The sequence below is a fragment of the Synechococcus sp. UW105 genome, from assembly GCF_900473935.1.
Lineage (GTDB): Bacteria > Cyanobacteriota > Cyanobacteriia > PCC-6307 > Cyanobiaceae > Synechococcus_C.
Genome location: NZ_UCNN01000011.1, coordinates 1 through 56,916, shown reverse-complemented (window position 1 = coordinate 56,916; position 56,916 = coordinate 1). Strand labels below are relative to the sequence as shown.

The 56,916-nt window shown below is 58.2% G+C and carries 55 protein-coding genes and 1 pseudogene (1 of these 56 only partly in view); 35 read left to right on the top strand and 21 right to left on the bottom strand.

The features are described from left to right. Positions 1-759, bottom strand: the 5' portion of a protein-coding gene (gene crtE / locus DXY16_RS04295; RefSeq protein ID WP_115119847.1) for a geranylgeranyl diphosphate synthase CrtE. 195 nt of this gene lie to the left of the window's left edge; the window shows 759 of its 954 coding nt (coding positions 1-759); it begins with the start codon at positions 757-759; the stop codon falls past the left edge of the window. 69 nt (positions 760-828) lie between these two features. After that, positions 829-1,737, bottom strand: coding sequence for a bifunctional methylenetetrahydrofolate dehydrogenase/methenyltetrahydrofolate cyclohydrolase FolD (gene folD / locus DXY16_RS04290; protein WP_115119845.1), 909 nt, complete (start codon positions 1,735-1,737; stop codon positions 829-831). Between the two features lie 58 nt (positions 1,738-1,795). Between folD and DXY16_RS04285 the strand changes: the two genes are divergently transcribed. Beyond that, complete coding sequence (locus tag DXY16_RS04285; protein WP_115119843.1) at positions 1,796-3,916, top strand: HDIG domain-containing metalloprotein; 2,121 nt, start codon at positions 1,796-1,798, stop codon at positions 3,914-3,916. On the opposite strand, the gene DXY16_RS04280 is transcribed toward DXY16_RS04285, so the two are convergent. The 6 genes from DXY16_RS04280 to DXY16_RS04255 all read right to left on the bottom strand — a co-directional run bounded on the left by DXY16_RS04280 (position 3,913) and on the right by DXY16_RS04255 (position 6,518). Then, on the bottom strand, positions 3,913-4,596 hold the full coding sequence (locus DXY16_RS04280) for an RluA family pseudouridine synthase (RefSeq protein ID WP_244281541.1): 684 nt from the start codon (positions 4,594-4,596) through the stop codon (positions 3,913-3,915). The two genes, DXY16_RS04285 and DXY16_RS04280, sit on opposite strands and share 4 nt — an antisense overlap. Next, entirely contained in the window at positions 4,560-4,958 is a 399-nt protein-coding gene (locus DXY16_RS04275; RefSeq protein ID WP_115119841.1) for a hypothetical protein, read from the bottom strand. Before DXY16_RS04275 ends, DXY16_RS04280 begins: the two co-directional genes overlap by 37 nt. Before the next feature lie 43 nt (positions 4,959-5,001). Beyond that, positions 5,002-5,328, bottom strand: a complete 327-nt coding sequence (locus DXY16_RS04270) for a hypothetical protein (RefSeq protein ID WP_115119891.1) — start codon at positions 5,326-5,328, stop codon at positions 5,002-5,004. 20 nt (positions 5,329-5,348) lie between these two features. Further along, on the bottom strand, positions 5,349-5,852 hold the full coding sequence (locus tag DXY16_RS04265; RefSeq protein ID WP_115119839.1) for a hypothetical protein: 504 nt from the start codon (positions 5,850-5,852) through the stop codon (positions 5,349-5,351). Between the two features lie 93 nt (positions 5,853-5,945). Further along, positions 5,946-6,254 carry an MTH1187 family thiamine-binding protein gene (locus DXY16_RS04260; protein ID WP_115119837.1) on the bottom strand — a complete coding sequence of 103 codons (309 nt, stop codon included), beginning with the start codon at positions 6,252-6,254 and terminating at the stop codon, positions 5,946-5,948. Between the two features lie 27 nt (positions 6,255-6,281). After that, entirely contained in the window at positions 6,282-6,518 is a 237-nt protein-coding gene (locus DXY16_RS04255; protein WP_115019882.1) for a hypothetical protein, read from the bottom strand. A gap of 88 nt (positions 6,519-6,606) precedes the next feature. Here DXY16_RS04255 and DXY16_RS04250 point away from each other — a divergent pair, with 88 nt between their 5' ends. Both DXY16_RS04250 and DXY16_RS04245 read left to right on the top strand, forming a co-directional pair. Next, positions 6,607-7,053 carry a hypothetical protein gene (locus DXY16_RS04250; protein ID WP_115119835.1) on the top strand — a complete coding sequence of 149 codons (447 nt, stop codon included), beginning with the start codon at positions 6,607-6,609 and terminating at the stop codon, positions 7,051-7,053. A 117-nt stretch (positions 7,054-7,170) separates the two neighbouring features. Then, positions 7,171-7,383: a hypothetical protein gene (locus tag DXY16_RS04245; RefSeq protein WP_115119833.1), complete on the top strand. Its 213-nt coding sequence runs from the start codon at positions 7,171-7,173 to the stop codon at positions 7,381-7,383. 18 nt (positions 7,384-7,401) lie between these two features. On the opposite strand, the gene DXY16_RS14630 is transcribed toward DXY16_RS04245, so the two are convergent. Further along, the gene (locus tag DXY16_RS14630) at positions 7,402-7,560 is read right to left on the bottom strand and encodes a hypothetical protein (RefSeq protein ID WP_170953840.1); all 159 of its coding nucleotides are present in this window, start codon (positions 7,558-7,560) and stop codon (positions 7,402-7,404) included. 78 nt (positions 7,561-7,638) lie between these two features. Then, positions 7,639-7,884: a Nif11-like leader peptide family natural product precursor gene (locus DXY16_RS04240; protein WP_115119831.1), complete on the bottom strand. Its 246-nt coding sequence runs from the start codon at positions 7,882-7,884 to the stop codon at positions 7,639-7,641. Between the two features lie 89 nt (positions 7,885-7,973). Between DXY16_RS04240 and DXY16_RS04235 the strand changes: the two genes are divergently transcribed. After that, positions 7,974-8,318 carry a hypothetical protein gene (locus DXY16_RS04235; protein ID WP_115119829.1) on the top strand — a complete coding sequence of 115 codons (345 nt, stop codon included), beginning with the start codon at positions 7,974-7,976 and terminating at the stop codon, positions 8,316-8,318. Here the strand turns inward: DXY16_RS04235 and DXY16_RS04230 are convergent, their stop codons facing one another. Together DXY16_RS04230 and DXY16_RS04225 are read right to left on the bottom strand one after the other, a co-directional pair. Then, positions 8,319-9,155: a carbohydrate ABC transporter permease gene (locus DXY16_RS04230; protein WP_115019876.1), complete on the bottom strand. Its 837-nt coding sequence runs from the start codon at positions 9,153-9,155 to the stop codon at positions 8,319-8,321. A gap of 6 nt (positions 9,156-9,161) precedes the next feature. Continuing rightward, positions 9,162-10,784: a 2-isopropylmalate synthase gene (locus DXY16_RS04225; RefSeq protein ID WP_115119827.1), complete on the bottom strand. Its 1,623-nt coding sequence runs from the start codon at positions 10,782-10,784 to the stop codon at positions 9,162-9,164. A 130-nt stretch (positions 10,785-10,914) separates the two neighbouring features. Here DXY16_RS04225 and DXY16_RS04220 point away from each other — a divergent pair, with 130 nt between their 5' ends. After that, entirely contained in the window at positions 10,915-12,489 is a 1,575-nt protein-coding gene (locus DXY16_RS04220) for a glycoside hydrolase family 57 protein (RefSeq protein ID WP_115119825.1), read from the top strand. A 19-nt stretch (positions 12,490-12,508) separates the two neighbouring features. On the opposite strand, the gene crtL is transcribed toward DXY16_RS04220, so the two are convergent. Further along, complete coding sequence (crtL, locus tag DXY16_RS04215; RefSeq protein WP_115119823.1) at positions 12,509-13,783, bottom strand: lycopene beta cyclase; 1,275 nt, start codon at positions 13,781-13,783, stop codon at positions 12,509-12,511. 2 nt (positions 13,784-13,785) lie between these two features. Then, positions 13,786-16,491, bottom strand: a complete 2,706-nt coding sequence (gene gyrA, locus DXY16_RS04210) for a DNA gyrase subunit A (RefSeq protein WP_115119821.1) — start codon at positions 16,489-16,491, stop codon at positions 13,786-13,788. 141 nt (positions 16,492-16,632) lie between these two features. Between gyrA and DXY16_RS04205 the strand changes: the two genes are divergently transcribed. The 5 genes and pseudogenes from DXY16_RS04205 to rsmD all read left to right on the top strand — a co-directional run. Next, entirely contained in the window at positions 16,633-17,385 is a 753-nt protein-coding gene (locus DXY16_RS04205; protein WP_115119819.1) for a CAAD domain-containing protein, read from the top strand. Between the two features lie 90 nt (positions 17,386-17,475). Further along, the gene (locus DXY16_RS04200; protein ID WP_115119817.1) at positions 17,476-18,639 is read left to right on the top strand and encodes a GuaB3 family IMP dehydrogenase-related protein; all 1,164 of its coding nucleotides are present in this window, start codon (positions 17,476-17,478) and stop codon (positions 18,637-18,639) included. A 224-nt stretch (positions 18,640-18,863) separates the two neighbouring features. Beyond that, complete coding sequence (gene trxA, locus DXY16_RS04195; protein ID WP_007098263.1) at positions 18,864-19,187, top strand: thioredoxin; 324 nt, start codon at positions 18,864-18,866, stop codon at positions 19,185-19,187. A 41-nt stretch (positions 19,188-19,228) separates the two neighbouring features. Further along, a complete protein-coding gene (hisH, locus tag DXY16_RS04190) occupies positions 19,229-19,837 on the top strand; it encodes an imidazole glycerol phosphate synthase subunit HisH (RefSeq protein ID WP_170953843.1) in 609 nt (202 codons plus the stop codon). Further along, a pseudogene (gene rsmD, locus DXY16_RS15105) lies at positions 19,795-20,385 on the top strand (16S rRNA (guanine(966)-N(2))-methyltransferase RsmD); the annotation flags it as partial. The gene hisH and the pseudogene rsmD, both read left to right, overlap by 43 nt. A 10-nt stretch (positions 20,386-20,395) precedes the next feature. Here the strand turns inward: rsmD and petG are convergent. Next, the gene (gene petG / locus DXY16_RS04180) at positions 20,396-20,509 is read right to left on the bottom strand and encodes a cytochrome b6-f complex subunit V (RefSeq protein ID WP_006041770.1); all 114 of its coding nucleotides are present in this window, start codon (positions 20,507-20,509) and stop codon (positions 20,396-20,398) included. Between the two features lie 53 nt (positions 20,510-20,562). Between petG and DXY16_RS04175 the strand changes: the two genes are divergently transcribed. The 6 genes from DXY16_RS04175 to ruvC are packed head-to-tail and all read left to right on the top strand — an operon-like array spanning position 20,563 to position 25,969. Beyond that, a complete protein-coding gene (locus tag DXY16_RS04175) occupies positions 20,563-20,961 on the top strand; it encodes a cytochrome c (protein WP_115119890.1) in 399 nt (132 codons plus the stop codon). Between the two features lie 2 nt (positions 20,962-20,963). Then, positions 20,964-21,743 carry an RNA methyltransferase gene (locus tag DXY16_RS04170; protein WP_371410862.1) on the top strand — a complete coding sequence of 260 codons (780 nt, stop codon included), beginning with the start codon at positions 20,964-20,966 and terminating at the stop codon, positions 21,741-21,743. A gap of 27 nt (positions 21,744-21,770) precedes the next feature. Then, a complete protein-coding gene (locus DXY16_RS04165; RefSeq protein ID WP_115119809.1) occupies positions 21,771-22,931 on the top strand; it encodes a serine hydrolase in 1,161 nt (386 codons plus the stop codon). A gap of 25 nt (positions 22,932-22,956) precedes the next feature. Further along, the gene (locus DXY16_RS04160) at positions 22,957-24,390 is read left to right on the top strand and encodes a DUF3370 domain-containing protein (protein WP_115119807.1); all 1,434 of its coding nucleotides are present in this window, start codon (positions 22,957-22,959) and stop codon (positions 24,388-24,390) included. Next, the gene (bchI, locus tag DXY16_RS04155; RefSeq protein WP_115119805.1) at positions 24,387-25,475 is read left to right on the top strand and encodes a magnesium chelatase ATPase subunit I; all 1,089 of its coding nucleotides are present in this window, start codon (positions 24,387-24,389) and stop codon (positions 25,473-25,475) included. Before DXY16_RS04160 ends, bchI begins: the two co-directional genes overlap by 4 nt. An 11-nt stretch (positions 25,476-25,486) precedes the next feature. After that, positions 25,487-25,969, top strand: a complete 483-nt coding sequence (ruvC, locus tag DXY16_RS04150) for a crossover junction endodeoxyribonuclease RuvC (RefSeq protein ID WP_115119803.1) — start codon at positions 25,487-25,489, stop codon at positions 25,967-25,969. 536 nt (positions 25,970-26,505) lie between these two features. Here ruvC and DXY16_RS04145 read toward each other — a convergent pair. Together DXY16_RS04145 and DXY16_RS04140 are read right to left on the bottom strand one after the other, a co-directional pair. Next, positions 26,506-26,814, bottom strand: coding sequence for a DUF6447 family protein (locus DXY16_RS04145; protein WP_115119800.1), 309 nt, complete (start codon positions 26,812-26,814; stop codon positions 26,506-26,508). Positions 26,815-27,500: 686 nt separating this feature from the next. Then, a complete protein-coding gene (locus DXY16_RS04140; protein ID WP_170953838.1) occupies positions 27,501-28,208 on the bottom strand; it encodes a calcium-binding protein in 708 nt (235 codons plus the stop codon). Between the two features lie 637 nt (positions 28,209-28,845). On the opposite strand from DXY16_RS04140, the gene DXY16_RS04135 reads away from it, so the two are divergent. From DXY16_RS04135 to DXY16_RS04100, 7 genes are all read left to right on the top strand, one after another. Next, complete coding sequence (locus DXY16_RS04135; protein WP_115119796.1) at positions 28,846-29,601, top strand: class I SAM-dependent methyltransferase; 756 nt, start codon at positions 28,846-28,848, stop codon at positions 29,599-29,601. Then, a complete protein-coding gene (locus tag DXY16_RS04130) occupies positions 29,598-30,245 on the top strand; it encodes a 5-formyltetrahydrofolate cyclo-ligase (RefSeq protein WP_115119794.1) in 648 nt (215 codons plus the stop codon). The genes DXY16_RS04135 and DXY16_RS04130 overlap by 4 nt, the downstream gene beginning before the upstream one ends. 190 nt (positions 30,246-30,435) lie before the next feature. Continuing rightward, complete coding sequence (locus tag DXY16_RS04125) at positions 30,436-30,918, top strand: hypothetical protein (RefSeq protein ID WP_115119792.1); 483 nt, start codon at positions 30,436-30,438, stop codon at positions 30,916-30,918. 6 nt (positions 30,919-30,924) lie between these two features. After that, entirely contained in the window at positions 30,925-31,386 is a 462-nt protein-coding gene (locus tag DXY16_RS04120) for a SufE family protein (RefSeq protein WP_115119790.1), read from the top strand. A 34-nt stretch (positions 31,387-31,420) separates the two neighbouring features. After that, positions 31,421-32,743, top strand: coding sequence for a homoserine dehydrogenase (locus tag DXY16_RS04115; protein WP_115119788.1), 1,323 nt, complete (start codon positions 31,421-31,423; stop codon positions 32,741-32,743). A gap of 396 nt (positions 32,744-33,139) precedes the next feature. Beyond that, a complete protein-coding gene (locus DXY16_RS04105) occupies positions 33,140-34,753 on the top strand; it encodes an ABC transporter substrate-binding protein (RefSeq protein WP_115119784.1) in 1,614 nt (537 codons plus the stop codon). After that, a complete protein-coding gene (locus DXY16_RS04100; RefSeq protein WP_115119782.1) occupies positions 34,753-35,772 on the top strand; it encodes an ABC transporter permease in 1,020 nt (339 codons plus the stop codon). The genes DXY16_RS04105 and DXY16_RS04100 overlap by 1 nt, the downstream gene beginning before the upstream one ends. A gap of 8 nt (positions 35,773-35,780) precedes the next feature. On the opposite strand, the gene DXY16_RS04095 is transcribed toward DXY16_RS04100, so the two are convergent. Further along, positions 35,781-37,460, bottom strand: coding sequence for an alpha/beta hydrolase (locus tag DXY16_RS04095; RefSeq protein WP_244281540.1), 1,680 nt, complete (start codon positions 37,458-37,460; stop codon positions 35,781-35,783). On the opposite strand from DXY16_RS04095, the gene DXY16_RS04090 reads away from it, so the two are divergent. Both DXY16_RS04090 and DXY16_RS04085 read left to right on the top strand, forming a co-directional pair. After that, positions 37,454-38,707, top strand: a complete 1,254-nt coding sequence (locus tag DXY16_RS04090; protein ID WP_244281539.1) for an MFS transporter — start codon at positions 37,454-37,456, stop codon at positions 38,705-38,707. The two genes, DXY16_RS04095 and DXY16_RS04090, sit on opposite strands and share 7 nt — an antisense overlap. Beyond that, on the top strand, positions 38,673-39,353 hold the full coding sequence (locus tag DXY16_RS04085) for a Coq4 family protein (RefSeq protein ID WP_115119777.1): 681 nt from the start codon (positions 38,673-38,675) through the stop codon (positions 39,351-39,353). The genes DXY16_RS04090 and DXY16_RS04085 overlap by 35 nt, the downstream gene beginning before the upstream one ends. Before the next feature lie 90 nt (positions 39,354-39,443). Here DXY16_RS04085 and DXY16_RS04080 read toward each other — a convergent pair whose 3' ends face one another. Continuing rightward, entirely contained in the window at positions 39,444-41,006 is a 1,563-nt protein-coding gene (locus DXY16_RS04080; protein ID WP_115119775.1) for a DUF4114 domain-containing protein, read from the bottom strand. A gap of 603 nt (positions 41,007-41,609) precedes the next feature. On the opposite strand from DXY16_RS04080, the gene DXY16_RS04070 reads away from it, so the two are divergent. Then, a complete protein-coding gene (locus DXY16_RS04070) occupies positions 41,610-42,224 on the top strand; it encodes a hypothetical protein (RefSeq protein ID WP_115119771.1) in 615 nt (204 codons plus the stop codon). A gap of 650 nt (positions 42,225-42,874) precedes the next feature. Here the strand turns inward: DXY16_RS04070 and DXY16_RS14625 are convergent. Continuing rightward, positions 42,875-43,033, bottom strand: coding sequence for a hypothetical protein (locus DXY16_RS14625; RefSeq protein WP_170953837.1), 159 nt, complete (start codon positions 43,031-43,033; stop codon positions 42,875-42,877). 501 nt (positions 43,034-43,534) lie between these two features. Between DXY16_RS14625 and DXY16_RS14310 the strand changes: the two genes are divergently transcribed. The 6 genes from DXY16_RS14310 to DXY16_RS14300 all read left to right on the top strand — a co-directional run bounded on the left by DXY16_RS14310 (position 43,535) and on the right by DXY16_RS14300 (position 48,132). Then, positions 43,535-43,972 carry a hypothetical protein gene (locus DXY16_RS14310; RefSeq protein WP_137007018.1) on the top strand — a complete coding sequence of 146 codons (438 nt, stop codon included), beginning with the start codon at positions 43,535-43,537 and terminating at the stop codon, positions 43,970-43,972. A 172-nt stretch (positions 43,973-44,144) separates the two neighbouring features. Beyond that, a complete protein-coding gene (locus DXY16_RS04055) occupies positions 44,145-45,224 on the top strand; it encodes an inverse autotransporter beta domain-containing protein (RefSeq protein ID WP_170953836.1) in 1,080 nt (359 codons plus the stop codon). 117 nt (positions 45,225-45,341) lie between these two features. Next, positions 45,342-46,169 carry a hypothetical protein gene (locus DXY16_RS14305; RefSeq protein WP_137007017.1) on the top strand — a complete coding sequence of 276 codons (828 nt, stop codon included), beginning with the start codon at positions 45,342-45,344 and terminating at the stop codon, positions 46,167-46,169. A gap of 666 nt (positions 46,170-46,835) precedes the next feature. Further along, positions 46,836-47,171, top strand: a complete 336-nt coding sequence (locus DXY16_RS15360) for a hypothetical protein (RefSeq protein ID WP_115119763.1) — start codon at positions 46,836-46,838, stop codon at positions 47,169-47,171. Between the two features lie 404 nt (positions 47,172-47,575). Next, positions 47,576-47,830 carry a hypothetical protein gene (locus tag DXY16_RS15000; RefSeq protein ID WP_206749544.1) on the top strand — a complete coding sequence of 85 codons (255 nt, stop codon included), beginning with the start codon at positions 47,576-47,578 and terminating at the stop codon, positions 47,828-47,830. 47 nt (positions 47,831-47,877) lie between these two features. Next, positions 47,878-48,132: a hypothetical protein gene (locus DXY16_RS14300; RefSeq protein WP_137007016.1), complete on the top strand. Its 255-nt coding sequence runs from the start codon at positions 47,878-47,880 to the stop codon at positions 48,130-48,132. A 965-nt stretch (positions 48,133-49,097) separates the two neighbouring features. Here the strand turns inward: DXY16_RS14300 and ychF are convergent. Further along, complete coding sequence (gene ychF, locus DXY16_RS04045; RefSeq protein WP_115119761.1) at positions 49,098-50,189, bottom strand: redox-regulated ATPase YchF; 1,092 nt, start codon at positions 50,187-50,189, stop codon at positions 49,098-49,100. 103 nt (positions 50,190-50,292) lie between these two features. On the opposite strand from ychF, the gene DXY16_RS04040 reads away from it, so the two are divergent. From DXY16_RS04040 to cysS, 3 genes are all read left to right on the top strand, one after another. Then, the gene (locus DXY16_RS04040; RefSeq protein ID WP_115119759.1) at positions 50,293-51,465 is read left to right on the top strand and encodes an efflux RND transporter periplasmic adaptor subunit; all 1,173 of its coding nucleotides are present in this window, start codon (positions 50,293-50,295) and stop codon (positions 51,463-51,465) included. A 75-nt stretch (positions 51,466-51,540) separates the two neighbouring features. After that, positions 51,541-54,555 (top strand): DNA polymerase I, encoded by a 3,015-nt coding sequence (polA, locus tag DXY16_RS04035; protein WP_115119757.1) that lies wholly within the window; start codon positions 51,541-51,543, stop codon positions 54,553-54,555. Positions 54,556-54,595: 40 nt separating this feature from the next. Then, positions 54,596-56,086 carry a cysteine--tRNA ligase gene (gene cysS, locus DXY16_RS04030; protein ID WP_115119755.1) on the top strand — a complete coding sequence of 497 codons (1,491 nt, stop codon included), beginning with the start codon at positions 54,596-54,598 and terminating at the stop codon, positions 56,084-56,086. Positions 56,087-56,916: the final 830 nt, after the last annotated feature.

Genomic DNA, 56,916 nt, shown 5'->3' with positions numbered 1-56,916 from the left:
GGTTTTCCCGAGCACATCGCTGCTGGCCGTTACGTCAAGGATGTCGTCAACGATCTGGAAAGCCAAGCCGATGCCCCGGGCATAGGTCCGCAGGCAATCCAACTGTGCATCATCTGCACCACCAATCAGTGCACCGGTAATCACACAGGCCTTGAGCAAGGCGCCGGTCTTATGCAGATGGATGTATTCCAGAGTTTCAAGGTCAACCTGTTTGCCCTCGCATTCCAGATCGACCACTTGCCCGCCCACCAAGCCTGGGGCACCAGCCACCAAGGAGAGCTCACCCACCACCTTGAGGAGACGGTCGGAAGGCACCCCTGGACTGCGCAGGGAGACCATCTCGAAAGCGCGGGTGAGCAAGGCATCACCGGCAAGAATCGCCACAGCATCGCCATAGACCTTGTGATTGGTCGGCCGGCCTCGCCGGAGGTCATCGTTGTCCATCGCCGGAAGATCGTCATGGATCAACGACATGGTGTGGATCATCTCCAGTGCCACCGCAGTTGGCATCGCCAACTGCGGATCACCGCCTGCCAGCTCGCAAGCCGCCAAGCAGAGAATCGGCCTCAGGCGCTTTCCTCCGGCTAACAGCGAGTAGCGCATGGCTTCCCGAAGGGACTCAGGCTTTTCCGGGCCGAGAGAGTCGTCAAGGGCAGCCTCCACCATCTGCTTCTGAGCCGCGAGGTAGGCCTTGAAATCAAAAGCCTTCTGATCAGACCCTGACCGGGCGCTCTCGGGACTGGTCGCCGCGGCGGTCATGGGGAGAACAAAGCTGGCCGGATTCTCTCAGGCCAAGCGCCAACTCACCAGGTCTGGACACAGATCGGATCAGACCACCAGATCTTCCAGGCCGTGGTCAAGGCCATGACGACGGCACCAAGCCACCACCGTGTTCACCAGCAGCATGGTCACGGTCATCGGGCCGACACCTCCAGGTACAGGCGAGAGGGCCAATGCGATCTCCTCCAGTTCCTCAGCACGCACATCGCCACAGAGCTTGGCCTTGGTGCCTTCAGGGGCATCAGCCGCCCTTGGCAGGCGATGGATGCCCACATCCACCACCACCGCGCCTGGACGCACATGCTCAGCCCCGATCATGCGTGGTTTGCCGGCCGCCACAACCAGCACATCGGCCTGCCTAGTCATCGCCTCCAGATCCTTGGTGCGGGAGTGGGCCACGCTCACGGTGGCATTGGCGGCCTGCAGCATTAGAGCCATGGGCTGACCTACCAGGATGCTGCGACCCACCACCACGGCCCGTTTGCCTTCTAACGAGAACTGATGTCGAGCCAAAAGGGCCATCACCCCGGCAGGTGTGCAGCTGCGCGGCCCCGTCTGTCCTTTGAGCAGACGGCCGAGATTCAGCGTATGGAGACCGTCGGCATCCTTGTCAGGATCAATCTGCTCTAACAGCGGTCCATCTTCTAGCCCTCCCGGCAATGGAAGCTGCAACAAGATGCCGTCGACCCGATCATCGGCGTTGAGGGCTGCAATCGCCGCAGCCACCTCAGCCTGAGAACTGCTTGCTGGCAGGTGGGATCCATAGCTGGCAACACCGATCCGGGCACAGGCCTTTTCTTTGTTGGCCACGTACACCCCACTGGCGGGGTCGTCGCCCACCCGCAGGACAGCGAGGCCTGGCGGACGGCCCGCCTGTGAGATCCCAGACTCGATCTCCTGGCGCAGTCGCGTTTCCAGCTCAGAGGCGAGCTGCTTGCCATCCAGCCTCAGGGCCATTGCCGACGCCGTAGTTCCCTCCAGCATGCCCGCTCGGTGGAGCTAGCGTTTGTGTTCAATGCCGTCCGCTGTGATTCGATTCCAACGCCTCCGCCGGCTTTGGCACAGCTGGCTGCGCAACGAATCCCCCAGGCGGCCCATCCTGCGCTGGCGGCGGATTCAGCAGGCAGGTCTGCTGATCATGTGCCTGCTGGTGGCACTTGTTTCAAGCTGGCCATCGCTAGGGGAACCGAATCTGCGTCCAGGCGTTCCAGCTCCCTTTGACGCCGTCGCGCCCAAAGATGCCCTTGTGGTGGACCGTGAGGCGCTGGAACAGCGACTCAGCAGTTTGGGGCCGAGCACCTACGTGCAGGTCATCGACCGACAGGAAAGTCAACGCCTGCGCGAACGGCTAGAGCGGCAGCTGGAGGAACTGCAGCGGGTGGCCCTCAGCGATGCCGCCGAGCGGGTAGGTCCCGTGAACCTCAGCCCCGAGGAACAGCTCTGGCTCACCACTCAGACCCCACAAACCACCCAGCTCTGGCGAGAGGCCGTGCGGGATGCCGCCTCTCGCATGCTCAGCCAGGGGTTGGTGAACAGCCTGGCGGTGGATCAGCTCCGCCAGGCTGCAGCTCTTCAGCTGGAAGATCTTGGTACACAGGGTGATCCCGCCCGCAGCATCGGCAGCAAACTGCTGGCCGCCAGTTTTCAAGGGTCCAGCAACCTGCGCACCGATCCTGTGCTGAGCCAGCGCAAGCTCGAGGCACTAATTACCAAACAGGGAAAACCCGAAATCAAGGTCACGAAGGGCAGCCTGATCACCCGCAAGGGAGAACCGATCAGCCCCCAGGCCTATGACGTTCTTGATTATTTCGGCAAGGTGCAACGCACGCCGCGTTGGGGCCAATGGGCCATGCGCTTCACCGAGGCTCTAGCCGGATGCGCCGTGCTGCTGTTGCTGATGCGGCGAGAACGGCCCCAGCTGGAAGCCTCCCATAGCTTTCTGAGCCTGGGCCTCCTCCTACTCGTGCAGTACAGCAAGCTCCATTTTGGTGCTGCCGTGAGCCCTCTAGCAGTGCTGGTGCCGCCGACGCTGCTGCTCGCCCAGGGGCTGGGCACCAGTTGCGGGCTGGCCTGGCTGGCCATCGCCAGCCTGCTTTGGCCCATGCCGGTGAATGGACTGGGAGAGGGGCGACTGATGATTGCAGCGGCCATTGCCGTGGTGGCAGCACTACAGGCAGGACGTCTACGCAGCCGTGCCCAGCTGCTTCAGCTCACCGTCTTGCTGCCCCTGGCAGCACTCTTCGTGGAGATGCTGCTGCTGCGCAGCCAGATCAATACCGGAGCCAGCGCCTGGACCAGACTGGCCCCTGATGCGGGAGAGCTGGCCTCTGAAGCCCTGCTCATGGGCATCCTGCTGATGGTTGCGATCCTGCTGATCCCGATTCTCGAGGGATCCTTTGGATTGCTCACCCGAGCAAGACTGATGGAACTGGCGGACCAAGAACGGCCTCTGCTTCGCCGCTTGTCATCGGAAGCGCCAGGCACCTTTGAACACACCCTGATGATCTGCGGGCTTGCCGAGGAAGGCGCCCGGGCCATCGGCGCCGATATCGACTTAATCCGTACCGGTTCGCTCTATCACGACGTTGGCAAATTGCATGCGCCTGAGTGGTTTATCGAGAACCAGGTCGGAGACATTGAGAATCCCCACGACCGACTCAATGATCCCCTCGCCAGTGCCGGAGTTCTTCAGGCCCACGTCGATGAGGGTCTGAAACTGGCGCGTCGTCACCGCCTGCCAAGACCGGTGGCCGACTTCATCCCGGAGCATCAAGGCACGCTGAAGATGGGCTACTTCTTGCATAAGGCACGCGAACAGGATGCCTCGATCCCGGAAGCCCGCTTCCGTTACAAGGGTCCGCGTCCTCGCTCACGCGAAACGGCAATTTTGATGCTTGCCGATGGCTGCGAAGCCGCACTTCGATCCCTCCCACCCGACACCAGTGATGCGCAAGCAAAACTCACGGTGCGAAGGATTGTGGAAGCCAGACAGCGCGATGGCCAACTGCGGCTGAGCAGCCTCAGTCGTTCCGAGGTGGAACTTGTCATACGCGCTTTCGTCCGCGTGTGGCGGCGGATGCGCCATCGCCGCATCCCCTATCCGATTCCCGCCTACAAGAAAGGATTCCCGGCCTAATCCAGCGAAGAAGCAAAGGGCACGGCACTGCGGCAGCGCAAGCGTTTGCCCGTGAAAGGGTGGAGAAAGCTGAGGGCGGTGGCGTGAAGATGCATGCGCCCTGTCATCGACCGGCCTTGATCTGCGGCATAAATCGGATCCCCCTGGATCGGACAGCCAAGGGCCGCAAGATGGGCGCGGAGCTGATGAGATCGCCCCGTGATGGGCTGTAACCACAAGCGTCGAAGCGACCCTGCCGATGCAGCAACTCGCCATCGAGTCCGACTGGCCCGTCCTTGAGGATGCTCGCCATAGCGAGGGGGGTGACGCTGCAAACGGGCGAGGGGAAGATCGATCAGGCCGGCAAAAGCTGGAGGGTCCGTGCAGATATCCGCGACATAGAGCTTGCGCACCCGGCGATGCGCGAACAAACCACTGAAGGCCGCCAAAGCCTCGGGATTGCGAGCCAACAACAACAAGCCGGATGTGTCGCGATCAAGGCGATGCACCAGGGCCAAACCTGGTTCGCATCGCTGGACGCGTCTGATCAAAGAATCCAGCTGCGCCGGGCCCAGACCGGGCTGGCAAAGAAGGCCAGCAGGTTTGTCCACCACCACAACCCATCGATCTCGATACAAGACCGGCAGATCGGCATCGCCTGCATTCAGAGCGGACCACCGCGGCGAAGAGCAGGTTGGCACCAATAGAGAAGCGCCAACAAGTTCACCAGAGCCAGAAGCATGGACACAAGGCCGAGGTTGAGCGACTGCTCCAGAGGAAGCAGGGCGAAGCGCACGATGCCGTAAGGCAAGGAAGCAGCCAAAGCCATCGACAAGGCCACGATCGCCACAATCCCCCCCCAACGCCGTTCTGCCAGCAGGCCGCCACAGGCCACGATGCCAACAACCGCAGCAGGCCAAGCAAGGCCAAAGGCGAGGCTGATATGGGTTACCCGCAGCGTGGGGGCCTGAAAAGCGATCCAACCGATCAGCGGCAAGGCGATCACATTGCCCACCAACCCCAGCCAGGTCATCAGCCAATAGCCCCGCACGCTGGAATTCATCGCCGGCCGATTGCGTTAACAGTCACACCGTACGGGCGCACCCTCAGCTCCCTTGTCCAGGGTCCTGCTGGTCATCGTGCTTTCGTTCCAACACGGTTTCAAGAGTGGCCAGCAACAACGACAAGGCCTCTTCCTCGCTCAGGGGCGAGTCCTCCACCATTTGCAACCAATGGTGGCAATGCTGCTCGATCTCTTCAAACACGCCGCCTGCCAACTGCAGGACCTTCATCACCTTGGCGGCATCCTGCTCATCAAAATCGACGCCATCGACCACGACATAACGGCGTCCATCCACCCCCATGTACGTGAGTCGGCCCTCGTCATCGAACACTGGGCCGGTGAGTGGCGTGATCGGCTGCTGCTCATCCATGGCACTCACCTCCCGAACAATCACGATTCCGAGCTCGTTCCAGTCAGTCGCATCGCGCAGAACCTCTGAAACAAGGCTTCCACCTGATCGGGGGGCAGCGTCTGCACCAGCCGAGCTTCGACCTCGTCACGGTGCTGACTGCTGTGATAGAGACTCAGCTCCTTAAACAGACGCGGGGAACGGGAGCGCACCCGGGCAATCGCATCGTCCATCTGACCCTCCACCAGCAGCGGGCCACCGCGGCAATGCTGCATCACATGAGCCGCCTCATGGGCCAAGACCTCCCAGATCTCCGCGGGATCGTTGGGCAGGTTATTGGCACAGATCAGCAGGGCATTGCGTTGGGAATGGAAAGCACCGAGCAAGGTGTTCGGACAATCTCTCGCCACCAGCGTGGACGTACCCGCTTTACGGAGCGTCGCAGCAAAACGACCAATCCTGTCCCAGGTTTCAGCCCGGGCCGACAGACCGGAACCTGCACCGATCGCCAAGCCAAACAGAAGAGCACAGCCCAGAGCACGCATCCGCAAAACAAGCCAATCGCATCCCTGGTCTCATTGGACTCAGGGCTTCCCAAGTGTTGTTGTTTTGCACAGAAGTTCTCCGGTTTTCAGCCCTCAGGCGCCGTCGCCCGTCGACGCCTGGACACTGGCGACCTTGTCGCGAAAGCTCTGCTGCCGATCCGTGCGGGTATTGACCTTCAAGGTGGTGTAAACGCGAGGAGCACCCAAAGCGTGCACGGCGTCATGACAGTCCCTCACACAAGCAAAAACCGCGTCCCACTCACCTTCAATCGCAGTTCCATTCGGACCTAGCTCGTGGTCGAGCCCCGCTTGCTCAATCACCCGCTGGCAGGCGGCGACATAAGGCGCCAAGGAGACCCCGACACCGAGAGGCACAACACAGAGGTCCACACTGACCCACATCACAGCCGAAGATCACCTCACCCCGGTCTAGCGAGAGCGCAGGCAACTGAGCGGATAGCCAACGGTGCGCCACTCCCCACAACTGGTCTGAACTTCGACGCCAATCCCGCTCTGCCCCATCGCAAAGGCGCGACCCTGACCAGTGCACCATCGCTGAGCAGCAGCCTCAGCCGCCTCCATGGAGTCGTATGGGGCATCAAGAACCGGATGCGGACTGCCATCAAGAGCAACGAGTCGGTACTGCGGCCGGCAACGCTCTCCCACTGGTCCAGACTGCAAACTGTCACCAGTCTCGCCTCGGTGCCGGTGTTGGCGCCACTGCGAGGCCGGAAAGTTCAAACATCACGCTCCGATGCCGAACGCAAGGCTCCAGCAGGCTTACGAATCCCTGATGCAGCGAGCGCCTTCACCCCTGTTTAAGAAGGCAAGGGCGCTGTACTTGCGCAAATACCCACTGGACGGACGCGACTGCAACGGCAGCCTTCGCCTGTTCGTGAGCCAAGAATCGATCGAGGAACGAATCGTGCCGGCCCCAGATGAAGGCGAGCGACTGGCTGTGCTGTCGATCCACCCCGTCAAACTCGCGCTTGTGCACTGGGGACAGCCCGACCCAGCCCCTGAGCAGGAAGCGGCCACCTACTTCGAGCAGCAATGGGACCTTGTCCTGCCGGCACTTCAACCCCAAGACCAGGCTTGGTTTCGCGACGGCGGTCATCAGAGCCTGTTCACTGCGCCGAAAGGACTGCATTGGCTCCGTAGCTCCCCGATGCCAAAGGAGCAATCAAGCGAAGGGGGATAGGCCAGCGTCAACAGAGCTGTCACAAATCGTTGATGAAAACCGCAAGAAAACAAAGGATCGGGGCCTTCAAAGGGGCCGCCATCGCTATCGAAATATTGAGTCTCAACGAGATCGTTGATGAAGATGACGGACTTCTCGATCGAGCGCTTCGTGCTCCGCTGCCCCCGCGCTGGGACCTACCTGAGGGTGAACGCCCACGATGAACACATTGAGAACGTCAGTTCCCCAGACAATGCCTGGGCGTTTCACACCCATGAAGGAGCTGTCACCCACGCGCTCTGGATCGGCCAGATTCTTGGGGTGACCCCAGACGTGGTGATGCTGCGCTGACAGCTCAATGCTGGGAGCTCAGCGCAAGCCCAACAGTTCATCCCAGGCCAGGAAATGATCCTGATCGATCAGATCCTGGCTGTCGTCACAACGCAGCAGCAGAAGGTCTGCATGGTCACAGACAGCTCGAGAGCCTTCAGAGCCGATGCGCTCAATGGACCGATTGCTGGAATCCACGTCAAAGCGAAGGAATCATCCTCCCCAAGATTCCGCAAAAGGGCCTGAGCATGCGGTGTCCTGCAACACCAGCCCTCGCTAACCCTGAATGAAATGGCGTAGACGCCGGGACTCCTGGGCAGCCTCCTGCTGAAGCTGAGCGGAGGACCGATCTGAATTCTCCCGTTGCTGGGCAGCGAAAACATCGGCTTCGGTAACGGTGAGTCCGTGCTCGGCCGCCAGCGCAATCAAGGCCTCGAGATCGAGGGGGCCTGCCATCCGCTCGGCAAGCGAAGGGTCCTCACTGCGCAACGCCAGCAACTGATCCAGATCGTTCAAAGCCATCAACACATTCCAACCGCAAGCCCATCCTGACGTCAGGACTGCTAGCACTGTCGCAAGAGGCGCAATCGGCGCAGATGCAAGGGAGACAAATGGTCTGGATGCTGATCCCGATTGCGGGGATGAGCATGCTCGCGGTGCTGTTCATGGCGCTCTGGCAGGCCCTCGGACAGCACACCACCACCATCAACCGGATCCAACAACGGATCGCCGATCTGGAGCAACGTCTGGAGGAGAACCCCGCAGTGAGCAGCCAGCTGCTTGAGCAACAGCTCCAGCAGCTCCAAGCCAATCAGCGGAACTTGGACGATCGCATCGGCCGGATGGCTCAACAGCAGGCTGAACGGATCGAACGGAACCAATCGCTGCGCCAGCAAGCCAGACCTGCAGAGGACTTTGATCCCTTCCAGTCCTTCAGACTTGAACCAAGCCGCTGATCAACCTTTGACCGCGTCGCTGCTCGCGCTAGGCAGAATGAAACGCTGGAGCAAGACAAACAAGATCAGCACCGGCAAGATCGAGACCACAGAACCAGCGGCGACGATGCGCCAATCCAGGGAGAAACTGCTGGCCAGCTGTTGGAGACCAAGTGGAAGGGTGTACAACCCAGGGTCATCAAGGATCACCAGCGGCCACAGAAAATCGCTCCAGGTGCCGATGAACACGAACATGCCCAGGGTGATCAGATCGGCACGGGCGGCTGGGATCATCACGTTCCACCATTCGCCAAGCTTGCTGCAGCCATCGATTCGGGCCGCCTCCTCAAGCTCGACTGGCACCGCCAGAAAGCTCTGACGCAACAAGTAGAGACCGAAGGCAGTGGCAGCCTGGGGGATCACCAGTGCCATCAGGGTGTTCCTCAAGCCCAGTTGCACCATCAACAGGTAGAGCGGAATCATCACCACCTGGAAGGGGATCAGGATCGTGGCCACAACGAGGGCCAGCACGAATCCCCGACCAGCGAAACGCATCCGCGCCAGTGGATAAGCCGCGAGGGAACAGAACAGCAAGTTGGCGACGACGGCCAGCACACTCACGATCGTGCTGTTGAGCAGATAGAGGCCGAGGGGGTTATCCCTGAACAGGCGGCCATAGGCCGCGAGGCTGGGTTGGGCCGGCAACAGTGCTGGTGGTGAACTGAAGATGTCTTCGGCTGGTCCCTTCAGGGAGGTGCTCACCAACCAGAGCAAGGGAACGAGCACCACCAGGGCCAACAGGATCAGCAGCAGTAGCTGCAACAGGGCTCCGGCGCGAGTCTTTGCTGAGGTGGCCATGACGCCTCACAGACTGGGACGTGACGCCACTTCAGCAGCATCCCGCTGGGGATGGATCGGTTGATGAAGGCTGCCGGCAACGAGGCGATTGAGGGCATTCACAAACGCCTGGGCAGCCGCGACCACCACATCGGTATCGGCGGAGTGTCCAGAAAACAGCTGCCCCTCGCGACGCAAGCGGATGGTCACCTCTCCCATGGCATCAATGCCTTCGGTGACCGACTTCACCGAGAACTCAACCAGTTCATTCGGTTCGCCCGCCAGAGCATTAAGGGCACGACACACCGCATCCACCGGACCGGTGCCGATTGCAGCGGAGGTTTGCTCCTGGCCGTCCTCATTCGCAAGGGTGACCGTGGCGGTGGGCTGAAGGCTGCTGCCGCAGCTCACCTGCACCAGCTTGAGCTGGTAGCGGGCCTCAGGCTGCTGCACTTGCTCACTGACGATCGCCTCAAGATCACGATCGGTGATCTCTCGCTTGCGATCGGCCAGATCTTTGAAGCGTGAGAAGGCTTCATCCAGATCCTCGCGACTGAGGTCATAACCGAGCTCCTCCAGGCGAGCACGCACAGCACTGCGGCCGCTGAGTTTGCCAAGGGAAATACGGTTGTCGGTGAGTCCGACCGTGCGGGCGTCAACGATCTCGTAGGTGAGCCTGTTCTTGAGCACACCATCTTGGTGAATGCCCGACTCATGAGCAAAGGCATTCGCTCCCACAATCGCCTTGTTGGGTTGCACAACCATGCCGGTGAGATTCGACACCAGCCGGGAGGTTTTCGTGATCTCTTCGGTGCGCACCGCTGTCAGTGGTGTCGGCGAATCCTCAGGACGTCCGAAAAAGGGGTTGTAGAAGCGACGACGCACATGCAGTGCCATCACGAGCTCCTCCAGGGCGGCGTTGCCAGCTCGCTCGCCGATTCCATTGATCGTGCATTCCAACTGTCGAGCGCCATAGCGCACCGCTTCAAGGAAGTTGGCCACCGCCAGACCAAGGTCGTTATGGCCATGCACGGACAGCACAGCCTCATCAATGTTGGGAACCTGTTGATCGATACCGGCAATCAAGGCACCGAATTCGGAAGGGGTGGTGTAGCCCACGGTGTCGGGAATATTGATCGTGCTCGCCCCGGCAGCAATTGCCGCTTCGATCACCTCATAGAGGAACTCCGGATCACTGCGGCCAGCGTCTTCACAAGAGAACTCCACATCCTCAACTAAGGAGCGGGCGTAGGCCACCATCTCAGGCACGATCGCCAAGACCTCCTTGCGGCTTTTGCGCAGCTTGTGCTCGAGGTGGATATCACTGGTGGCGATAAAGGTATGAATCCGCCGCTTCGGTGCGGGCGCCACCGCCTCTGCACAGGCCTTGATATCGCCACGGGAGGCACGGGCTAAGCCGCAGATGATCGGCCCCTGTTCACCACCCACCTGCTGTGCGATGCGCTGCACAGCAGCGAAATCTCCTGGGCTAGCAAAGGGAAACCCAGCCTCGATCACATCCACGCCAAGGCGTGCCAACTGCTGAGCGATCGCAAGCTTCTCCTCAAGGTTGAGGCTGGCACCAGGCGATTGCTCACCATCCCTAAGGGTGGTGTCGAAGATCAGAACGCGGCCGGGATCCTTGGCCATGGCAACAGCCTCGAGAGCAGTGCTAGTCGGAATGACTATGAGTTAGCCCACTCTAGGCGAGTGGACGTGTCAAATCCCGCAGAGACTGCAGCAATTACCGGTACATTCATTCGATTACTGGGACTGGAACGTGGCTCACGGAGCACTGGCTCTAGTTCTCCACGCCCATCTCCCCTATGTGCGGGGTTCCGAGCCCAACTCCCTGGAAGAGGACTGGTTCTTTCAGGCTCTGATCGAGTGTTACTTACCGCTGCTGGAAACGCTTGAGGCTGCGGCAGCTGATCCGCTCCAGCATCCGCAACTGACCATGGGGGTGTCTCCCACCCTGCTGTCGCTGCTGGCGGACGCCACGCTGCGACAGCGCTTCCCCGCCTGGATTGATGCCCGTCTTGACCTGCTCAAGGAGGCTCCAGCCGATCGTCGAGAGGCAGCTGAGCATCTGGAAGCCACCATCACCCGTCACCGAGGACGCTGGCAGGACTGCGGTGGAGATCTAATCGCGCGCTTCGCCGCTCTGCAGCAGCAGGGGGTGCTGGACCTACTGACCTGCGGCGCTACCCACGGCTATCTACCGCTGTTGCGGGAGCATCCGGAAGCTGTACGCGCCCAGCTGCGCACAGCAGTTCGCGAACACCACCGCCTGATCGGGGAACGCCCTATGGGCATCTGGCTTCCGGAATGCGCGTACTACGAAGGGCTCGATCGTTGGATGCGCGATGCCGGGCTGCGTTACGCCGTGCTCGACGGCCATGGGCTCCTGCATGCCAAACCCCGACCTCGCTATGGCGTTTATGCACCGATCTGCAGCCGCCAGGGTGTGGCCTTCTTCGGGCGTGACAGCGACGCCACCCTGCCGGTGTGGTCGGCCAGAGACGGCTACCCCGGTGACCCTGCTTATCGGGAGTTCCATCGCGATCTCGGCTGGGACCTACCGCCGGAAAGGATTGCCGCCCATGGCCTGCCGGGGCAGCGGCCCTTGGGCCTGAAGCTGCATCGGGTCAGCGACCAAAATGCTCCGCTTGATGCCAAACAGCCCTATCAACCTCAAGAAGCCCTAGCCAAAACCCAGCAACATGCCCGCCACTTCCTGCAAGGTCGGCGCCATCAACTGGAAAGGCTAGAAACCGGCATGGGGATTCCACCGTTGCTGGTGGCACCATTTGACGCCGAACTGTTCGGCCACTGGTGGTTTGAAGGGCCCAATTTCCTGCGTGAACTATTTCGGCAGGGTCCATCAGAAGGTGTGGGCTTCACCAGCTTGCGAGCGACCCTCAGCGACACTCCCAACCTGCAGATCTGCGATCCATGCCCCTCCAGCTGGGGGCGTGGGGGCTTTCACGACTACTGGCTGAACGACACCAACGCCTGGATCGTGCCCGAGTGGAGCAAAGCCGGCCAGGCAATGGTGGAGCGCAGCAGCCGAGGCGTTGGCAGCGAAGCCGACCTGCGCCTGCTCCACCAAGCAGGCCGGGAACTCCTGCTAGCCCAGTCATCTGACTGGAGTTTCATCCTGCGCTCCGGCACCACCACCGACCTGGCGAGGGAGCGCGTGGAACGCCATCTGTATCGCTTCTGGCAACTGATGGCCGCAATCGAAAGACGCAAAGAGCTTCCCGAACACTGGCTGGAGGACGTGGAAGCAGAAGACGCCCTCTTCCCATTAATCCAACCGGCGGATTGGCGGCAGCTTCCTGCGAATGCCTGAGCTCGATGCGGGGAACCGCTTAGTTCTGCCGAGGAGCCATTGAATCCGCTGCTCCCCAGCTCGGACGCTGGCTTGGATCTGCCCCAAAAACCAAACCCCTTCGCAGCTGCCAAGGGGAGAGCGCGAACAGGCGCAACATCACCACCATCAGACGCGGTAGCGGCAGGGTATTGGTCAAGAAGCCAAACCAATCGTCTCGTGACAGTGAGAAGAAGGTGGCGAAATGACGGCGCAGCAACGCTTCGTTGAAGCCCATCAACCGTCCCAAGCCGAACTGATAGAGGCGATGGCGCAAAACCAATTGCAGGGGCCAAAGTGCTTGCCATCCTCGACGCGCCAAAGACGCCGAACTCAGTCCGGGATCTTCTGTCAGCGCATCGGCCACAGCCTGGGCCAGAGCGGGGGCACGGCGCAGCAACGAGCCCACCATGTAGCCGGAAGCGGGGTGCACCATGCTTGCCGCCCCTCCGAATGCGAGCACTGGCTGAAGCAGATCTGGCAACGGGAGGTTCATCGGGAACAGGCAGAACTCCTCGTGCAGCACCTCCTTGATCTGAACACCGCACTGATCCAGGCGCTGCTGAAGCCTCAGTTTCAACACGTCGAAGGGAACGGCCGGTGCAAGGGCCAAGGAGGTTTCCTCCACAAAAAACACACCGTCCCCCAGATCCATCGCGTAGAGAAAGGTCGGCGGTTCTGTGCGTTGTTCAGCGCTGAGGTGATCGCAGCGGTAATCCATCAGCACAAACCGCCCCGAAGGGATCGGATCCTTCGAGAAGCGTCCAACCAGGCCGTAGGCGGCTTGCCCCGCCACCGGGCCATGATCCGGCCGTTTGATGTGTGGCGTGCGCGACCCGGTGGCATCGATCACCAATCGAGCCTGCAAGATCTGGCCGGATCCGCACGTCACTGTGGTGCACTGATGCCCGGCCTCCACCCGCTCAGCCGTGTCTTGATGCCAGCGCATCGCTCCGCAACGCGTGAGCCAATGCTGTTGCAAGCAGGCTCGATCAAAGAGGCCGTAATCGATGCCATGAGCCATGGGCTGATCCTGATCCGGCGAACCGCCCATGCCAAAAAAGCTGACGGTGTCACTCCAGCGATGCTCAAGCAGGTGTTCCAACCCCAGCTGCTTGAGTTCATTCGCCCAGATGCCGTAGGTGTTTGGCCATGGTTCCTGCACTGACTCAGGGCTGATCCCCTCGACGTGCACTCCACGAAGCACCAATTCAGAGGCGATGCAAAGGGCGGCGGGTCCACCGCCCAGCACCAGAACATCCGGGCCTTCAGCCAAGGTCAGCTGTCCTGATCAGAGGAAGGTTCAGGGGCCTCAGCCTTGGCCGCATCTGCACGGCTTGCATCTGCCTGGCTTGCTTCAGCATCGACTGCATCTGCCTCAGCCCCATCAGGACGGTCGGAAGTCTCATCGCTGGACTCATCAGCATCGGATTCCGCCTCCGGTGGGACCAGCACCACCTTGAGCAGATGATCACCTTTATCCAGCTTCTGGAGTCGCACTCCAGTGGCAGCTCGGGACTGCTGGGGAATGGCATCCGCACTGGTTCGCACGATCACACCTTTTTCACTCACCAGCAGCAGCTCTTCTCCGGCACCTAGCACCCGCAGGGCGACCAGCGCATCACCTTCCTTGCGGAATTTCATACCGCGAAGGCCCATACCGGCGCGTTTCTGGAGTCGGAACTGCGTCACAGGCACCCGCTTACCAAGACCACCGGCCGAGGCCACCAGCACCCAGGGGCCATCCGAAGCAGTGGATCCCTCGTCCTCATCTGCGCCATCCTCATGACTCTCAGCCACCTGATCGGCAAGCTCAACAGGCAGCACATCCATGCTTACCAGCGCATCTCCGTCGCGCAGATTCATGGAGCGCACCCCCCGTGCGGTGCGGCCCAGCGGCCGCAATTCCTCATCGCTGAGGCGAAAGTGGATGGTCATCCCGGCCTGAGAGCCGATCAAAACGCTGTCTCCGGGCACCGCAAGTCGCACCCAGGTGAGGGCATCCCCTTCCTCCAGGCCAATGGCAATCAATCCATTGGAACGGATGTTGCTGAAGGCCGACAGGCGGGTGCGCTTGATAAAGCCCCCCTGGGTGAGCATCAGCAGATCGGTGTCGTCGTTGAACTCCGACACGGCCAATAGCGAGGTGATCGCTTCTTCTCTCGGGATCGGCAGCAACTGCACCACGGGAGTGCCCTTGGCGGTGCGGCTGCACTGAGGCACGCGATAGGCCGGCAGGGCATACGACACACCCCGGTCACTGAAGAGCAGCAGAGTGTCGTGGTCGTTGCAGCTGATGAATAGCTTCACCGCCTCTTCACGCTGACTGCGGGTTCCGGCTCTGCCACGCGTGCCTCGGCTGGTGGCCTCGAACTCGCTCACCGGCATCCGTTTGAGGTAGCCCGTTTCCGTCACAAGCACCACTGAGCGCTCGTTAGCGATCAGATCGATGTCGTCCAAGCCACCGGCCACATCGAGAATTTCAGTGCGGCGCTCCACTTGGTGGCGCTCACGCAGCTGCCTGAGCTCGTCCTGAATGATCCCGAAAACCCTCTCGCGGCGACCAAGAATGTCTTTGTAATCAGCGATCTTGGTCACAAGATCTTCATGCTCAAGCCGGATCTTGTCGGCTTCCAGAGCTGTGAGGCGACGCAGTTGCATTTGCAGAATCGCGTCCGCCTGCACATCGGTGAGGCCATGACGTTCCTGCAGCTGCTGACGGGCCGTGGCCGTGTCGGACGCTGCCCGGATCAGGGCAATGATCGGATCGAGCTGGTCGAGTGCCAGCAACAAACCGAGGAGGATGTGGTCACGTTCCTCTGCTTTCCGCAGCAAGTAGCGAGTCCGTCGCTCGATCGTCTCGACGCGGAAGTCGAGAAACACCTGCAGCATTTTGCGCAGGGTGAGCAGGATCGGTTCACCGTTAACCAGCGCCAACATATGGGCGCTGAAATTGCTCTGCAGCGGTGTGAGCTTGAACAGGTTGTTGAGCACAACCTGCGGATAAGCGTCGCGGCGCAGCTCCACCACGATGCGCATGCCGTCGCGATCACTTTCGTCGCGAATATCGGAAATGCCCTCCAGCTTCTTGTCGTTGACCATTTCGGCGATGCGCTCGATCAGAGCCGCCTTGTTGGTCTGATAGGGAAGCTCCGTGATGATCACGGCATCGCGGTCTGGCCGGCCGGGGGCTTCGATGGTCTCGATTTCAGCCACGCCTCGCATCGTCACCGAGCCACGGCCACTGAAATAGGTCTCACGGATGCCGGTGCGGCCGAGAATCTGACCTCCAGTGGGGAAGTCGGGGCCAGGGATGATGCGCATCAAGGCGCTGTCATCGATTTCAGAGTCCTCGATCAGAGCGAGAAGGCCATCAATCAGCTCAGTGAGGTTGTGGGGAGGGATATTGGTCGCCATGCCGACGGCAATCCCAGCCGAGCCATTCAGAAGCAGCTGGGGGATCCGTGCAGGCAGCACCGTGGGCTCCTGCTGAGACCCATCGAAGTTGTCAGCGAAATCAACGGTCTCAGCCTCGATATCTTCGAGAAGGCTGTCGGTGGTGAGAGCCCGCAGACGCGATTCGGTGTACCGCATCGCCGCCGGCGGGTCGTTATCAACCGAACCAAAGTTGCCGTGGCCGTCAATCAACGGCATCGACATGGAGAAGTCCTGGGCCATCCTCACCAGGGCGTCATAGACGGCGGTATCGCCATGGGGGTGATATTTACCGAGCACCTCGCCCACCACACGGGCACATTTCCGATAAGGCCGATCGCTGGTGAGCCCCAGTTCGTACATCGCATAGAGAATGCGGCGATGCACGGGCTTGAGACCATCGCGGGCGTCAGGCAGAGCACGCCCAACGATCACGCTCATCGCGTATTCCAGATAGGAACGCGACATCTCGTTGCGCAGATCCGTCTGGATGATCCGGTCGTCGGACTCGCCAGGACCACCGTTGCCGGGCCCCACTGGATCCGCCATACAAGACCTAAAAGACCCAACAACTTTATCGCGGCAGAGCGCTACTCACCAGTTATTGCGATCAATACCAATCAATGCTGCGGGAAGACAATTTTCGTCGACCGCCCTTAAATTGCCTGCCTACAACGCGTGAGACCCGCGATGAGCTCTGAAATCAATATCTCAACCTCCTCTTCGAGCACCCCTTCTTCTCCCTCCGGAGACACCACTTCTGCTGCCGACACAAGCTCCGAGGCCTCAGCAAGCGATGGCGCAGGGAGCGATGCCGCAGCAGCCAACGACGCGACCAATCCACAAACCAAACCCTCCCCTTCAACACCGTCCTCGCCCTCGTTCTCGGCAGGGACAGGGATGCCAACAACTCCTGATCCCTTCAGTTCCAACGCCTCCACAAGCGCACAGCCACCAACCTCCCCGGGCCAGAAGGATTCGGCTGAGACGTCAACCACCGCGGGGACAACTCCCCCTCCCTCAGTTCCGACCACGCCTCCAGCACCAACACCGAGCGACGACGCCGTAATCGCCGAACGGATTTCTATCCCTGCCGGCAGTGGCAGTGATGACGACGCCAGCACCGGTGGCGAATGGAAACTGCTCACCGCCAAGCTGACGTCCTGGTGGGAAGGCAACGATCTTGGCGAGCAGCTCAATCACCTGCGCCAGCCGCTGCGGATTGTGGCCATCCTGGTCGCCGTTGTCCTGCTGATCAAGGTCTATTCCGGACTCCTCAGCGCGATTGACACCATCCCCCTGGCGCCCCGCCTGTTCGAGCTGGTGGGAATTTGCTGGATGATCCAATTCTCCGTGACACGACTGGTCAGAACCGACGAACGCCGCGACGTGCTCCAGAGCCTGCGCGAACGCTGGAACTCCTTCACCGGCAGCAAAAACTGAAGCATCGCCCTGGCAAGATCTCGATCAAGCCAAGCGGCCAATCAAGCCAAGGCCGCTTGGTAGCTTGACCAGATCTTTCATTCGCTTGCGGTGAACATTCAGCTTGGTCGTTCCAAAGTTGTCCGTCGGGCCTATGGCATCGACGAGATAGCCCTGGTGCCAGGCGGCCGCACCGTTGACCCGGAGGTGACTGACACCCATTGGAGCCTGGGCGGAATTCAACGTGAGATTCCGATCATTGCCAGTGCAATGGACGGCGTCGTCGATGTGGACATGGCCGTGAAGCTCTCTCAACTCGGCGCCCTGGGTGTGCTGAATCTTGAGGGCGTCCAGACCCGCTACGAGGACCCCAACGCGGTACTCGACAAGATCGCCGCGGTGGCCAAGGACGCATTCGTCCCACTGATGCAGGAGATCTACAGCCAGCCAGTGCAGGAAGACCTAATCCGCAAGCGGATTCAACAGATCAAGGCTCAGGGTGGCATCGCCGCGGTGAGCGGAACTCCCGTGGCCGCCCTGCGCTTCGGCAAGGCCATCGCCGAAGCAGGTGCTGATCTGTTTTTCGTGCAAGCAACCGTCGTCTCCACGAATCACATCGGCCCGGAAGGCCAGGAGACCCTCGATCTCGAGGCCCTATGCCGTGACATGGGTGTCCCCGTCGTGATTGGCAACTGCGTCACCTATGACGTTGCCCTGCAGCTGATGCGCGCCGGAGCCGCAGGCGTGATGGTGGGCATTGGCCCAGGGGCAGCCTGTACCTCTCGCGGTGTGCTTGGCGTCGGCATCCCTCAGGCCACAGCCGTTGCGGACTGTGCCGAAGCTCGAAACGACTACGAACGTGAAAGTGGCCGCTACGTGCCGATCGTTGCCGATGGTGGAATCGTGACCGGTGGTGATATTTGCAAGTGCCTCGCCTGCGGTGCTGACGCCGTGATGATCGGCTCCCCGATCGCCCGCGCCGAAGAAGCGCCTGGTCGCGGCTTCCACTGGGGGATGGCCACACCCAGCCCCGTGCTTCCCCGCGGCACCCGCATCAATGTTGGCAGCACCGGCAGTCTCGAACGGATCTTGCGTGGCCCCGCCAAGCTCGACGACGGCACCCACAACCTTCTCGGCTGTCTGAAAACATCCATGGGCACCCTCGGTGCCCGAACCATCAAAGAGATGCAGCAAGTCGAAGTGGTCGTCGCCCCGTCGCTCCTCACGGAAGGCAAGGTTTATCAAAAAGCCCAACAGCTGGGCATGGGCAAGTAAGAACCCCGACCACTGCAAAGCAACGAAGATGGTTGAGACGCCTGAGACAAGCGTTAATCTTCAGGCGTGCGGGCTCCGGCCCACACACTCCTCACACCCTCCGGCCCGACGCGTTCGGGCTTTTTGTCTTCAGGGGTTGATCACAGTTCCTCCCTAAAGGGGCGTGAAACCCGGGCTTTCCTTAAAACCATTGCTAAATTTCCGCACATACCAAGGTCAAGAGAATGTCCAGCGCAGCTGCTGTTACAGACGCCTCCTTCGAGCAGGACGTGCTCCAAAGCGACGTGCCTGTGCTCGTGGACTTCTGGGCACCCTGGTGTGGCCCCTGCCGCATGGTTGCCCCGATCGTTGATGAGATCTCCAAGGAGTTCGAGGGCAAGATCAAGGTCTTCAAGCTGAATACCGACGAAAACCCAAACGTTGCAAGCCAGTACGGCATCCGCAGCATTCCAACCTTGATGGTGTTCAAAGGCGGCCAGAAAGTTGACACGGTGGTTGGAGCCGTTCCCAAGGCCACCCTCTCTGGCACGATCTCCAAGTACCTCTGATTGCACTCGTCAACTTGACGATCGGTCTGATTGATTACGGGATGGGCAATCTGCACTCGGTGCGGGTTGCCTTTCGCCGTTTTGGCGTGTCACTGAAAGCTGTGCATCAGGCGACAGACCTCAACGGTTGCAGCGCCCTGATCTTGCCTGGGGTTGGATCCTTTGACCCAGCGATGGAACGACTTGAGGCCACGGGGCTGGTGCCAGACCTGCGCCAATGGCACGACGATGAGCGGCCGCTGCTCGGCATCTGTCTGGGTCTGCAGCTGCTGTTCGACGCGAGTGATGAGGGAAGCCGAGGTGGGCTTGGCATGCTGCCTGGACGGGTGGAGCGCCTGCCTGCTGACCAAGGCGAACGGATCCCGCATATGGGCTGGGCACGGCTCCAGTCATGCCAGCCCTCGCCGTTACTAGGCGTCCAAGACGATCAGGAGTGGATGTATTTCGTGCATTCCTACGCCGCCCATCCCGCCAACACCGCCGCATTGGCCGCGACGGCCCCATTTGGCTCGGGCAAGGCCACCGCCATCGTCTGGGAGAGACGACTTGGAGCCTGCCAGTTCCACCCAGAAAAATCCGGTGAAGCCGGCCAGCGGCTGCTGAAGCGGTGGTTGCGCTGGCTGGATCAGGGCGCACCTCTTCCCCAGTGAGCAGCGGCGGCCAGGGTCAGCTTCGGCTCACCGGCGGACGGAAACTGCGCAGTCCAAAGGGAGGAGAGACTCGCCCAACCACAGCCCGAGTGCGTGAGGCGGTGATCAATATCCTGGGCCCGCGTCTCGACGGTGCCCACTGGTTAGACCTCTGCAGTGGCAGCGGTGTGATGGGCTGTGAAGCACTTCAACGCGGGGCGCAACGGGTGGTTGCCATCGAGGCCCATGGAGCCTCTGCAGCCATCTGCCGCAGCAATTTGATCGCCACCGCCTCCGGCCAACCCGACCCTGTTCAGGTCGTGGTTGTGCAGCGCGACCTGGTCACCTGGCTGAAGCGAGGACGCCCAGCCGACGATCCTGGCTTTGATCTGGTGTACTTCGATCCGCCCTACAGCTCAGGGCTCTATGGCGCAGGACTGGACGCTCTGATCAGCGGGCAGTGGTTGCGACCAGACGCCGTTGTGCTCTGCGAACACACCAAGACAAAAAAACCCGCCACTCCGAATGGGTGGCGGGAAGTGGATCAACGCCATTACGGCAACAGTTCTGTGCTGTTTCTCAGCCCCCTAGAGCACTGCCCCGGCGATACTGATTCCAAGCCGCAACGAACAGACCCAACAAGGTGACGGGGATCAGACCCAGAACGATGCCGCAGAGCAGGGGTTCGATCATGTCGCGCCCAATGGAAAACTTGCCCACAATTGTTTCATGGCTTGGACGCGATCGTGACTGCCCCGTCATCAACTGCTGCAGCAACGACGCCGCGACGCCGGGGCTTGATTGCTGGGCTGGTCACGCTGGCGGCGCTGACATGCATCGTGCTGCTGCTCTGGGTGATGCGCAGTGCCGGCCGTGATCCCTATGTGATTGCGACTCGCTCGCTCTCAGGTGATGCCGAGCATGGTGGCCTGCTCTTTCGCATCAACTGCGCCGGTTGCCATGGCATTGCCGGCCAGGGGTTGGTGGGGCCCAGCCTCAAAGGGTTGGAATCACGCCTGAACGATCCCCAAATCATCCAGCAGGTGGTCAGTGGTCAGACACCGCCGATGCCCCGCTTCGAGATCGAACCGCAAGACATGGCCGACCTGCTGGCCCATCTCAAATCCTTCACGGCCCCTGAATGAGCTTGAAGGGATCACTGTGCGTGGTGCTGGTGGAACCGGCCGGTCCTCTGAATGTGGGCAGCGTGGCCCGACTCTGCGCCAATTTCGACGTTGATGATCTGCGCCTCGTGGCACCGCGATGCGACCCGAACGATGCCGATGCACGACGGATGGCGGTGCATGGCCGACCTGTGCTGGAGGCAGCCCGCGTCTATTCCACATTGCTGGAGGCTGTGGGCGACTGCAGCCGAGTGGTCGCCACAGCAGGCCGATTGGATCACGGCACCATTCCTCTCGGCCCTCCAGACGCCGTGCTGCCATGGGCGATCAAGCCAGGATCCAAACAACCACTGGCTCTGGTATTCGGTCGGGAAGACCATGGCCTCACCAATGCCGAGCTACTGCTCAGCCAGCGGGTGATCACGCTCCACAGCAGTGGCGACTATCCATCGCTCAACCTCTCTCACGCCGTGGCAGTCGTGCTCCACGAGATCACCCGTCTGCGCGTTGCAGCGGCGAAGCAGACGATCGAAGCGGAGGCGGTGGCGGCAGCCATGGCCAATCCTGCGCCAACCCCTGCCGAGCCGATTGAACCGTCTAGCCCTAAGCAGCTGGAAGCCTGCCTGGACGATGCCCAGGAGCTGCTACTGGAGGTGGGCTTTCTGCTCGAGCACACGGCACGAGCCCGCATGGCCAAACTGAGAGGGTTGCTGCTACGCGGCCTGATCCGAGACGATGAAGTGGCCCTACTGCGCGGCATGGTGCGCCAACTCCGCTGGGCGGTTCGGCAACACCGCCCCTAACCTCTGGCAGCCCTCCATCAATCTCGGGTGAGCAGCAGTCGTTCCAAGCGCAACCAACCCGGGTGGGGCAAGCCGGTGCGGCTCATGCTGCGATTGATGCTAATGGGCATCGGCCTCGGGGTGATCACTGGCTCTGCTCTCAAGATGCTGGCGCCCCAAATCGAACAAGGCCAGATCAACCTGCCCGCCTGGTTGACGCTGCCCGAAGGCGAAGGCATCACCACCAAGCTCACACCGAGCGCAGTGAAGAACCAACAGCATCCGACGCAGGCCTGGGGTGCTCAGCTCGGACGGTTCGAGACCAAAAAGGAAGTCACCACCCTGAGCGGTCGCTGGCGTCAGCTAGCAGCGCAACAGAACGACCTCAAGGTCAGTGCCTTCATGCTCGTGCTCGATGACGGCCGCTACGCCGAGCTCAATCCCGACACGGCATTGCCTGCTGCCAGCTCGATCAAGACACCCATCCTGCTCACCACCCTTGAGCTGCTCGACAGCGGCAACCTGCGCTGGAACGAACCGCTCACACTCACCAAACAGGTTGTGGGAGGTGGCGCCGGTTGGATGGCCACCAAACCTCTTGGAACGCGCTTCCCAACCCATGAAGTGGCCACTGAGATGATCCGGATCAGCGACAACACCGCCACCAACCTGTTGATCGAACGGGCGGGTGGCAAAGAGGTCGTGAATACCCGTTTCAATGCCCTGGGCCTGAGCGCTACTGAGGTGAACAACTGGCTGCCTGATCTCCAGGGCACCAACACCTCCAGCGCCCGAGACCTGGCCCGTGCGATCGCCCTCGTGGACACCGGGAAAGCCCTCAGCACCCGCAGCCGAGACCTGTTCAGGGAGGTGATGGGAACCTCGGTGACCAATCGTTTGCTCCCAGGTGGTCTGCTCAAAGGACTAGGCGGCGAACAGGGCCGACCCGATGCCAGCCTGATGATCAAGGGCTACAGGGTCTACAACAAAACAGGCGATATCGGAATCGCCTACGCCGATGCGGGCTTGATCGAACTACCCGATGGCAGCCGAGCCGTTGCAGCATTCATGGTGCAGGGTCCCTTCAATGACCCCCGTTCCACCGAACTGATCCGCAGCATGGCGGCAGCGATGGCCCCGGTGCTCAAACCAAAGCCAGTGCCCCTTCGCGCACCGGCCCAACCTGCCACTGCTGCACCATCTCCCTAGAACAGTGGCGAATGGCAGCACGCGCATGACCACTGATCGCCTCCGAACAGCTCGGGGAACGATGGCTCTCACCCTGGCCGCCCTCGGCTTGTGCTGTGTCGAAACAGGCGTCATAGCTGCAGGCGCGACCGACAATCTCGAGCCAACACCTGAGGTGCGAACCATTCAGAGGCAGCAGAAGGTGCTGGCCCTCCCAGGTGGACTCGATCAAGTGATGGTGGTGAACGACAACAACCCGGAACTGATCACCGACGACGGGATCCTGCTCTCCACCTTTCCCGACAAGCCTGGGCTGAATCAGCCTCTCGACGGCCGCTTCGATCTGTTCAGCCATCACGTCTACGCAGGCACCCCTGAAAAACTCGACTCCACCCTCTGGCTGGCAGTGCTGGCCCAGCCTGTGGGTGATGGTCCGGTGACTCTGGAGTTGGTGGGTGGAAGCACCTCGCTCTCCCAGGCCACCGCCCCCGGCCAAACAGCGGCCCCCTTCCTGCCTCTGCCTGCACTGATGAGCGAGACCAGCGAGCCGATCGCAGCAGGACCAGGTAGCCGCGTCGCCGGTGACCTGTTGCGAGGGTCCAGCGCGCCTGAACTCCCAAAGGTCTGGACGCTGGAGCCTGGAGCTCCCAGCAGCCTGATGGTGCTCCCCATTCCGGTGGCCGGCCTTGACCCCTTGCTCAATGGCCGCAATCTGCAACTGCGCCTGCGCAGCTCAGGGCCGGTCTATCTGGCAACTTTGGCCGCCCAGGGCAACAACGACGATGCACCAACGCTGACCCGTTGGCAGGAGCTGCTGCGCTCAGGACGCCTCAGCCCAAAGGAACACATGCCCACGCCACGAGGCAGCCGAGGCAAAATGATTTATTCGCGCGTCAGCGGCATCCAGGTGGGCAGTCGCTGGGCCGCCACCATCACCGACCCCGGCACTAGCACTCTGTCGCTACCTCAGGCGCCAATCTCGTGGCCAATCAGCAGCCTGGAGCGAGGGGAGCTGGGCACCGGCCAGGTACAGACCGCGGAGCTGCAGGCCTTCAGCCCCGGCACCGCCTGGGCTGCCCATGGCAACTACGGAGTCGAGTACGACATCCGTCTACCACTGCACAACCCAGGTCGAGAGACGCGCAGCGTCGCCATCGCCCTCGAATCTCCGATCAAGAGCGGCAGCAGATCTGACAGTTTGCGCTTTCAGAGTCCGGCAAAGAGTTCAGTGATGTTCCGTGGGCCCGTCGAAGTGAGGGGTTTAGACGGGAGTGAAGGCCGCCCCAGCGGACGACGGCTGCATCATCTTGTTCTGCGCCAGGGCATGGAAGGTCCAGTGTTAGGCCGCGTCACCCTGGCCCCAGGCGCCAGCCGTCGGGTGCAGGTTCGCCTCATTTATCCAGCCGATGCCACACCACCGCAGGTGTTATCCGTCCTGCCTGTGAAACAATCCACAGCAACTGTGAGTGTCAGCCCGTGAGTGCACCCCGGAAGCGCAGGGTTTTCCCCTTCACCGCCGTCATCGGCCAGGAGGAGATGAAGCTGGCCCTTCTACTGAATGTGATTGATCCCCGCATCGGCGGAGTGATGATCATGGGTGACCGAGGCACCGGGAAATCAACCACAATCCGAGCCCTGGCTGATCTGCTGCCAGGGATCGAGGTCGTGGCAGGCGACCCGTACAACAGCTCCCCCTCCGATCCCGACCTCCAGAGCAGCGAGGTGCGTGAGCGCTTGGATCGCGGCGAAAGCCTTGGCACCGAACAACGCCAGGTGCCCATGGTCGACCTCCCTCTCGGTGCCACAGAAGACCGGCTCTGCGGCACGATTGATATTGAGAAAGCTCTGAGCGAAGGCGTGCGCGCCTTCGAGCCTGGGCTACTGGCCAAGGCCAATCGCGGCCTGCTCTACGTCGACGAGGTCAATCTGCTGGACGATCACCTCGTGGACGTCCTACTGGACTCTGCCGCTTCTGGCTGGAATACCGTTGAACGTGAAGGCGTGTCCGTCAGGCACCCAGCCCGCTTTGTCTTGATCGGATCCGGCAACCCGGAAGAAGGCGAGCTACGGCCCCAATTGCTGGATCGCTTCGGGATGAGCGTGGAAGTTCGCACCGTGCGCGAGCCCGAACTACGCGTGCAAGTGGTGGATCAGCGCACCGCCTTCGACTCCGACCCTGACGGCTTCAGTACCAGCGTGGAGTCGAACCAAAAGGCCCTGCAACAAAGGGTTGTGGAAGCTCAGCAACGCCTGGATCAGGTGCGCATCGATGACGACCTACGGCTGCGGATCTCGGCCGTATGCGGTGAGCTCGACGTTGATGGTTTGCGGGGTGACATCGTCACCAACCGTGCCGCTCGTGCCCTGGCTGCATTTGAAGGGCGCACCGAGGTCAGCGAAGAGGACGTCGCCCGTGTCGCCTCCTGCTGCCTCCGCCACCGCCTGCGCAAGGACCCCCTTGAGCAGGTGGACTCTGGTGACCGCGTGGTCAAAGTGTTCTGCAAGGTGTTTGAACGCAGCGAGAGCAGCGACCGAGCTGAATTCGAACTAGCTCTGGTGGCCTAAACCAAGACCGCATGCGCATCCTCGGCATCGATCCAGGTTTGGCCCGTGTGGGCTATGGCGTCATCGATGTCGATCCAAGCGCAGGCAGAGGGGCTGATAACCAGCGGATGGTGGACTGCGGCATCATTCGCACCGATGCCGGTCGCAGTGAGGGCGAGCGGATGGTGGAGATCGCCCGTGATCTACGTCAGTTGATCCGCCTCTGGAAGCCGGAGATCGCGTCCGTTGAAAAGTTCTTTTTCTACCGTTCGAGCAACACGATTGCTGTGGTGCAGGCGCGGGGTGTGGTGATCATGACGCTGACCCGCTTCGGTCTACCAATCGTGGAATTCCCCCCAATGCAGATCAAGCAGGCCCTTACAGGCCATGGGCATGCAGACAAGGATGAAGTGCTTGACGCCGTGATGCGCGAACTCAACCTCGACACGCCACCACGCCCCGATGACGCCGCCGATGCTCTGGCGGTAGCACTCACCAGCTGGTTTCAGAGATAGGCATCCGAATCTTCGAAGTTTGAAGCCAAGGCTGGCTTGAACTCAGGGGAAGATCAGGCATTGACGGCCCAGTTCGGTCGACCAAGAGCACCGAGCCATGCCAACAACAAAAACAACGATTCAGAGGCAATTAATTCACACAAACAGGAAGATCGACCCAAGCACCAAAAAAGCGCAGTCTTGTATACCCTTTCCCGAGGGTTATCAATTGCACCGCACCCATTCAAAGAACACAACAAGATCAATAGGCATCCACGATTCCAAACCCCATGGAATTCTTGATTGGCCTGGCCTTTGTCACCGCGGCACTTGCAATGCAAGCTTATGAGCCAACTGAAGACAATGATGACTTCCTCTAAGACCAACAAACGTACATTGCGAGTAGAACAACAGTCGCCCTGATCAACGCGACACATTCAACGCGACATATTCAGCGCGAACCCAAGGGGCAGATCGATCGGCAGATCGAGATGCTGCCGAAGCAACAGCAAAACTTGGCAATCCGATGGGGAGACATGCTGCAGCGAGGCTCAGGCCTACAAACCTGAAAGGCCTTCGCGAAGCTGCTGTTCCATTTGCCGCCGTCCAAGCCGCAAGATCTGCACCTTGTCGCTATGGCGACGGAGGGCGCGATCGGCCTTGATCAGATCTGTGATCATTTGGGAGACATCCTCAGAGAGGTCTGCAGCGTCATACCGGCGTCCATCCACCGTAATCACATTCTCTGCAGTCTTCTGAGGCCTTGAATCGTGGTCGGCAGCTCCTGCTTGTACATCAGCAGAGTCTGCGCCAGGGCCTGGCTGCCGTGACTTGCTCCAGAAGCGCTCCCTGAGCTTTTTGAACATGTCTCAGCTCCCTCTCTACTCACGATGGCGTCCAATCAGACACGGTGCCATCAAGTGACATAGGGCTTCAGACAGGCGATGCATTCCTATGAGCGAGCTGTCTCAGACTCTTCATTCCAAACGAGATGCGATCCCGCCAGAATGCTCGACAGCTTGCCAACCTCCAGAAGCTGAGTGCGAATGATCACCAACCAAGCCGAACAACCACACGGATGATCACAATTGCCACGATTTTGGCATCATCAATCAGCGCCAAATTCAACACCCGGTTGTGAATGCAAACTGGGAGTCATCAGGCGAAGATTGCAGTTCAAGCGGCTGGAACAAAACGCAGGCGCGCCGAAAGAACAGCGACGACAGATCACCATTCGCCATCTCTAGATCTCTGCAGAGGCAGGCCGCCATGGGAGTCCGCCAGTGAAGAGAGGCGTGTCCATACCTGGCGCACTCGGTATCGAAAGAACGGCGAGAAGCTCCATCAAAGGCAAGGATGGATAGTCTTCACTCCAGCCTTCATCCCCTGGTGCCAGGGGACTGAAAGCAATACAACACTAGTGAATAGAAAAGCAGGGCAGCTGTTAATCGGTATCGCTTCGGCCCAACTCTCCGACACAAAAGCCCCCCGCAGAAGCAGGGGAGGATTGTTTTATGAACAAGGCGATTCGATACCTGGATTCACCCGGCTCCTAAATACCATCAAAGATCAATCGACCTCCCCAAGTATGTTTAATTATTTGGTCGTTTTGCACTCCTTGAAGCACAGCCAGTAAATCATCCCCTTTCAAAATAGTGGTATCACCAGCTGTGTTTGTACCCAGCCTCCAATCCGATTCAATCGGAATGATGTCATCGCCACTGTTGAAGTCAGTAATGATTGCATGTCCAGCTCCTTTCTTGAGAATGAATGTGTCATCACCTAGACCACCAGTAATTGTGTCAATACCTGCTGAGTATCCATTGCCTGAACCTCCCTCCAACCTGTCATTTCCTGCACCGCCAGCGAGAACGTCATCGCCTCTCCCGCCCAAAAGGTCGTCATTTCCGTGGCCACCTTGCAACTCATCGCGGCCATCGCCGCCCCTAAGTTTGTCATCCCCTTCACCGCCACTCAAAAAATCATTTGCCGATCCCCCGTCCAGATAGTCATTTCCATGACCGCCATACAGATAATCACGTCCGAATTGCCCGTGCAGACTGTCATTCCCGGTTCCGCCAAACAGCACGTCAACCCCTTCGCCGCCGAATAGTTTGTCGTTACCTCCGAAGCCAAACAGCACGTCATCGCCTCCTTCGCCGAAGATTTTGTCGTCGACATTTCTCCCATAGATCTTTTCACTTTCGGATGATCCCTTGAAATCCCAGAATTGGTAGAATAGGACTTGAAGTTCCTTCATGACTAATAACAAGTGTTGTGGGATCTCTCCCGGACATCTGCACCATCGCCGCTGACTTTTTGAGGCTCTGGTAATCCCCTGGTCAGGCATTGGAACAGTTTTGGTGAAGAGCAGGTGAACCGGTCAGCACTGGCTTTGGGCCTGTTCAACGTCGCTTCAATTGCTGCGGCGGCTCCTCTTCACGCTGATAGGGGGGGGGGGCCGGTTCGTGATCCAGCTGGGGCAGATGTTCATCCTGGAAGGGAGCAAGGATCTGCATGACCTGTCAGCACTTCACCTATGGGATGGATCAGCATTGCCACACGCTTCTCGGCTGCAACCTCAGACAGAAGCAGTTGAAGCAAGGCGAGCATCTGCTCAAGCAATGCGATCACTAGTCATCAGTCTGCGAAGCAGAGGGTTGAGGCACAGTGATGGCGTGACGTCAGTCCTCCTGCTCGAACGCATGCGGATATAAGAAAAGGAGAGAGCAAATCACTGTGACGACCCATCAAGAATGGCTGATATGTGGTGCACTCAGTTGTCCTAACCGTTGTCCTATCCCGTTAGGACCACTGCATCTGCTTGAAATACAGAAGTCTGTTCACAACACGGAAGTTGCCTACCAGAATCAAGCAATGACGGGCTGGTGCCAGCGATGAGCAGCGGCCCTGGCCATGGTTGGTTCGACGCAGTGGCCACCTCCTATCAACACTGCCGTCCGCGCTATCCAGACCAGCTGTTCCGCTGGCTGGCCGATCAAGCCCCTCACCATCACTGCTGCTGGGATGTTGCCTGCGGCAGCGGACAGGCCTCCCTGGGGCTGGCCCAATGGTTTGACCGTGTGGAAGCCACGGACCTCAGCCCTGCCCAAATTGCCGCGGCCCCTGCCCATCCCCGCATTCACTACAGAGTGGCCGCGGCAGAACAGAGCGGGCTCATGGACGCGAGCCTTGATGCTGTGGTGGTGGCTGCGGCCATCCACTGGCTGAAGGTTCCCCACTTCAACCTGGAGGTGCAGCGGGTGCTTCGACCTGGTGGATTACTGGCCTGGGTGGGCTACGACCCTCTCCAGGGAGCCCCGCCAGCACTGCAAACCTGGCTTGATCAGCTTTACCACCAGCGCCTGAATCGATGGTGGCCACCCGAACGGGCCCATGTGGATCAGCGCTACAGCGATCTGCCCTTCCCTGGATCCAGCGAGCCGATCCCCTCGCAATTGCGCATCGAACTGCAATGGTCCATGGATCAACTGTTGGGCTTTATCAGCACCTGGTCGGCCCTGCGCAGGGCCGACCAGGCTCCTGCCCTCATGACTGCCCTACGGAATGAGCTGGAGGCGCTATGGCCGGAGAGGGAGACCGATCTCCACTTTCATCTCCCCCTGATGGGGCGCTGGGGGCTGCTGCCATGAACCAGTCGTCAAATGACAACAGCCAAAATGACAACAGCCAAGAAGCCAAACAGCCACTACGCCGCCATTTCCGCATCAAGCGACGACAACGCGATGACAGCCTGATCCAAGCAGCCGTGGAGCAGATGCTGGAGGGCATGATCGCCCGAGGTGCTCTCATCCGCGGCGGCGGCCACATCGGCATTTACTGGCCGCTTCCAGGAGAAACCGACCTGCGCTCCTTGCCAACGGCAGGAAAGTCCTGGCCCCTGGCCCTGCCCTGCAGCGATGGAGCAGGCGGACTGACGTATCGCCCCTGGAATGGCGACCCACTCCCCCCTGACAGCTGCGGAATCCCCGCCCCACAAACCGGAAGGCTGCTGATGCCGCAGGAGATCCAGATCCTGCTCGTGCCAGCCCTGGCTGTGGATCTGCATGGGGTGCGGCTTGGCTACGGCGGTGGCTATTACGACCGCCTGCGTGCCGACCCCGACTGGAAGGGCGTGAGGGCCATGGTGGTGGTAGCCCAGGCCTGCATCAGCCCGGTCGACCTGCCCAGATCAGCCTGGGATCTGCCCTTTGATGGCTGGGTCAGCGAAAGAGGAGTGCAGTGGAGTGGAGAGAGCAAGCCAGCCGCACCGACAACGGCTGAAGACTGGTGCTGAATGAGGCTGTCGCGTGCTGGCGCAGACGTCTCCAGAGACTTCAAGCACTGAGGACAAGCCATGCCCAAGGCCCAAGGCGAGCCGTAGGTCACGACGCCGACAACACTCTTGAGCCGCAACGGATTCGGGAGCGCCCCTTCCCATTCCTGGTGATGGCCCGCACGATGAAGCGGCTGTTTGCCTGCAATCGATGTTCAGTCTGAAAGGCAGCCTGATGCTTGGCGCCACGGCCTGCACCCTGGCGCTGTGCCTGCCGACTGAAGGCAAAGCCCATGCGATCGAAAGCAGCCTTCGCTATCTCAACGGCAACCTGGAGTTGCGCAGCACCTACTCCAGCGGCGATCCAGTGAACGGTGCCGTGGTGCGCTTCATGAAGGCCGATGGCAGCGCCGGAGCGGAATTGGGTCGCATCGATGCAAGCGGTCAGCTACGGCTGATCTTGCCGACCCTCGACCAAGACAACTCGGACCTGCAAACCGTGGATCTGCAGGTTGATGGCGGCCCGGGACACCGGGACTACCTGGCATTACCGATCCGCAATGGCGAGGTGCAGATCGATGCGATCAGCCAGACGGAGCCATCGTCCGCTCTTCTGCTTGCCGCGCTCGGAGGCGTGGGTTTCTTCAGCACCACCACCCTGCTCGGTAGGGTTCGACGCTCACGCATCGGCTGATACGCCATGGATCCATCCGCCAGTGCCGGCAGCAGCTACGGCAGCGCCGCCCTCGACCGGCTGGCGGAGAAACTCAATAGCACGCCAGACGCACGTAAACGCTACGAATACGTGCTTTGGCTAGCCAAAAAGTTGCCTGCGATGGAGCAAGAATTGCAAACGGAAGACCGTCGCGTTCAGGGCTGCGTCTCCCAGGTCTTCATCCACTCCAGCCTCGACAATGGAGTACTGCACTGGCAGGGTGCCTCTGACGCCCTGATCACCAAAGGGTTGCTGGCCTTGCTGATTCAGGGCCTTGATGGCCTCACTCCAGCCGAAGTCATGGCTGTGGACCCTGCTTTCATCGCCGCAACAGGCCTTCAGGCCAGCCTCACCCCATCGCGCGCCAATGGCTTTCTCAACATCCTGCGGATGATGCAGGCCCAGGCCTCACGCCTCGTGGGCAACGCGGCACCCACCTCTGAATAAAGTCGTAGCACTGACGACGCGAACGGACCCCCCCATGGCGACTCGGATCGGCATCGGCCTGCTCGGCCTTGGCACCGTCGGAGCAGGGGTCGCCGCCATCCTCAACAATCCGAAAGACCGTCACCCCTTGATCGGCGACCTGCAAATCGCCCGTGTCGCTGTTCGCGACCTCAATCGCTCCCGCCCGGTTGAACTCGACCCCTCGTTGCTCACCACAGACCCCCAAGAGGTTGTGGACGATGCCAACGTGCATGTGGTGGTGGAGGTCATGGGCGGCCTTGAGCCGGCACGCACCCTGATCATGCGCGCCATAGCCGCCGGCAAATCCGTGGTCACTGCCAACAAGGCTGTGATCGCACGCCATGGCGAAGAGATCGCCGCGGCCGCCGCGGCCGCAGGGGTGTACGTGCTGATTGAGGCCGCCGTGGGTGGAGGCATTCCGATCATCGAACCTTTGAAGCAATCCCTTGGCGGAAACCGCATCCAGCGGGTGAGCGGCATCATCAACGGCACCACCAACTACATCCTTTCCCGGATGGCCCATGAAGGGGCGAACTACCAATCGGTCTTGAAGGATGCCCAAGAGTTGGGCTACGCGGAAGCCGATCCCGCTGCTGACGTCGACGGACTCGATGCCGCCGACAAGATCGCGATCCTCTCCGGCCTGGCCTTCGGCGGACCGATCGACCGCAGCGGCATTCCCACCGCTGGCATCAGCAACCTCCAAAGCCGCGATGTGGATTACGCCACGCAACTGGATTACGGAGTGAAGCTGCTGGCTGTTGCCGAACGCGTGGAAGACGACGAGGGCGACAACGACAAGACCTCCTTACCGCTGGCCGTCCGTGTGCAACCCACCCTGGTCCCCAGCGACCACCCATTGGCCGGTGTGAACGGTGTCAACAACGCCATCCTTGTGGAAGGCGACCCGATCGGCCGGGTGATGTTCTACGGCCCGGGCGCCGGTGCAGGGCCAACAGCATCGGCTGTCGTGGCTGACATCCTCAACATCGCCGGCATCCGCCAACTCAACGACAGCGATGGCAACCTCGACCCGCTGCTGGCGGCGAGCAGCTGGCGCGCCTGCCACCTGGTGAACAGCAGCCAGATCCGCCAGCGCAACTATGTGCGCTTCACAACGGATGACGCTCCTGGAGTCATCGGCCGGATCGGCTCCTGCTTTGGTGATCAGGGCGTGTCAATCCAATCGATCGTGCAATTTGACGCCACCGATGCAGGTGCAGAGATCGTTGTGATCACGCACGAAGTGAGCAATGGCTCCATGAAGTCCGCCCTGGAGGCGATCACAGCCCTGCCAGAGGTCCGCGGCATCGCCGCCCACCTCGGCTGTCTCTGAGCAAAACCACATACAAGCCATCCGCACTGGCGCCACACCCTGGCGATAGGGCAGAGTTATGACAGTTCACAGCGGCCCAGATCAGAACCATTCGATTTGTGCTCTGTACCGTTCATGCCGAACGCTTTGATTCCAGGAAACGGTCAACGCTGCGTCCAATCGATGGAGCCATCGACCATGGACGTGCATCAGGGGGATTGCATCCAGCTGATTAACAGCTGTGATCTGTTCCAAGTGATCGGAATCGATGACTGCCACGATCGCTGCTGGGTGAGGCGGTGGCCCCTCCAGGCATCCGGAGGCTCCCATGTCTTTGAGGTATCACTCGGGCAGATCTGCCTGTCAGACGCATCAGATCGCCACGAGGATGCCCAAGGAGCCGCAAGCCACCCTTGAATGGGGTGCATCAGCCAATCTCAACTCTTGCAGCAGCAGCGTCGGTTCCGCAGCACTTGGATCAGCGTTGCTGTTGGGCTGGGGCTGAGCCTCAGCCAGCTCGCCTGCCAGCACCAGCACAGTAGTGATCGATTAACCGTGGCCAGCGCTGGCAGGATCGCATCACTGGATCCCGCCCAGGCCAATACCTACGGCACCCTCCAGCTGCTCAGTGCCCTCGGCGACACCCTGTACACACGTGAGCAGGACAACAGCCTCAAACCCCAGCTCGCTGCTGAGCAACCGCAGATCAGCGATGGAGGCCGCACAGTCACCATCCCACTTCGACGCGATGTTCTGTTCCACGACGGCACCCGCTTCGATGCTGAGGCCATGGCCTTCAGCCTGAACCGCTTTCTGCGCATCGGCATCCAGAGCTACGTGGTTGGAGACCGCATCGAGGCGATCGAGACGCCCGCTAGCGATGTACTGAGGCTGCGGCTAAGCCGTCCCTCCAGTTCGCTGGAAAGCTTGCTCACATCCCCCTACCTCACGCCGATTTCCCCGACGGCCTACGCCAACCACAAAGACCGTTTTCTCAACGATCGCTTCATTGGCACAGGGCCATACAAATTGATCAGCTTCCGGGCCACCCAACAACGCCTCGTGCCGTTCAAGCGCTATTGGGGCGCCCCTCCGAGCAATGCGGGATTGGACATGATCAACCTCAGCAATTCCACCGCCCTGTTTGGTGCTCTGCGCAGTGGGGAGGTGGATGTCTTGCTGTCGGAATCCATTGACGAAGACCAGCGCTTGGCCCTGGATCGACGGGCCGACCAGGGCCTGCTGCTGGAGAGCAGCGGCCCTGCACTCCAGATCGGTTACATCACCTTCCTCAGCAACGCCCCACCGCTGCTGTCAAAGCAGGTACGCCAAGCCCTGGTCCACAGCCTCGATCGCAGCCTGATCAGCACCCGGGTGAGCCATGGCCAACGCCAACCACTCCGTTCACTGATTCCGCCCAGCCTGCAGGGCGGCAGACAGGAACCTTGGCCCATCTACTCGCCGGACAGAACCCGAACCCTGCTGCGACAAGCGGGCTACTGCCAGGGACAACCCCTGGAACTGCCCTTGACCTATCGCTCCAACGTGCCCTCCGATCGACTGATGGCTCTCACCTGGCAGGCCCAACTCAGCCGCGATCTACCCGACTGCATCCGTCTTCGACTGGAGGGCGTGGAGTCCACCACCGTTTACGGTTATCTCGGCAAAGGGGCCTTCAAGGCTGTGATGCTCGACTGGGGTGGCTCCTATCCAGATCCTGAGGCTTATCTCGCCCCCCTTCTGAGCTGCACCCAAGCCAAGGGAGACATCTGCGAAGCCGGAGAGGCTGTGATCAGCGGCAGCTTCTGGACGCGTCCAGGCCTTGAGAAAGCTCTGCGACGCAGCGATTCCCTCAAAGGCGCAGAACGACTTGAACAACTCCTGGCCATCGACACCATGGCCGCCGAGGGGGCGGCCTACCTTCCGGTGTGGCTCGTTACCCCCAAGGCCTGGGCCCAGACCCACCTGGCACCGCTTGAATTCAACGGCAGTGGCCAACTGCGACTGGCTCGACTGCGGGAGAAACGCTAATGGCCCGCGGACGCGAACTCCTCCGCTACGGCGCGACCCGACTCGCCCTCGCACCGGTCATGCTCTGGCTGATTTCCAGCCTGGTGTTTCTTCTGCTGCGGGTGGCGCCGGGGGACCCGGTGGATGCGGTCCTGGGCAGCAGGGCACCTGCCGACGCCAAGGCGCAGATTCGGGAACAGCTCGGGCTGGCTATGCCCCTAAGCGATCAATACTTCGACTTCATCAATCGGCTGATCCATGGCGATCTCGGAACGGCCTTAATCAACCAGGAACCGGTGCGGCACATCATTGCCGATGCGTTGCCAGCCAGCCTGGAGCTAAGCATCACAGCCCTCATCCTGGCTGCCGTGAGCGGCCTCGCCGTGGGATTCAGCGGCATTGCCCGTCCTGAGGGGAAGCTGGATCTGGCCGGACGCTTCTACGGCATCGGCACCTATGCCCTGCCACCCTTCTGGGTGGCAATGCTGCTCCAGCTGCTGTTTGCCGTGATCCTGGGCTGGCTTCCTGTGGGTGGACGTTTTCCTCCCAGCTTGGTGCCCCCCTCTGGGAGCGGTTTCCTGATCCTCGACAGCATCCTCAGCGGCGACTGGGTTGCCCTCAACGGAGCTGTGCGCCATTTGGCCTTGCCAGCCTGCACCCTTGGGCTCCTCCTCAGCGGGGTGTTCACCAACGCCCTACGCCTCAATCTGCGCCGAGCGCTACGTTCCGATTACGTCGAGGCTGCCCGCAGTCGAGGCCTGAGCGAATCCCAAGTCGTGCTGCGCCATGCCCTGCCGAATGCGCTGCTGCCCGTTCTCACCATCGCCGGCATCACTGTTGCATCGCTGATTGGCGGCGCCCTGTTGATCGAAGTCACCTTCTCCTGGCCAGGCATCGCCCTGCGGCTGCAGGAGAGCATCAACCAGCGCGATTACCCAGTCGTGCAAGGGATTGTCGTGGTCATCGCTGCTCTCGTGGTGATGATTAGCGTTTTCGTGGACCTGCTGGTCGCGTCGCTCGATCCGCGCGTGCGCTACTAACTGAAGCGCTAGGAGCCACTGAGAAGGCTTGCGGCGCCAGCAGGGTCCATCCGATGCAAATGCAGCTCCCCCACCTGACGGTGCACAAGACTGGGACCGGCTGGAGAAGACGTCGCATTGATCCCTGTCAAGAAGGCGACGATCTCTTCGCCGAGCAAGGCCTGCACCTGCAAGGGCTGAACCCCAACCAACTCCTCACCGAGCTGAAACAGGTCATTGCCCTTGCCCTCGCCAGCCTGACCTTCGACGCGGATAGGAGAGAAATGGCTGGCACCCTGAACCACCACAGCGCCACTGCCAGGAGCCGGGGCCGTTGCCACGAGCAACTCCAACTGCTCATTCAGGGGCGGTGTGATCAGGTCGAGCGTGCCGCCAGTGAACAAGACCGGAACCGATAAACGAACCGGACGTGTGCGAGGCCAGAGGAGGCTGCCGAAGCTGTTCATCCCGACCACTGCCAACAGCTGGCTGGGGGGTTCGATCGAGGGAAGCGGAACCGCACTCAGCTGGCACTGCAGCAAACGGGACAGATTGCTGAGAGGGAGATCATCAAGCGCCTTGCGACAGCGACGCTCCAAACCAGGCTGTGGACGCAGACCCGCTGCCAATAACGCGGTGAGGGAGCCCAGAGAATGGCCCACCAACACCACCTTGTTCCCGACAACAGGCAGGGAACCCGACGCCTGGGCCTGAAGGACCGCCTCCAGATCTTTGAGGCGGTCAGGCAGCACCTCCGCCCCAGGGGGGCGACGACGCCCTTGAAGCCAAGCGCCCACGGCTTCGGAATCGCTGCCGGGATGCTCGAGCACCACCACGGGCCAGCCCTTGGCACTGAGCAGACGACCCAGCCAGCGGAAGTGATCCGGACTGCCGCCGAGACCAGGCATCAGCACAATCCAAGGTCGGTCGCGAGCATTGGATCGAAACCGTTCTGCAGGCGGCTGCCACAACTGCAACTGCAACGGCCTGGGACGATGCGCAACAGTCAGTGCCTTGGAGAGCGGAGCACGGCCGGTCGTGGCGTCGATCGAGATCGACTGACTGGGTGCCACCGCAGTGATCGGAATCTGGTCGAGCCGATTCACCAGGGCTTGCTGATGCTTCAACTGGCCTCTCCAATGCTCGGCGACCCCGAGCAAGCCATCGAGGTCGAGACGCACCCGCTCCGCAGGCAACGCCTCAAGCAGATCCAAACTGGTGACGTGGGGCTGCTTGCTGAGCAGAACTTCCAGGGTGTTGAGCACAGTGACGCCGACAGTGTCGTCATCCACTCGCACAAGATCGGCAACCTCATCCAACAGGCGGCGCCCGGCCCAGCTGTCGAGCATCTGTCGGGCCATGCTGCGGTTGGTGATTAATGGCGCTCGCAACAGCTCAAGCATTCCCCGACGGCTGGACGGCTCGAGCAAATCCAGCCAAATCCCTAGTTCTGTGTTGGAGACACCACCGGAACGCCCCCAGGCCACCAGATCCTTGATATCAACAGGGATCACCACACCATCGAAGGTGACCTCCAGCTGGTCAGCGGCCCGGATCGGGCACGGTGACACCAGTGAGAGCAGCAGACTGAAGGCCAAACCCTTCACCGCCCACCACCGCGTGGGACGTCCTGTTGAGCGTCGTCGTCGCAAGGCCCAGGCCCTTGAACTGGTGGAACCAGTTTCCCGCAACATTGCAGGAAGTGGCATGGATTCGTCTACTGGCGTCGATCGGCGCCGGTGGAGTGATCTACATGACCCCGATCATTTTTCACCAGGTCGACCTCTCAGCAAGCCAGGTCGGCCAGGGATTAGCCGCCGCGGCACTGGTCGGCACCTTGGTGCGGCTCGTGAGCGGGATCCTGCTCGACCGCGGCTTGAGTTGTTCCTGGCCAGTGCGTGGCGCCGCACTGCTTGCACTCATGGCCGACCTGGTGCTGCTGCCCTCCACCACCTTCCAGGGTTATCTCAGTGGTCAGATGCTGATCGGAATCGCCGCCGGTCTTTACTTCCCGGCGATCGAACTGGCGGTTCCACTGAGCAGCGGCAGCTTTCCATCCAGCCGGGGCTATGCCCTGGCCCGCAGTGCGGATGCCGTCGGGGTCGCGATTGGCGCACTGGGAGGTGCCTTGCTTGCCGGCTTAGGGATGATCCGCGGGGTGTACGTGATTGAAGCCCTTGCGGTGATCACGATGTTGGTGATCCTCGCCTGGAAGCCTCTACCGGATGGCCGTCAGTCCCTGCTCAAAGCCGACGCAGAGATCGGTGTCAACGATGACGTCAACAGCCAACGCGACTCCAGTTTTGGCTGGTTAATGCCGCTGCTGCCGGTGTTAATGGTGAGCATCGTGGCCACGGCGATGGTGTCACTGCTCCAGAGTGCCCTGCCGCTTGATCTGGTCCGAGGTGGATTGGAAAGACCGGCCCTGAGCTCAGCCTGGAGTGGCGTCGTGATTGCCCTCGAGCTGGGATGGCTGGTTCTGCTGCAGTGGCCAGTGGGCAACTGGGTGGCACAGAGAAGCCTTCGCTTTGGGCTTGGCATCGGCCTCTGCAGCTTCAGCATCGGCGGTCTGCTTCTGGCTTGTTCAGCCCTCTGGAACGGAGGGATTGTTCTGATCACCCTCGCGGTTGTACCGATGGCCTTTGGCAAGGCGGCGTTCTTGCCAACAGCTGCTGAAGCGATGATCGAGGAAACGCCCCTCCACCATCGAGGCTTAGCGATGGCTCTCTTCTCCCAGTGCTTCGCCATCAGTGCCACAGGTGCACCGCTTGTGGCCGGAGCCCTAATGGATTCCCAAGGCCATGGGCTCAGCCTCTGGCTACTGATGGCAGGACTGTGCGTCGTCAGCCTCCCCCTGCTCAAGAACGTGCGCCCGCGCTATACAGCAGAACTAGCCACTCTTGATCTGGAGGCCGATATCGATGGGCAAGGCCAGAGAACTTCTCCGATCCGTTAGGAATCTCGGGATTCTTCGGGATCTCGCAAAAACTGGTGGTGGGTTAGACAGCGTCGCTGATCTGGTTGACAACTTCATCGACAGTGAAGCGATGACGGTGTGTGTGGAGCGATTTCGTGCACTGCCGGGCGGCGCCGAGCTGATCGAACAACGCTATCCACCATTCCAACCGGATTTACAGGCGCTATCTGAGTTACCCGACGACACTCTGGGCCATGCCTACGCGGGCATGATTCGCAGGATGAATTACGACCCGGAGTTCTTCCGCCCGCGTGACACAAGCAGCGAGGCTCTTTGGCTGACCCAGCGGATCGCCACCACCCACGACATTCATCATGTCATCGCTGGCTTCAATACAGAGCCAGCTGGGGAGTCAGGGGTGCTTGCGATCACAGCCACCCAAATCGGCTTTCCTGCCTATGTGCTGCTCAACTTACTGGCAAGTTTCAAATCCGTTCGCTTTCAACCAGCAGAACTAGAGGCGATTAGCTGCGGCATTGCTCATGGCAATCGCATCGGCCTAGAAGCGGCTCCTCTGGTAGTGCAGAAATGGGAAGAGGGATGGGACAAACCCCTGAACGAATGGCGCCAAGAACTAGGGGTAAAAGTGAGTAACGATGCCCTCATTAGCTCGATCTACCATTAATGGATACAATGAGGGCCTCAAGATAAAACACAAGCTAGAAGAACAACGAATGATTAATCTGAAGAAAGCTCAAGTGAGTGCTTGTTGAACTCAGGAAACCTCGAGAAAACGGAACGAAATCTCTAGATCATTGAAGTCATTATCTCCACCTCCATACACATCCTCCATACCGAAGGAGTTAGGGGACAAAGCCTTGAAGTGAGAGAAACGATCTCCATTCGCAGCAGCAAAACTAAAAAATATATTCTCGTGGCCCGGCTCCAGAATTTTAGCGAAAGGCGCCATCATCACACCACCATAAAGCTCGGTATCAAGAGTCGTTGCACCATTCCGATTCAAATGCAGCCCCAAGGCATTAGCAATCAGATTACTTGAGCTTAATGCCACACCCGAATAAGAGGATTCACCAGGAAGGACAAGCTCACCCGTCAAAGGATCCTGAACCGCACCTTCAACGTTTACAACACGATAGAAGCCAGAAACAGAACGAAAAGAAGCCTCACGACGCAATTGAATTCGCAAAGCCGTAACTTGGTCAGATGCCAAGGAGGTCAGATCAATCACATGAGAAGCAATGGAATCTGTCTGAGGCAATGCAGCGGCATGCGAAAGTACATTTTGAGGCGTAGGATTAAAATATTTTACGGGGTCAAACGACTCAATGTCAGCAAAACCTGTAGAACCAGAGAAATGGACCGCACTATCGAGGGGAAGCCTTGCATAGCGGTCATAAAAATCCATCTCAATTGGATCAGAGGGAGGGGAGGAGCCCAAAGTCTTCAGAAAGTCAACCTGAATTGCATAAGGAAGATTCAATCCAGGATGAAAAGGAGCCATTGGCTGTAAATGGCCAAGATAAGTCTTGCTATATCCCTGATCAATAAAACCATCAATGATCCCATTACGAAACAAAGTCGACATGAGATTAGGAGACACACCCGAAGGAGGCTTGGGGATAGAGACCAAACCTAACGGCTTCAGGACACCAGACAACAGAGACTCAATATCAACAAAACTACCCCATGACTGATCCGAGCCTGCACCATACTTTCGATTCTGAAGGACCCCACTTCCAACAACTGGAACAATTTTAAAGTCCTTACCTAAAACCTGGCGCCCAGCCCACAACAAGGCAATGATTCCTGAGAACACTTCATTGGCAACTGATTGAGACGGAGGCGCCTGGTCAAGAGAGCCCGGAAAGAACTCAATATCCTGCGACCAGAAGAGATAGCCGCCACTACTAGAAGGAAGCCTGTCAGCCGAAACCAATGCATCACCCGGGTCTTTCTGATTAACATAGGGATAAATCATGGCAGCATCCAAAACCTCCTGAGCGATATCTTTTTTATTACTGGCATTAATCAGCTTGACCTTCTGGCAAATCAAAGGCCAGAAATTATAGTATTCACTAACTCGATTACGATAAAGAGCATAAGACTGGCCGATCACCCTACCTTTGCCCACAAGCTCAGATCGATAAGGGTAAGAAAACTCGCCCATCAACACTGCATCTTTGGAATGAGCTGCATCAGCAAACCACTTAACCAAGTCAGAAGTAACATTCTCAATAAAGTAGCCAGCAGCCATAGAAAAAGGTTTCAAAAACAAAAGATACGAGCCGTGAGAAGCCAAAACTACAATCAAATACATAGCTTCACGACAAAGGATGAAATAGCTGAGAATCCTTGCCTGAAGGCTAAAAAGCTATAAGCGAATCAATACCATTACATTCGAAGGCAAACGTGCAGATATGATGAAAGCAACCCTAATCAGCATCTACCACAATGCGGTTTTACCCAAAAGGAACAGGGGCTGGCATCTCCCTAGTGGTGCTGGTAGTCCTTGGAGTGCTTGGTGTTGCCCAACTGGATGAGGCCAAACGCGCGTCGTTCCGCGAAGGCTTCCGATGCGCATCAGACGAGACAACACCAGTCAGCAACTCGTCTTACAACTGTAAGAAGTACCGAGCCGAGCTCAAAGCAACTCAGGCCAAGTAAACGCAGCAGACGGGATTTCCGCCACAGAGGCCACCGTCTTGCTATCACAATCTGATAGCAATGCCCTGATGCAACAAAGACTCAGCCCACGGCAAGAGCGCAGCAGGCAAGAGTCACAAAAGACGCCACTAAACAACTGCACTGAAATGCATCCCTGGGGAGATCCCACAACAAAAATAATTATTGCCACTTCCAGGGCAAGCACCTACCAACAATCCACAAAGCCATAAGATTCAAACCAAATAGGAAGTTAGGCATGTTCAATTCATCTCAAATTCTTGCCCAGCTCCTCACCGAAGGCCCACAACCAGCCCTCGGCCTCTTCTACCAGATGGGAACCGGCGAAGAGCTCAAATGCATCAAGGGGATCAAGACATTCACGATCAACGAAAACGACAATGAAAAGCAACCCACCAATGTTTGCTACGGAGCACTGATCAAAACTGAGAACTTCATCATTCCCTACCAGATACGTGTCGACCGTTATGTACTTGTCGAGGTCGAACCAGGCAGCACAAAGCCAGGAGAGTCGTATTACGACCTCAATGATTCCCAAACACAATGGCTACAAAGTGAGGGGAAGATCCCTAACCCCACACCGAGCTACCAAATCGGACTGGATTCGTATCTACCAGCCGTCGGATTGATCGCCCTCGTCGTAATTGGCCTAATCTGGCAGCTCGCAAGCGTCAAACAGATCGCCAAAACAGAAGGGAGAACAAGAAGCAAATCAAGCCAAACAACAGCGCAGGATCACATCGAAGACGAGACCTTCAGGTCGATGCAAAGCCATGGCGGTCATGACCATCAAGACAGTTCATGTGACTCAAGCGATAGCAGCTCTAGCAACGACTCCTGCTCCTCTGATTGAGTTGAGCCAAACGGCACGAGGTTGCCAGCTCAAGCAGCTCAGAAGTCCACGTATCATGCATTGATCGCGGCCAAGCCCAACGCATGCCGAGAGGAAAGTGGATTATTTCAATCAGCGAGCCTGCAACGACGGTGCAAGACGTGCCCCATCAGCTTCCTGACCAATCAAGAAAGAAAGGCTCAACGTCAGGCACCCACAACCATTGGGGCTTGATCATCAGAATCCTGCGAGCCAAGCCCCATTGCGCCTCCCCTCAGGAAGCAGATCATTTCCAAATCATCGTTGACGAGACGATAGGAGTGACTGGTTTGTGCAGACAGCTCCTTGGCCTTGAGCAGGGCCTCGTGGATCTCGAGATTGAAGCCCACAGTGGTCCAACCATGGATTGTCAACTTTTGAATGCGAATCACTGAGCTGGATTAAGTTATTTTTACTTTCCCAAACTTCTCAAAAATCACACGGAATCGTTTGATTCCCTTTGGGATCACGGCCAAAAGCGGGCAGAAAGAATAGATATCATAAACTTTTGCAAAGCCATGTCAGCCAATGCGAGCAATTGGAGCCCAGGCCAGCACTGATGGCATCGACGATTGAATGATTCAAGTCATGGGGCTACGATCCAATCCAGCTCTCGACAAGGCACCTCACATTTAGATTTTGCCGGCAACAATCGCGGCCGTTGCATGCTTCTGCTGAAAGTAGAGCTCCAGCAGATCTCGAGCCACAGCTTTCAATTCCTGGAGATCCGTTGAGCTATCGATCGCTTCAGCCAGGAGCTGCTTCTCGAACTGCTGGTGGAGAGGGAGCATAAAACGAAGCCTTTCACAAACAAACGTTAAGAAAGCTCACAGGCAAAGCGTGGCTACCTAACTGATTTTAAGTCGCCTGTTGGCATGCGACTTAAAAGCCGGCCAACTCTGACGAACAAGGGGTTGAGTTGACACACGCAGAAGAACGTTGCCCTTCAACCAGTGCTTCTGCCTATTGATTCGAGATCATTAGCCTGCACTATGGGCCCAAGGACACCTTGATGGCGTCTGGATAGGGGGATCAAGGAGGGTAAGCCCCCTCCTTTTTCTTTGCCAGGCAGAGGAAGAGTTCAAAGACCTCCTCACAGTTGAGCACGATCAAAAGAAGGGGACGTTTCGAATGCAGTCTCTGAAAAACCAGCGTCCCTGCTGGGAGTGAGGATGTCTGCGAAAAAGTCGCAAAATGCGTGACAGGGTTGCGAAACGGCGTCATCACCACGACGGTGCGCCGCTATCCAACAGCGACTAGAGAAGACATTGCCGTCATGGTGTTGTTGGTACTTGGTATATCTGGAATCGACGAATACGATGCAGTCAAATGGGGATTCTTCAAACAAAAGGAGTGCTACGACAGCGACCAATCAATCTCTGTCGTTCACTCTGCGTAGCAATGAAAGCACTATCATCCATGCCTTATATACTAAACAGAGCAACAACAAACACGTGACGTTGAGACATCAAACAATCAAAATGGTTTTTATTGCTGCCTCCACCTTGAACACAGTTGCCACACCACTGCAAGCCGATGCAGAATCGCTCGAGCCAACCAACAAACAGCCCCTAACAATCCAGGTCGAGCAAGTCACAATCACGGATCAAGACCTTGATCGTGCCGCAAAATTCTGCCTAATCAAGGAAGGAGTACTTGATCCACAATCCATCAAAGGCGAGTCACCCACCCCAGCCCAGACCGTCGTCATGGCAACGATGTGCCCATGATGCCACAACGATAAGGAATACTAAGAACCATCCCAAACCATGAAGCCAGGTGAGGGTGGGTTGCAATCCTTCAGGGAACAATTAATATTTCAAAAAATTTTAATCGATGCGAACATCAAAACGGCTAAAAATCGCCCCAGCCCTAGCAGCCCCATTGCTAGCGTTCAGCAGCATGCCTGCGTTGGCCGATCAAGGCATGCCGATCAAATCGGGTCAGTTCACTTCCTTTCCCGTCGCCAAGCAGCAAGGAATCTGGCACGAATCACCTTTTGTGAGCAAGGTCATTGATCAGCTAGTGATCAAGAATTGGACATCTCTAAACAATGCAGATGACATAGAATGGACCAATCAAATCACCAACCTTGCTCTCAATCTTGCATCTAAGGAAATATCAGAATACGCAACGAAGAGCTTCAAAAAAATACCCTTTGTCCTCACTGCTTCGATCAATGTTGATATCCGCTCAGAAGGTACAACAAACATTGGTGGGGATGCACTCTTTAAAATTGCCGACTTTGGGCGTAAGGAAGACAACACTCGAGACGGCCTTGCCTTTCTGCACACGAAATACACAGGCAACGTCTCGAACGGTTCCACATGGAATGCCGGCCTAGGCCTCAGACACCTGATTGGAGATGACCTGCTCGCAGGCGTCAATGGTTATTGGGATTACCGAACAACCGACTACAGCACCTCCTATAGCCGTTTTGGCGTAGGTGCCGAGCTTTTCTGGAATTCGCTTAGCCTCAGAAACAATTGGTATATCGCCGGCACAGGCAAAGAAACCGTCAAGGTCTACAACACCGAGTACTACGAAAGAGTCGTGCCTGGCTGGGATGTGGAACTTGGCTACCGGCTTCCCTCCCATCCCAATGTTGCCTTTTTCGTGAGGGGATTCCGCTGGGATTACCAGCAGAGCAACGACAACTCTGGCCTTCAAGGAACTGTGGCATATCAGATCTCGCCACATATGCGTATTGACTCATGGGTTTCCAATGAAATCCCTGCAAATCCCACCCTCTCCAACCGCGAACTGGACGATCGCCAAGACCTTGTTTTTGGCTTGAACTTCACACTCACAGCGAATGCGGTTCGCTACGAGCCCAACAACACGCAGCAAATGCTGCAACAGGAAATGATTAGCCCAGTGCGGCGGCGCTATGACATTTTGCTTGAGCGCTGGAAAAAGAGTTTGAACGAAAAGGGTGAAACAACAAAAAATAGCTTTACTAACACTGTTGGTGGAGCCTAACCACAACCAATATCAACAGCAAACTTTCCAAATCTCCTCGTTAAACCAATGACAACACTCCTCCAGAAATCTCTATTAGCCGCCGCCCTTAGCCTCAGCACATGTTCCATCCTCCCCATGCTTGGCACGGGTGCTGCTCGAGCACAATCCACTGATCCAATCTGTCCCAGCAGTCCTGCGGCTGCAGGCCTCGCCAACAAAGAGGCCTTTGGGATGGACCCGACATACAACGGGTTTTGCAGAGGTACACCAAGCGTTTACGGGATTTCCGTTTACAAAATGGGATTCTGCACCAAGAATCCTATTGCGGGTGGTGCTGGAGTCAAAGCTGATTACTCCACCTGCCAGATCACCTACAAAAGCAGTTCCACCTCAGGAAGTGCAGCATCCTTTGCCGCAGGCTCAAGCCTTGCACTGCCTGCATCGGGAACGTCATTCCCAGCCATTGGCTCCTACAGCTACGCAATCATTGAGCTAGCCCCAAGCTTTGATGTCGCAGATTCTTTTGGTCCATTTGGAGATGGGTTGACGTATTACTCGACCACATCGTCATCACCAACTGGGAATCCTGCAAGCACCACATCGGGAGCGGCTGCAACTTTTACCCATCAAATGAATACGTTTAATGATGGCAGCGCCTGTGATGCATCAGATACAGTCACGATCGCGGGCGCATCACTCACGGGCGCACTACTGAATAGCAGCAATGAGCTGATTGCCGATGACAGTTCAGTCACAAAATGCCCAGGGGTTTCTAAATTGTTGGGCGTCGCAAAACTTGCTACGCCAGTATCGATCAGCTCAAAAACCAAGGGATTGACAGCAACATTTACTGTGACTGACAACGGCTCATCTGTTTACTGTGACGGTATTGGGCCTAGTGGATGCAGCAACATTCTGTTCTCTTCAGGACCTTTCAACGTTTCTTTCACAGTTGTTGAATAGACCTCTTAGGAGCAACTAATCAATCAAACCCCGCCAGAGCGGGGTTTTTTCATGTCGTTCCAGCCGTTCCAACTGAAGACTATCCATTGAACAAACACCTTATTTTATCAGTCATACCAGTGGATCTAGACCCTTTTAAGCCCGTAGACTTTCAATGGACTTTCAATGGACTTTCAATGGACTTTCAAGCCAGCTGTGGAGCTTTGTCGACTGGTTACCAATGCCTTCAGGAGCGGCTGAAAATCGTCAACAGATTACACGGGAGACCCACCAATTTGCTTGCAGACATTCAAGAACCACAGGGGCCGTAAGCAAACCAAAGAGCCTGAAGAGGACACCAACCTTCTATTCAAACTCCACCAGCTCAAGTCTTACCAATCGGTTTAAGGCAGTGGATAGACAAGCAATCGAGATAAAGTAGACGAACACTCCAGATCAGCTGGAGATTTGCGTGCAAGCCAGATGAGACAACAGCAATCGAACAAGTAGGAGACATTGCTACCAATGGACCAAGAACATCTCGTCAATGGAGCTAATCATCACAATCCTAAGAGCGTTAGGGATAGCATCGACAGCGACTGTCATGTCGGTTAGAACACTAGATATAGAAGTAAAGCCGTCAGCACATAGCGCTACAGTGACAGCAAAAACGACAAGAGGTGCAAAATGAAGAGCTTCAACGCAATCGCAACTGCTGCCTTTGTTGGCGCGTCATTGCTTACAGCCCAACCTGCTTTGGCAGCATGCAGTTCAAGAGAAGTGTCATACACGTCTCGAGTGAGTGTGCAATTCTCCGTAACCAACAATCGCCGGTATCCAGTCAATGTGGTGTGGATTGACTTTGAGGGTATTCGCAAACATTACCGCACCCTAAGATCTGGAGATACGTTCAGCTCTTCATCGTACTTAAGTCATGTATGGATTATGGAAGAAGCAAGCTCAAATTTATGCCTGAGTAATATACGCCTTGGAGCAGCTAATCAGCATCTGGTCCTTCGTTGATCAGGTTCAATTTCACTTGGAATTACACTTACTTAAGTAACTGGCCATAGCAGATGCCGCTTTACAAATCACGCAAGCTACTCATAGCAGCAGGCGTCATAGTCGGCTGGACATCACTCTCTGTAGTCAGCAACTGGAAGCAGGTACGACATCTCTACTGTCAACAAGCCAGCGATATGCGTACAAGCGAAGTCATCTGCAGAGCAATGAGATGCAGATACCCACATTACTTCGTCGTTCCATTCTCTGATTACTGGGAAGACAAAGGAATTGGGTACCAACCGAGGAGATGGTGCGTTGATTCAGTGTTAGACGAGATGAACAAATAGGTTCGATTTCTCGATGAGCTGGCACATTGGCAATACTAACCTTCAAAACCATTGCAACCACTGACTTGATCAGTCGTGAATGTGAGCTGGTATTTAGTTGGTATTGCTTTTTGTTATGCGTTATCTCGCGCAGATTCGCCTATTGCTAACAAGGAGACAGGCGGCGTCTCACAAATGGACTTAGTAGTCGCAGCAGCATTGGCACTAGGCATAGTGGTGAGACTGGCGTTTATGGAAGAGAACACACTATCTATAGCGGGTAATTCCGAAGTCAAATCGTCTCCAGATAGCGCGACAGTGACAGCAAAAACTACTAGAGGGACAAAATGAAGTGGTCACCACTACTAGCAACGAGCATTAGTTTAATGAGTTGTTCGATGGTTCCATCGATTGCCGTGGCTCAACTTAGTGAAGAACAGGAATATACCTTGAGTCTTGGTCTTACTGCTGGTTCATTGAAAACAGTATGCGTTTTTCATCAAGAAGGAGTACTATCTGAACAGCAAACAAAGGATTACGCAATTGGCTATTTAGAGAGCATCAAAGAACGAGAAAAAGGTGCTTCCTTGGCTGGAGCAATGAGGGGTTATGAAACAGCCAAAAAACAGCATCCAAGTTGTCCTCTTCCGTGAAGAAACCACCAACACTCGGTACGATTTTAATTGGAATTGCAATTACATTCGTTCCTGGCTGTGCCGTGAACGAAGAAGCCAAGTTACGTAAAGCCTGCGCTCTTCACGACGCCGGCGCAATTACCAACGAATAATTTCTTAATCGAATTAGAATCAATGAAATGACAAATGAGTACAGCACCGAAAAATTTTGCGCATTTTATGGTTCGCGCCTGGGTGGATCTAGGAACTATGCCTTCAAGACAGAACAAGGTACACAAGACAAATGATATAGGCAGTCGAAATCGCCGTTCCCACAAAACCACAGACGCGCCCTTTTGTTTTTTGAAAGATACCTATAATTCCAAGAACAAGGGCGATAACTTCAAAGATTATGCCAGCACAAAATATCATCAAGCCAAGCATAAAGCCCGATTGTCCTGATATAAGGAATACCGAAAGCAAGATGAGCGGAATTGGAATGAACGAAAGCACTAAGGAACAAATCCCAGCAGTAGATTCGCCTGATCTTTCCACTAGCGTTCGAGATGACTAAACTTACTATGACATGACTGAGCAACAATAGGTTCGGGTTCAACATGAAGTAGGAAGCTGCAGTCATAACAACGGTTCTCAGCCGTGGTTGGTATTGAAGACCTAAAACCTGTACTGAAGCAACCAGCAAAGCGAGCTTGCTCGATCTCTCAGAGCTGACAAGCAAGCTAGAGAGACACCCATAGGGGTAAATACTAGGTCCTCCTATATATGTATAGGGATTCAGACAATTACATTGTTTTTTTGGATTTTAGGACGGACACTTTCGAGCCTCTGTGTACTCGTCATCCCAAGTCCAAGCCATCCATCCCATTCGTCTTGCTTCTTGCATTCGATAGTCTCTGCTGGTCCGTAGACGCGGCATAGGACCATAGACATATCGCAGACATCATTCAACCAGACAAGCCAAAAGCCTTGCAGCTACTGGCTATTTAAACGTTGAACAAAAACTCCATCACGTCACCCTCTTCCACAACGTATTCCTTCCCTTCACTTCTCAGCCAACCTTTGTTGCGTGCTTCTACCAGAGATCCTGCCTCCAGCAGCTTCTCCCAGCCAAACGTTTGGGCACGGATGAAGCCCCGCTCGAAATCAGTGTGAATGACTCCGGCGGTCTGAGGTGCCGTCATGCCTGCCTTGAATGTCCAGGCACGGGTTTCCTTCTCTCCAGTGGTGAAGTATGTGCGTAAGCCAAGCAATCGATAAGTGGCTTTGATCAAGCTATGCAAGCCGCCCTCACTGACGCCAAGACCCTCGAGGTAATCGGCACGCTCTTGCTCACCCAACTCGACCAGCTCAGCTTCGACCTGGGCGGAGATGCGCACCGTTTCGGCTTCTTCCTTGCCAGAGAGTTCAACAACTTCCTCACAGAAGCGGTTGCCCTCCGCCAAGTCATCTTCACTGACATTGGTGGCATAAATAATCGGCTTGGCAGTCAGCAAACCGAGGGGCTTGATCATTTCGGCTTCATCCTCATTCAGAGTCACGCTTCGCGCTGATCCACCCTGCTCAAGCACCTCCTGAATGCGCTGCAACGCTTCATCTTCCACTTGCGCTTCCTTGCTGGTGCGCATCTGCTTCTTCAGCCTCTCGCGACGCTTCTCAATCTGGGCCAGATCCGCAAGGCCAAGCTCCAGATTGATGACCTCAGCATCACGGGCAGGCCCCACAGAACCTGAGACGTGGATCACGTCTTCATCCTCAAAACAACGCACCACGTGCACAATCGCGTCGACCTCGCGGATATTGGCCAGGAACTTGTTCCCCAGACCTTCTCCCTGACTGGCGCCCTTCACCAAGCCAGCGATATCAACGAATTCCATCCGAGTCGGGATGATCTCCTTGCTACAGCTCAGGTCAGACAGCTTCTGCAGACGCGCGTCCGGGACTGCCACGGTGCCCACATTGGGTTCGATCGTGCAGAACGGGAAATTGGCAGCCTGGGCTTGAGCATTGGCCACCAGGGCATTGAAGAGGGTCGACTTCCCCACGTTGGGGAGGCCAACGATTCCGGCTTTAAGCATCGCGGGAATCTAACTGGGTCGCACTCCGACGATCTGCACACCCGATCACCACGAAGGCCGCCGGCGCGCGAGACTTGTTGAGAACAGTTAAGACCCGGGGGCCATGGCCACACCAACCAGCCTGCGCCCCACCCCCCTATCCGACAAGGGATTGACGCCACTTATCAGACTCAGCGGCCTGAGACGCCGTCGCCGAACCCTCACAGCGCTAGCCGGGGCATCGCTCCTGCTGGGCGCAGGTGCTGTCTGGTTCCTCGGACCAGGCCGGAATGGCAACCCTGATCTGTCTGCCTACACAGTGGCGGCGGAGCGGGGCACGCTGCCTGGTGTCGTGACCGCCAGCGGTGAGCTGGAAGCAGTGCGGCGGGTGAACGTCAGCCCAAGACGTCAAGGACTGCTTGAGGCCTTGCTGGTCGATGAGGGGGACGCTGTCAGCAAGGGCCAAGTGCTGGCCCGCATGGACCCCGGGGATTTCCGAGATCGCCTCGATGAATTGCAGGCCCTCGCACGCCAGGCCCAGGCAGATTTTGACGCCCGCGAGGCTGATTACCGACGCCGCAAAACGCTGTATGAACGGGGCGCGATCAGCGCCGCCGATCTCGACGACTTCCGAGCCCGTTACCTCACCAGCAGGGCCTCCCTGGCTGCAGCGCGTGAACGGATCCAACAGCGCGATGTGGAAGGAGATGAACTCCTGATCCGTGCCCCTTTCGCCGGCAAAATCACCCAACGCTTCGCAGAACCTGGCGCCTTCGTCACTCCCACGACGGCCGCATCGGCCTCAGCAGGAGCCACCAGCGCATCGATCGTGGAACTCTCCCAGGGGCTTGAGGTGGCGGCCAAGGTGCCAGAGAGCGACATTGGCCGGATTCGAATCGGCCAAAACGCCAGTGTTCGCGTCGACGCCTTTCCCGACCAGCGCTTCTCAGCCCAGGTGAAAGAGATCGCGCCGCGGGCTATCAAAACCGACAACGTCACCTCCTTTGAAGTGGAGCTTGACTTGGTGGATCCCGCCCCAGATCTGCGCATCGGCATGACCGTCGACGTTGATTTTAAGACCGGAAGCACCAGACCAAGCACGTTGGTACCGACGGTGGCGATCGTGACCGAAAGCGGTAAGCCAGGGGTGCTGCTGGTGGGGGATCAGGATCAGCCCCGCTTCCAGGCTGTGGAGCTGGGATCCAGTAGCGGCAGTCAGACCGCCATCCTTGATGGTGTGAAGCCTGGAACCCAGGTGTTCATCGACCTGCCCCCCTGGGCCAAAAATCGCGACTAAGCCGCCTGAACTGAGAGGCTTCTTACCACCACCACCTGAGGCCACCGCCTCTCCTGCTGCACCGCCACCGCATCGATGAGCCCTTCTCCGGAGAACCCCCTGCTGCTGCTGGTGGATGGCCATTCCTTGGCCTTCCGCAGCTTCTACGCCTTCAGCAAAGGGGGGGAAGGGGGGCTCGCCACCAAAGACGGCATCCCCACAAGCGTCACCTATGGGTTCCTCAAGGCCCTTCTCGACAACTGCAAGACCCTGATACCTCAGGGTGTAGCGATCGCCTTCGACACCCCCGAGCCCACCTTCCGTCATAAGGCGGACCCGAACTACAAAGCCCATCGTGATGAAGCACCTGAGGTCTTTTTCCAAGACCTCAATCAGCTGCAGGAGATCCTTCGCCACCAGCTGCAGTTACCCCTCTGCCTGGCGCCTGGCTACGAAGCCGACGATGTTCTTGGCACCCTGGCGAACCGGGCCGCTGATGCAGGTTGGCGAGTTCGCATCCTCAGCGGCGATAGGGATCTGTTCCAACTGGTTGATGACGACCGGGACATCGCGGTGATGTACATGGGTGGTGGTCCTTACGCCCGCAGCAGCGGGCCAACCCTGATCAACGAAGAGGGCGTGGTGGCCAAGCTCGGCGTCGCCCCAACCTCCGTGGTGGATCTCAAGGCCCTCACCGGTGACAGCTCCGACAACATCCCAGGCGTGAAAGGTGTCGGTCCCAAAACCGCCATCAATCTGCTCAAGGAGAACGGTGATCTGGATGCCGTCTACCGGGCGCTGAGCGAAGTGGAGGCGGAAGGTCCCAAAGCAAGCCGAGGTGCGATCAAAGGGGCGCTCAAGGGCAAGCTCAGCAACGACCGCGACAAGGCCTACCTCTCACGCGAGCTAGCCGAGATCCTGGTGGACATCCCCCTGCCGGAGGAGCCCGTACTGGAGCTGGGGCCAGTGGATGCCGAAGGGCTCGAATCGCGGCTTGAGGCCCTTGAACTCAACAGCCTGGTGCGACAGGTGCCGGCCTTCGTCGCCACCTTCTCCACCGGTGGTCTTGCGGCCAACAAGCACCAGCTGCAGAGCTCCACCACCACCGGGTCGCGAACCCACGCCAACAAAGCCAGCGAGCCGGTTCCAGCCCAAGACGGCAAGGCTGCTGAGGCAGCCGAGGAGCTCTCCAGCAAGCCGTCTCTGCAGCCCCAGCTGATCCAGAACGAAGCCCAGCTGAGTGCCCTGGTGGAACGCCTGAACAGCCACCAAGACAAACAGCAGCCTGTCGCTTTCGACACCGAGACCAGCGATCTCAATCCGTTCAAGGCCCAGCTCGTGGGCCTGGGGTTCTGCTGGGGCCCGGAGCCCGGGAACCTGGCATACATCCCGGTGGGTCATACACCTGCCGCAACAGCCGAAGAGGAAGCAGAGCCGGCCCTCCCCGATCAGCTTCCGCTCGATGCCGTGCTCCAGGCCCTAGCGCCTTGGCTCGCCAGCGCAGATCACCCCAAAGCGCTGCAGAACGCCAAATACGACCGCCTGATCCTGCTGCGCCACGGTCTGATGCTGGGGGGCGTGGTGATGGACACGCTGCTAGCCGACTATCTGCGCGATGCCGCGGCTAAGCACAGCCTCGATCTGATGGCCCAGCGCGATTACGGCATTACTCCAACCCTATTTTCCGATCTGGTCGGGAAAAAGAAAGACGGCAAGGCCAGCACTTTTGCGGCAGTACCGCTGGATGAGGCGGCGCTGTATTGCGCCATGGATGTGCACCTCACCCGGCGCCTCGCCCTAGACCTGCGCCAACAGCTACAGGCACAGGGTGAGCAACTGCCAGCCTTGCTTGACCAAGTGGAGCTACCACTCGAACCGGTGCTGGCCCTGATGGAAGCAACCGGTATCCGCATTGATGTGCCCTATCTCAAGGAGCTCTCGGCAGAGCTTGGCTCCACCCTTGAACGCCTCGAGAGCGAAGCCCAAGAGGTGGCTGGTGCCAGCTTCAACCTCGCCTCACCCAAGCAACTGGGTGAGCTGCTGTTCGACAGCCTCGGGCTCAACCGCAAGAAATCCAGGCGCACCAAGACCGGATGGAGCACCGATGCCACCGTGCTTGAAAAGCTGGAGGGCGACCATCCGGTCGTGCCGCTGCTGCTGGAGCACCGTGTGCTCAGCAAACTCAAGAGCACCTACGTCGAAGCCTTGCCCCAGCTGCTTGAAGCAGAAACCGGGCGGGTCCATACCGACTTCAATCAGGCGGTCACAGCCACCGGCCGCCTCAGCAGCAGCAATCCCAACCTTCAGAACATACCGGTGCGAACGGAGTTCTCACGCCGGATTCGCAAAGCGTTCATGCCTCAAGAAGGCTGGCAGCTGCTCAGTGCCGACTATTCCCAGATCGAGCTGCGTATCCTCACCCACCTCTCCGGCGAAGACGTCCTGCAGCAGGCCTATCAAAACGGTGATGACGTGCATGCCCTCACGGCCCGTCTGCTGCTCGACAAGGAGGAGGTCAGTGCTGATGAGCGCCGGCTGGGTAAAACGATCAATTTCGGAGTGATCTACGGCATGGGCGCCCAGCGCTTCGCCCGCGAGACCGGCGTCAGCCAAGCCGAAGCCAAGGAGTTCTTGACCAAGTACAAGCAGCGCTATCCAAAGGTGTTCGCTTTTCTGGAGCTGCAAGAACGCCTAGCCCTCAGCCGCGGCTACGTGGAAACGATCCTGGGTCGGCGCCGTCCCTTCCATTTCGACCGCAATGGCCTCGGCCGTTTGTTGGGCAAAGACCCTTTGGAGATCGATCTGGAGGTGGCCCGCCGCGGTGGCATGGAAGCCCAGCAACTGCGGGCGGCAGCCAACGCTCCCATTCAGGGCTCCAGCGCCGACATCATCAAGCTGGCGATGGTGCACTTGCAAGCTGGCCTCGAACAGCAGGGGCTGCCAGCACGTCTGCTGCTTCAGGTGCATGACGAACTGGTGCTGGAGGTGGATCCTGCCGCTCTCGACAGCGTGCAGCAGCTGGTGGTGAGCACCATGGAAAACGCCGTTCAGCTGACCGTGCCGCTGGTGGCGGAAACCGGCTGCGGGGCGAATTGGATGGAGGCGAAGTAAGGGCTTCGCCGTAACCTCCAACAAGTGTTTGGCCAGACCTGTGCCCCTTCGCTTCACCAACAGCCTGCGGAATCGAACAGAAACGTTCGAGCCACTGAAGCCTGGTAAGGCGTCGATCTATTGCTGTGGGGTCACTGTCTATGACCTCTGCCATCTGGGGCATGCCCGCAGTTATATCAATTGGGACGTACTGCGCCGTTACTTAATTTGGAAGGACTACGAGGTCACGTTTGTACAAAACTATACCGATATTGACGACAAAATCCTCAACAAGGCTGCCGCAGAAGGCAGCACAATGGAAGAAGTAAGCGAGCGCAATATTGAAGCATTTGAAGTCGACATGGCAAGGCTAAACATCCTGCCTGCCGACCGCATGCCTAGAGCCACAGGGTGCATTGATGGAATCCAGACATTAATTAGCGAGCTGGAAAACAAAGGAGCTGCATACAGCTCTAGTGGTGACGTTTACTTCGATATTTCCAAAGCGAATAATTACGGACAACTCAGTGGTCGCGATCCCAACGACCAGCAGCAAGGTGCCAGTGGGCGCACCAACGATCAGGAAGACGATCGCAAACGCCATCCTTTCGACTTTGCCCTCTGGAAAAAAGCGAAAGATGGTGAGCCAAGCTGGGATTCCCCCTGGGGTCCCGGCAGACCTGGATGGCATATCGAATGCTCAGCCATGGTGCGCCAGGAATTCGGACCGACGATTGACATCCATTTGGGTGGTGGTGACCTGGTCTTTCCCCACCACGAAAACGAGATCGCTCAATCCGAAACAGCCAATGGAGAGCCGCTAGCCAAACTCTGGATGCACAACGGCATGGTCAATGTCGGCGGCACAAAGATGTCGAAATCACTGGGCAACTTCACCACCATCCGAGCCCTGCTTGACGATGGTGTGTCGGCCATGACTTTGCGCCTGTTCGTGTTACAGGCCCACTACCGCAAGCCCCTGGACTTCACCAAAGAGGCACTGGATGCAGCCACAACAGGCTGGAAAGGACTGAACGCAGCCATTGCCCTTGGTCACCACCATGCAGCCGCGTTGTGCTGGCCTGAAGCACCTGCCCTCACTAAAGGCGCGCAAACAGCCTCGGCCAGCCAAAACGATGGGTTTGATTCGTTCCGGGAGCGCTTCATCACGGCCATGGACGATGACCTCAACAGTTCCGGAGCCCTTGCAGTCCTGTTCGACCTAGCGCGGCCCCTGCGCGGCATCGCCAATCGTCTTGACCGAGGCGACCAGCCAGAGCAATCCACCGAAGAACTTGCAGACCTTCGAAATCGATGGCTTCTGCTGCGGGAACTTGCTGCCGTGCTCGGCCTGAGCGAGGAAGAACACCCTGGAGCGGAGCAAGCGGGCGCGGCCGATGACGCCACGATCCAGGCTGCGATCGAAGCGCGCAAAGCGGCCAAGGCCGCCAAGAACTTCGCCGAAGCCGACCGCATCCGCGACGAACTGACCGCCCAGGGCATCGAACTCATCGACAAGCCTGGTGGGATCACGGAGTGGCGACGCAACTGATGCGCGCCGTCAGCGCGGCGGACTCTCTGATCATCAAGAAATAAAGAAATCGCAGCCCACCACCCTTTCTTCATCAGGGCTTAGGCAAAAGCTGATGCCTAGTCATGCATAACAGGATATCAATAAAACACTGACCACTTAGATCCACTGATCGAGGGAGAGTGGAATTCAGACGTACCCCCATTCGACTTTCAAACTTGGTCTTCGCAGACGTCATAAAACAGACAGAACTCCAGCACAGTTCTATCTGTGACCAAAATCACACAGCTCATTGAGCTTGATCATCTTCTTCCTTAAACACTCAGGCCATCCTTAAACAGTCCAACTCAGGACAAGCAACTAGCACCTAACTCAAAACAATGAAAAACCTCAACCACGAACTGACCGAACAAGAACTGCAATCCATCGCAGGTGGTTTTCGTGCACTGACCTTCTTGCGACGCTCTTCCAAGCTTCAAGCACCTCGACTCCTTCAGTCCACCAAGCTCAATGTCGCCCCAAAAGCAAGCATTTGGCAAGACATGATGAATTGATCGAGACGAGCCAGTCTCACTCATCAGAAACGGAAGGGGTTGGTCACAACATGTGGCTGACCCCTTTCTTCTGCACCTCCATATTGCACTGACTCATGCACAACGACGCCCAACCAGCTTCCGTTAGCACCTTCAGGCAGTCTGCAACTCAGACGTACCCCCATTCGACTTTCAAACTTGGTCTTCGCAGACGTCATAAAACAGACAGAACTCCAGCACAGTTCTATCTGTGACCAAAATCACACAGCTCATTGAGCTTGATCATCTTCTTCCTTAAACACTCAGGCCATCCTTAAA

Bases quoted from the DNA above. Each gene is read 5' to 3' on its own strand.
- DXY16_RS04100 (WP_115119782.1), top strand. From the start codon at position 34,753: ATGGCCCGCGGACGCGAACTCCTCCGCTACGGCGCGACCCGACTCGCC.
- polA (WP_115119757.1), top strand. From the start codon at position 51,541: ATGAGCCCTTCTCCGGAGAACCCCCTGCTGCTGCTGGTGGATGGCCAT.
- folD (WP_115119845.1), bottom strand. From the start codon at position 1,737: ATGGCCCTGAGGCTGGATGGCAAGCAGCTCGCCTCTGAGCTGGAAACG.
- DXY16_RS04115 (WP_115119788.1), top strand. From the start codon at position 31,421: ATGGCGACTCGGATCGGCATCGGCCTGCTCGGCCTTGGCACCGTCGGA.
- DXY16_RS04275 (WP_115119841.1), bottom strand. From the start codon at position 4,958: ATGAATTCCAGCGTGCGGGGCTATTGGCTGATGACCTGGCTGGGGTTG.
- DXY16_RS04095 (WP_244281540.1), bottom strand. From the start codon at position 37,460: ATGCCACTTCCTGCAATGTTGCGGGAAACTGGTTCCACCAGTTCAAGG.
- DXY16_RS04245 (WP_115119833.1), top strand. From the start codon at position 7,171: ATGAAGATGACGGACTTCTCGATCGAGCGCTTCGTGCTCCGCTGCCCC.
- trxA (WP_007098263.1), top strand. From the start codon at position 18,864: ATGTCCAGCGCAGCTGCTGTTACAGACGCCTCCTTCGAGCAGGACGTG.
- DXY16_RS04260 (WP_115119837.1), bottom strand. From the start codon at position 6,254: ATGTGGGTCAGTGTGGACCTCTGTGTTGTGCCTCTCGGTGTCGGGGTC.
- DXY16_RS04135 (WP_115119796.1), top strand. From the start codon at position 28,846: ATGAGCAGCGGCCCTGGCCATGGTTGGTTCGACGCAGTGGCCACCTCC.
- DXY16_RS14300 (WP_137007016.1), top strand. From the start codon at position 47,878: ATGGTTCCATCGATTGCCGTGGCTCAACTTAGTGAAGAACAGGAATAT.
- DXY16_RS04285 (WP_115119843.1), top strand. From the start codon at position 1,796: ATGCCGTCCGCTGTGATTCGATTCCAACGCCTCCGCCGGCTTTGGCAC.
- DXY16_RS04230 (WP_115019876.1), bottom strand. From the start codon at position 9,155: ATGGCCACCTCAGCAAAGACTCGCGCCGGAGCCCTGTTGCAGCTACTG.
- ruvC (WP_115119803.1), top strand. From the start codon at position 25,487: ATGCGCATCCTCGGCATCGATCCAGGTTTGGCCCGTGTGGGCTATGGC.
- DXY16_RS04235 (WP_115119829.1), top strand. From the start codon at position 7,974: ATGGTCTGGATGCTGATCCCGATTGCGGGGATGAGCATGCTCGCGGTG.
- DXY16_RS04125 (WP_115119792.1), top strand. From the start codon at position 30,436: ATGTTCAGTCTGAAAGGCAGCCTGATGCTTGGCGCCACGGCCTGCACC.
- DXY16_RS04080 (WP_115119775.1), bottom strand. From the start codon at position 41,006: ATGTATTTGATTGTAGTTTTGGCTTCTCACGGCTCGTATCTTTTGTTT.
- DXY16_RS04160 (WP_115119807.1), top strand. From the start codon at position 22,957: ATGACCACTGATCGCCTCCGAACAGCTCGGGGAACGATGGCTCTCACC.
- hisH (WP_170953843.1), top strand. From the start codon at position 19,229: ATGGGCAATCTGCACTCGGTGCGGGTTGCCTTTCGCCGTTTTGGCGTG.
- DXY16_RS15360 (WP_115119763.1), top strand. From the start codon at position 46,836: ATGAAGAGCTTCAACGCAATCGCAACTGCTGCCTTTGTTGGCGCGTCA.
- ychF (WP_115119761.1), bottom strand. From the start codon at position 50,189: ATGCTTAAAGCCGGAATCGTTGGCCTCCCCAACGTGGGGAAGTCGACC.
- DXY16_RS04120 (WP_115119790.1), top strand. From the start codon at position 30,925: ATGGATCCATCCGCCAGTGCCGGCAGCAGCTACGGCAGCGCCGCCCTC.
- DXY16_RS04140 (WP_170953838.1), bottom strand. From the start codon at position 28,208: ATGAAGGAACTTCAAGTCCTATTCTACCAATTCTGGGATTTCAAGGGA.
- DXY16_RS04085 (WP_115119777.1), top strand. From the start codon at position 38,673: ATGGGCAAGGCCAGAGAACTTCTCCGATCCGTTAGGAATCTCGGGATT.
- DXY16_RS04250 (WP_115119835.1), top strand. From the start codon at position 6,607: ATGCCGAACGCAAGGCTCCAGCAGGCTTACGAATCCCTGATGCAGCGA.
- DXY16_RS04240 (WP_115119831.1), bottom strand. From the start codon at position 7,884: ATGGCTTTGAACGATCTGGATCAGTTGCTGGCGTTGCGCAGTGAGGAC.
- DXY16_RS04130 (WP_115119794.1), top strand. From the start codon at position 29,598: ATGAACCAGTCGTCAAATGACAACAGCCAAAATGACAACAGCCAAGAA.
- DXY16_RS04225 (WP_115119827.1), bottom strand. From the start codon at position 10,784: ATGGCCAAGGATCCCGGCCGCGTTCTGATCTTCGACACCACCCTTAGG.
- DXY16_RS04105 (WP_115119784.1), top strand. From the start codon at position 33,140: ATGGGGTGCATCAGCCAATCTCAACTCTTGCAGCAGCAGCGTCGGTTC.
- DXY16_RS04270 (WP_115119891.1), bottom strand. From the start codon at position 5,328: ATGGATGAGCAGCAGCCGATCACGCCACTCACCGGCCCAGTGTTCGAT.
- DXY16_RS14625 (WP_170953837.1), bottom strand. From the start codon at position 43,033: ATGCTCCCTCTCCACCAGCAGTTCGAGAAGCAGCTCCTGGCTGAAGCG.
- petG (WP_006041770.1), bottom strand. From the start codon at position 20,509: ATGATCGAACCCCTGCTCTGCGGCATCGTTCTGGGTCTGATCCCCGTC.
- DXY16_RS04055 (WP_170953836.1), top strand. From the start codon at position 44,145: ATGCCTGCGTTGGCCGATCAAGGCATGCCGATCAAATCGGGTCAGTTC.
- DXY16_RS04265 (WP_115119839.1), bottom strand. From the start codon at position 5,852: ATGCGTGCTCTGGGCTGTGCTCTTCTGTTTGGCTTGGCGATCGGTGCA.
- DXY16_RS04040 (WP_115119759.1), top strand. From the start codon at position 50,293: ATGGCCACACCAACCAGCCTGCGCCCCACCCCCCTATCCGACAAGGGA.
- DXY16_RS04070 (WP_115119771.1), top strand. From the start codon at position 41,610: ATGTTCAATTCATCTCAAATTCTTGCCCAGCTCCTCACCGAAGGCCCA.
- DXY16_RS04205 (WP_115119819.1), top strand. From the start codon at position 16,633: ATGAGCTCTGAAATCAATATCTCAACCTCCTCTTCGAGCACCCCTTCT.
- gyrA (WP_115119821.1), bottom strand. From the start codon at position 16,491: ATGGCGGATCCAGTGGGGCCCGGCAACGGTGGTCCTGGCGAGTCCGAC.
- DXY16_RS04145 (WP_115119800.1), bottom strand. From the start codon at position 26,814: ATGTTCAAAAAGCTCAGGGAGCGCTTCTGGAGCAAGTCACGGCAGCCA.
- DXY16_RS14305 (WP_137007017.1), top strand. From the start codon at position 45,342: ATGCTTGGCACGGGTGCTGCTCGAGCACAATCCACTGATCCAATCTGT.